The sequence below is a fragment of the Kitasatospora sp. NPDC058218 genome, assembly GCF_042882445.1.
Lineage (GTDB): Bacteria > Actinomycetota > Actinomycetes > Streptomycetales > Streptomycetaceae > Kitasatospora.
This window is the reverse complement of the sequence record NZ_JBHVWC010000055.1, coordinates 1-55164: the sequence shown is the minus strand read 5'-3', so window position 1 is coordinate 55164 and position 55164 is coordinate 1. Positions and strand designations below refer to the sequence as shown.

The following is a 55164-nucleotide window of genomic DNA, read 5'->3' as shown; positions in this document are numbered from 1 at the left end:
TGCAGACCGTCCCGCTGCTGGACGCCATCGAGGGCAACCGCTTCGACGCCGTCTTCGGCGGCGGCCGCCGCGACGAGGAGAAGGCCCGCGCCAAGGAGCGCGTCTTCTCCCTGCGCGACGAGTTCGGCGCCTGGGACCCGCGCCGCCAGCGCCCCGAGCTCTGGTCGCTGTACAACGGCCGGCACGCGGTCGGCGAGCACGTGCGCGTCTTCCCGCTCTCCAACTGGACCGAGCTGGACGTCTGGCAGTACATCGAGCGCGAGGGCATCGAGCTCCCCGAGATCTACTACGCGCACGAGCGCGACGTCTTCTCCCGCAGCGGCATGTGGCTGACCGCCGGCGAGTGGGGCGGTCCCAAGGAGCACGAGCCGGTCGAGCGGCGCCTGATCCGCTACCGCACGGTCGGCGACATGTCCTGCACCGGCGCCGTCGACTCCGACGCCACCGACATCCGGGCCGTCATCACCGAGATCGCCGCCAGCCGCCTCACCGAACGCGGCGCCACCCGGGCCGACGACAAGCTCTCCGAGGCCGCGATGGAAGACCGCAAGCGCGAGGGATACTTCTAAATGAGCACCACCACCGAGAACAGCGCCACCTCCCTGCTGCGCTTCGCCACCGCCGGCTCCGTCGACGACGGCAAGTCCACCCTGGTCGGCCGCCTGCTGCACGACTCCAAGTCGGTGCTCGCCGACCAGTTGGAGGCCGTCGAGCGCGCCTCCCTGAGCCGCGGCCAGGAGGCGCCCGACCTCGCGCTGCTCACCGACGGCCTGCGCGCCGAGCGCGAGCAGGGCATCACCATCGACGTCGCGTACCGCTACTTCGCCACGCCCCGCCGGCGGTTCATCCTCGCCGACACCCCCGGGCACGTGCAGTACACCCGCAACATGGTGACCGGCGCCTCCACCGCCGAACTCGCCGTCGTGCTGGTGGACGCCCGCAACGGCGTGGTCGAGCAGACCCGCCGGCACGCCGCCGTCGCCGCGCTGCTGCGCGTGCCGCACGTCGTGCTGGCCGTCAACAAGATGGACCTGGTCGAGTACGCGGAGCCCGTCTTCGCCGCCATCGCCGAGGAGTTCACCGCCTACGCGGCCTCGCTGGGCGTCAAGGACGTGGTCGCCGTCCCGATCTCCGCCCTCGCCGGCGACAACGTGGTCGAGCCGTCCGCCCACATGGACTGGTACGGCGGCCCGACCCTGCTGGAGCACCTGGAGACCGTCCCGGTCGGGACCGACCCGAGCCTCCGGCCGGCCCGCTTCCCGGTCCAGTACGTGATCCGCCCGCAGAGCGACGAGCACCCCGACTACCGCGGCTACGCGGGGCAGTTGGCCTCCGGCGTGCTGCGGGTCGGCGACCGGGTGACCGTGCTGCCCTCCGGCCACACCACCACCGTCGCCGGCATCGACGCGCTCGGCCGGGAGACGGACCTCGCGTGGGCCCCCCAGTCGGTCACCGTCCGCCTGGCCGACGACATCGACATCTCCCGCGGCGACCTGATCGCGGCCGGACCGGCCCCGGTGCCCACCAAGGACATCGAGGCGACCGTCAGCCACCTCAACGAGCGCCCGCTGCGCGCCGGCGACAAGGTGCTGCTCAAGCACACCACCCGCACCGTGCGCGCGCTGGTCAAGGAGATCTCCTACCGGATCGACATCGACACCCTCGAACAGCGCTCCGGCGCCGAGGGGTTGGGCGTCAACGACCTCGGCCACGTGGTGCTGCGCACCGCCGAGCCGCTGGCGCTCGACGGCTACAGCGAGAACCGCCGGACCGGCTCGTTCCTGCTGATCGACCCGGCCGACGGCACCACCCTCACCGCCGGCATGGCGGGCGAGGCCTTCGACACCGTACGCACCGACACACCCGACGTACCCGAAGAGGAGGACTGGGTCTGATGCCCAGCGAGGCGTTCTCGGGCATGGACAAGGAAGGCGGCCGCATCGGCAGCGGCGTCCTCGGCAGCGGCCAGGGCGGCCTGACCCGATGTGTGGGCCGACAGGGCTGACCAGAGCCCTGTCACCGGGCCGGCCGCTGTCCCACCCCACAGCTGGTGCAGCGCACCGACCCGGCTTGCCCGGCATCCCCCGATGCCGCGAGCACCACCCGACCGACTTCCCGCCCTGGACCGCCCTTCCGACGGTCCGTCCGTGAACAGGACTTCGCCCATGGCACCGAACCAGGCACTTCCGCATAGCTCCGCACACCCCGCCGCCGGCCGGATCAGACGCTCCGCCGTGGCCGCCGTCGCCGGCCTCACCGCCGTGGCCCTGCTCTCCGCCTGCGGCTACGGCTCGAAGAGCGAGGACGACAAGCCCAACACCGCGGCGGCCGCCGGTGATTCCGCCTCCGGCGTGAAGCTCTCCGCCGACACGGTCAAGATCGGCTACTTCGCCAACCTGACCCACGGCACCCCGCTGGTCGGTCTCCAGGAGGGGATCTTCCAGAAGGAGCTGGGCGCCACCCAGATCAAGCCCCAGGTCTTCAACGCGGGCCCGGCCGAGATCGAGGCGCTGAACGCCGGCTCCATCGACATCGGCTGGATCGGCCCCTCCCCCGCGATCAACGGCTACACCCAGTCCAACGGCGAGTCGCTGAAGATCATCAGCGGCTCGGCCTCCGGTGGCGTCAAGCTGGTGGTCAACCCCGACAAGGTCCAGAGCCTGGACGACCTCAAGGGCAAGAAGATCGCCACCCCGCAGCGCGGCAACACCCAGGACGTGGCACTGCTCAACTACCTGGCGGGCAAGGGGCTGAAGGTCAACCCCGACACCGGCGCCGGCGACGTCTCGGTCCTGCGGACCGACAACAAGGTCACCCCGGACGCGTACAGCTCCGGCGCCATCGACGGCGCCTGGGTGCCGGAGCCGACCGCGTCCAAGCTGGTCACCCTCGGCGCGAAGGTCCTGCTCAACGAGAAGGACGTCTGGCCGGACAAGAAGTTCGTGATCACCAACATCATCGTCTCGCAGAAGTTCCTCAAGGAGCACGCGGACGTGGTGGAGGCCGTGCTGCGCGGCTCGGTGAACACCAACGCCTTCATCAAGGCCAACCCGGACAAGGCCAAGGCCGACGCCAACGAGGCCGTCAAGAAGGAGGCCGGCAACGCGCTGCCGCCGGCCGTCCTCGACCCGGCCTGGGCCGACATCGACTTCCTGGACGACCCGCTGGCCAACACCCTGCAGGCCGAGGCCGACCACGCCGTCACCGCCGGGCTGCTCAAGAAGCCGAACCTGGCCGGGATCTACGACCTCACGCTGCTCAACAAGGTGCTCAAGGAGAAGGGCCAGAGCCCGGTGGCGGACGCCGGTCTCGGCGCCAAGTAGCGCCACCCGCCACCCGCGGCACCTGCGGCACGCTGCCGCCCAAGCCCCGCGGTCCGGCTCCCCGCCCGCCCGGTCGATGCCCGATCGGTGCCCCCAAGCACACGGGACGGGCGGGGCCGGACCCCGGCCCCGATCTCTCGCCACCCTCCCTCCTCGCCCGCCCGACCGGCAGGAGGGGCCCATGACCACCCCCCGGCCCCGGCTGGGAGGTTCCCCAGATGCAGGAGGTGTCCGGATGACCCCGGCACTGACCACCTCGGGCGACGCCGCCGGCGTCGACACCCGCGACGGCTCGCCCGCCGTCCGGATCTCGCACGTGCACAAGTCCTTCGGCCGCCCCGGCGCCCAGACGCACGTCCTGGACGACATCACCCTCGATGTCGCGCCCGGCGAGTTCGTCACGCTGCTCGGGGCCTCGGGCTGCGGCAAGTCCACCCTGCTCAACCTGGTCGCCGGTCTCGACAAGCCCACCGCGGGCACGATCGAGGTCCCCGGGGGTCGCCCCGCGCTGATGTTCCAGGAGCACGCGCTGTTCCCCTGGCTCACCGCCGGCAAGAACATCGAACTCGCCCTCAAGCTCGCCGGCGTGCCCCGCCCCGAGCGCCGCCCCGAGGCCGAGCGGCTGCTCGAACTCGTCCGCCTGGGCGGCTCCTACGACAAGCGCGTGCACGAGCTCTCCGGCGGCATGCGCCAGCGCGTCGCGCTGGCCCGCGCGCTCGCCCAGGGCGCCTCGGTGCTGCTGATGGACGAGCCGTTCGCCGCGCTCGACGCCATCACCCGGGACGTGCTGCACGACGAGATCACCCGGATCTGGGCCGAACGCAAGCTCTCCGTCCTGTTCGTCACGCACAACGTGCGGGAGGCCGTCCGGCTCGCCCAGCGCGTGGTGCTGCTCTCCTCCCGCCCCGGCCGGGTCGCCCGCGAGTGGCGGATCGACCTGCCGCAGCCGCGCCGCATCGAGTCCTCCGGCGTCGCCGACCTGTCCATCGAGATCACCGAAGAACTGCGTGGGGAGATCCGCCGCCATGGCCAGCACTGACAGCACCATCACCCTGGCCAAGGACCAGCCGGGGGACATCGCCGACGTCGGCGCCGGACTCGACGCGCTGGACGCCGTCCAGGTGCGGCGCGTGCCGCTCGGCGAGATCCTGCGGAAGAAGGCGCTGCCCCCGCTGCTGGGGCTGCTGCTCGTGCTGGCGCTCTGGCAGGGCGCCTACAGCCTCGAACTGACCTCCTCCTACAAGCTGCCGAGCCCCGCCGACGTCTGGGACGCGCTGGTCGGCCTCTGGGAGGCCGGGACGCTGTTCAGCATCGTCTGGACGAGCGTCTGGCGCGGCATATCGGGCTTCCTGATCGCCGTGGTGATCGGCACCCCGATCGGCCTGCTGGTCGCCCGGGTCAAGCCGGTCCGGGCCGCGCTCGGGCCGGTGCTCTCCGGCCTGCAGTCGCTGCCCTCGGTCGCCTGGGTGCCCGCCGCCGTCATCTGGCTCGGCATCAACGACTCGATGATGTACGCCGTCATCCTGCTCGGCGCCGTCCCCTCCATCGCCAACGGCCTGGTGGCCGGCATCGACCAGGTGCCGCCGCTGTTCCTCCGGGCCGGCCGCACCCTGGGCGCCACCGGCCTGTCGAACGCCCGCCACATCCTGCTGCCGGCCGCCCTCCCCGGCTACCTGGCCGGCCTCAAGCAGGGCTGGGCGTTCTCCTGGCGCTCCCTGATGGCGGCCGAGCTGGTCGCCTCCTCCCCCGACCTGGGCCTGGGCCTGGGCCGGTACCTGGAGAACCAGCGGGAGTCCGCCAGCATGTCCGGCGTCCTCCTCGGCATCATCCTGATCCTGTTCGTCGGGATCGCCATCGACCTCCTGCTCTTCGCTCCGCTGGAGCGCCGGGTGCTGCGCAACCGCGGCCTGCTGGCCTCCGTCAAGTAAGGCTCCTCCGATGCTCGAACGCCGGCTGTCCGTCGCCGCCGCCACCCCGGTGGCGGCGGACCGCCCCGCCCTGCTGCTGATCGCCCACGGCAGCCGCGACCCCCGGCACGCCGCCACGGTGGCCGCCCTGGCCGAGGAGGTCCGGGCCCTGCGCCCCGGGCTGGAGCTCGCCACCGCCTACCTGGACCACTGCGCGCCGCGGATCCCGCAGGTGGCCGGCCGGCTCGGCGCCCACGCGGTCGCCGTCCCGCTGCTGCTCAACCGGGCCTTCCACGCCAAGCACGACATCCCCGCCGCCCTCCGCGCCGCCGGCACCGAACTGCCGGTCGCGGACGTCCTGGGGCCGGTGCGGCCGCTCGTCGCAGACGCGGCACGAGCGGCCGGACCGCTCCCCGGCCCCTCGCCGCTCCTGCTCGCCGCGCTGGACCGCCGCCTCGCCGAGGCCGGGCTGGCCGCCGCCTCCCCCGGCGTGCGCGCCCGCACCGGCGTCGTGCTGGCCGCCGCGGGTTCCTCCGACCCGGCCGCCGACGCCGCCACCCGCGCGCTGGCCGCCGAGTGGCGCCGGACCCGCGGCTGGGCCGCCGTCGAGGTCGCGTACGCCTCCGCCACCGGCCCGCGCGTCCCCGACGCCGTCGCCGCCCTGCGCGCCGCCGGCGCCGACCGGGTGGCCGTCGCGCCCTACCTGCTCGCCCCCGGTCTGCTCCCCGACCGGATCGCGGACGCCGCCGCCGAGGCGGAGGCGGACGTCCTCGCCGGTGTCCTCGGTGCGGCCCCCGAGATCGCCCGCCTCCTGCTGACCCGCTTCGACGCGGCGCTGCTCGCGACGGTGGAGAGGGCCCCTGCCCTCACCGCCTGAGCCTCGGCGCGGTCAGGTCATCACGCGGGGACGTGCCAGACCTGGTTGGCGGCGCCGTTGCAGTCCCAGATGCCCAGCTGGTTGCCGTTGGCGGTGGAGAAGCCCAGGTCGTCGAGGCAGCGGCCGGACTGCGGGTTGAGGATCGAGCCGTCGGCGCGGACCTGCCACTGCTGGGCACCGGTGCCGTTGCAGCTGTAGAGCTGCGCCTTGGTGCCGTTGGCGGTGCCGGCGCCGGCGACGTCCAGGCACTTGCCGAGGGCGCGGACGGTGCCGTCGGTGGCGATCTTCCACTGCTGGGCGTTGGTGCCGTTGCAGTCCCAGATCTGGACGGGGGTGCGGTCCGCGCTGCTCGCGGCCTTCACGTCCACGCACTTGCTCGCGTACCCGGTGATCTGCCCGACCGGTCCGGCCGGCTCCGGCGGGAGCACCTGGCCGAACCTCACGGTCGGCCCCACCACGGTCTCGTTGACGCTGCAGGGCAGCGTGACGACGCCGTCGCCCTGCGCCATGCCACTGACGATCAGGCGGTTGAAGGGGACGTTGTTGGACCAGTACTGGCAGTTCGTCATGACGTACCAGGTCTGCAGCGGGTCGATGCCGGAACAGTTGCCGATCGCGTTCCAGGCCGAGGCGTAGGCGAAGCATCCCGCGGCGGCGGCCTGCGTGACACCGGCGGCGGGCGCGGCCCGATCGGCGACAGTGACCCGATCGATGGCAGCGGCCCGATCGATGGCAGCAGGCCGAGCTGTGGCGGCGACCGGCGCGGCCTGGGCAGCGGCGGGCGCGGCCAGCGCAGCGGCCCCGGCGAACAGGGCGGCGGCCAGCACGGTGATGGTACGGCGCATCAGGAAGGTCCTTCCGAAGACGACGGTCCGGGTCGATCCGCCGTCCGGCAGCGCATGATGACGCTGCATCAGATGTGCGGGTCAGGTGAAGCCTCCGGGGAGGATGTGAGAGTCGTCAACGGCGAGGGCGGTAATCCGCCAGCGCTTCGTCTACGGACGACCGCATCGAGGTGACCCCCTGCCGGCCCGGCCGACCGGCCGGGAGCAGCACCGCCGGACGGCCCCGGACCGCCCGCGCCATCGGCCCGCCCGTCCGGCGGGTCCGCCGATCCGGCCGGAACGTGAACACCCCGGGAACGCGAACGGCCCGGCTCCCCCGCCGAGGGGGAGCCGGGCCGTTCGTCCGGGAGGACTCAGTCGGCCTTGCGGCGCTGGCGACCGGTGCCGTAGTTGCCGCCGGTCTTGGAGCCGGAGCCGGGCTGCGGGCGGCCGGAGGAGCGGCCGATGAAGCCCGCCGCCTGGCGGCTGCCGCCGCCCTGGCCGCCGCCGGCACCGCCGAGGCGCTGCTTCGGACGCGGGCGGCGCGGGTTGCCGTTCATGTCGACGTCGGTGGGCAGGCCGGAGCGCTTGCCCGGGCGGCGGCGGGGTGCGCCGGCCTTGGCCTCGGCGGCCGGGGCGGCGGCCGAGGCCGGGACGACCACGGCGACGGGCACGCCGCTGGGGGTGCGGGCGCCGGTGATCCGGGTGAGCTCGGCGTCGCCCGGGCGGATCTTCGTCGTGGTCGGGCGGATGCCGGCCACCGTCATCAGCCGGTTGACCTCGCGCCGCTGGTCGGGCAGCACCAGGGTGACGACCGTGCCGGACTCGCCGGCCCGGGCGGTGCGGCCACCGCGGTGCAGGTAGTCCTTGTGGTCGATCGGCGGGTCCACGTTGACGACCAGGTCGAGGCCCTCGATGTGGATGCCTCGGGCGGCGACGTTGGTGGCGATCAGCGCGGTCACCAGGCCGTCGCGGAACTGGTCGAGCACCCGGTTGCGCTGGGGCTGGGACTTGCCGCCGTGCAGGGCCGCCGCCTTCACGCCGTTGGCCAGCAGCTGCTTGGCGAGGCGGTCGGCGCCGTGCTTGGTGTGCACGAACATGATCACGCGCCCCTCGCGGGAGGCGATGTGCGCGGTGGCGGAGGCCTTGTCGGCCGCCTCCAGCTGGAGCACGTGGTGGTCCATGGTGGTCACCGCGCCGGCCGACGGGTCGACCGAGTGGGTCACCGGGTCGGTCAGGAAGCGCTTGACCAGCCGGTCCACGTTGCGGTCCAGGGTGGCGGAGAACAGCATCCGCTGCCCACCCTCGGCGACCTGCTCCAGCAGCTTGGTGACCTGCGGCAGGAAGCCCATGTCGGCCATCTGGTCGGCCTCGTCGAGGACGGTGATGGCCACGTCGTCCAGTCGGACGTCGCCGCGGTTGATCAGGTCGTCCAGCCGGCCCGGGGTGGCGACCAGGACCTCGGCGCCACGGCGGACGGCGTTGGCCTGCCGGGTGATCGACATACCGCCGACGACGGTGGTGATCCGCAGGTTGACGGCGGTGGCGTACGGGGTGAGCGCATCGGTGACCTGCTGGGCCAGCTCACGGGTGGGCACCAGGACGAGGGCCAGCGGGTGCCGGGAGTCGGCGCGCTTGCCGGCCGTGCGGGCCAGCAGCGACAGGCCGAAGGCGAGCGTCTTGCCGGAGCCGGTGCGGCCGCGGCCGAGCACGTCGCGGCCGGCGATGGAGTCCGGCAGGGTGGCGCCCTGGATCGGGAACGGCGCGGTGACGCCCTCGCGGGTCAGCGTGTTGAGGAGGCCCTTGGGCAGCTCCAGCTCGGCGAAGGTCGCCGCCGGGGGCCGGGACGGGGTGCCCTGGACGACGGTGAAGTCGGCGGGCGCCTGGGCGGCGCGCGGGGCGCTGTTGCGCGGGGCACCGCCGCGGGAGGCTCGGGGGGCGCCGCCGTTGCGGGCGCCGCCGCCGGTGCGGGGCTTGCGCGAACGGTCGCCGCCGCGGTCGTTGGTGCGGTCGCCGTCACGGGGTGCGCGGGCAGGGGTGGTCATGGATTCTCCATCCGATGGGAGGCACAGCCCGGTCGGGGCTGGTCGGCCGTCGGGTGGGAATTCGCCGCCCCGGCCGTTCGGCGGCATGCGCGAGGGCCCGCACCGTGCGGTACGGGCCCTCGCTACGCGAGATCGCGAGTCAGCTCGGAAGCTGGACTCAGATGACGCGGATGTTCTCGGCCTGCGGGCCCTTCTGGCCCTGCGTGACGTCGAACTCGACCTTCTGGCCCTCGACGAGCTCACGGAAGCCCTGAGCGCTGATGTTCGAGTAGTGGGCGAACACGTCAGCGCCGCCACCATCCTGCTCGATGAAGCCGAAGCCCTTTTCGCTGTTGAACCACTTCACGGTGCCGGTAGCCATAACCGTCTCCTCAAAAAACTGGGGCATCAGAGCCCACACTTCGTGGACCCCAAGTAGCCGCGATCCCCATCCGGAGACTGAAACACCGGACAAAACAAATGCGCCTGTTGGGTTGAACCAGCAGGCGCACACAAACGTTCATGGGAACCAAAACTGCAACTGAGTCGACTGTAGCACGGCGACACCCCGATTGACCGGGGACTTTTTGCCCGGCACGTCACGTTTGCAGACCCCGGAACGCGGGCACGCGGCGCCCGCCGAAGCGGACGCCGCGTGCTGTGCGGTGCAACGGGGCGGTCAGCGCCGCCCGGCCGGCTCCGGCACGCCGTGCGACCCGGCCAGCGGGGCCGCGCCGGACTGGTGCTCGTCGTCGGCGCCGTGACCGGGCCACCAGGCGGCACGGCCGATCAGCGCGGTGAGCGCCGGGGTGAAGAAGAGCGCCATCACGAAGGCCGCCAGGGCGATGCCGAAGGCCATCGCGAAGCCGAACTCCAGCATGAAGACGTTGCCCGCGAGCATGAAGGTCGCGAAGGAGGCCGCCAGGATGAACCCGGCCGCCGCGACCGTCGGACCACCGTGGCGCAGCGCCTCGCGGGCCGCCTCACGCGGGTTGCGGCCCGCGCGGGCCTCCTCCCGCAGACGGGCGATGATCAGGATGTTGTAGTCCGTACCGATCGCCACCACGAAGAGGTAGATGAGGATCGGCAGCATGAACATCAGACCGGTCTCGCTGCCGATCTTCTGGAAGATCAGCGTGGCGGCACCGAGGGTGGCCGTGAAGCCGAGGCCGACCGAGACCATCAGGTACCACGGGGCGACCACGCTGCGCAGCTGCAGGCCGAGGATGAGCAGGATCAGCAGACCCGCGACCGGGAAGACCAGCTTGTAGTCGTGGGTCATCGCCAGGTTGATGTCCTTGTAGACGGCGGTCAGACCGCCGACCTTCGCCTCCGTGCCGGCCGGCGCCTGGCTGTGCGCGACGTCCCGCAGGTCGGTGAGCGAGTCGATCGCGGCGTTGCTGGACGGCTCGTTGTTGAGCAGGACGGTGAAGTCGGCGGTCACGCCGTCCTCACTGAGCTGGGGCTTCGCCGCGACCGGGGACACCCCGGACACCTTGCTGAGCTTGGCCGCGAAGCTCTCGAACGCGGCCGGGTCGAGCTTGGTGCCCGCGGTGCTGGTCAGGTAGACGTGGCTCGGGTCGGCGGCGCCGGCCGAGAAGCCGTTCATCAGCTTGTCCTGGACGACCATCGACTCCTTGTCCTTGGGCATGGAGCTGCCCGCCAGGTCGAAGGTGCCGTTGTAGCCCAGGGCGCCGGCCGACAGCGCCACCAGCACGCCGCCGGAGGCCAGGGCGACCAGGGCGGGGCGCTTCTCGACCATCCGGCCGAGCGCGGCGAAGCGCGCGTTGCTCGGCTCGTTCTTCCACTTCTTGCCCGGCCAGAACACGCCGCGGGCCGGGATGACCGCGAGCACGGCCGGGGCCAGGGTGAGCGAGGCGAACGCGGTGACGACCACCGCGATGGCCAGGGCCGGGCCGAGGGCCTTGAACATGCCGAGGCTGGAGAGGACCAGCACCGCGAAGGCGACGGTGACGGCACCGGCCGCCGAGGCGATCGCCTCGCCGACCCGGCCGACGGCGTTGGCCACGGCCTCCTTGCGGTCGTCACCGGCCCGCAGCCGCTCGCGGTAGCGGAACGCCAGGAAGAGGAAGTAGTCGGTGCCGACACCGAGCACGACGACGATCAGGATCGCCGACAGCACCGGGGTGCTCTCCAGGTTGAACGCCTTGGTCGCGTACGCGATCACGCCGTTGGCCGTCGGCATGGCGACCATCAGCGAGATCAGGACCGGCAGGATGCCGGCCAGGATGCTGCGGAAGATGATCCCGACGATGAGCGCGACCAGGACGACCGTGGACATCGCGATGAGGGCGTCGGCCGAGCCGGAGGACTCCTTCTGGTCCAGCGCCTGGGCGGCGGCGCCACCGAGCTGGAACTTCAGGTCCGTCCCCGAGGCGAGCGACTTGCCCTCCTCCCGGAGGTGCTTGGCGGCCTCGCCGAAGTCCTCGGACTGCTGCTTCGCCTTGTCGATGGCGATCGGCGCGAGCGCGTACTTGGCGTCCTTGGACGTCGTCTGCTCGCTGACCGGGATGATCTTCTCGACGTCCGCGATCTTCTTGTCCGTAAGACCCTGGACGATCTTGGCCATGGCGGCCTTGTCGGCGTCGTTCATCGCGCCGCCGTCGTTGCGCTCGAAGAGCGCCAGGGCGGAGGGCGTGAAGCTGGCCGGGAACGCCTTCTCCTGGAGCGCCGAGGCCTGGATGGACTCGTAGTGCTTGGGGAGGAAGGAAGCCTCGTCGGTCTGGGCGGTGATCGTCGGCGCACCGGCCACGATCGCGATCATCGCGACAACCCATGCCGCGATCACCCACCAGGCGCGACGGACGACGAAGTGTCCTAGTCGGTGGAACATGCTCGTGATGCCTCCTGGGCATGGTTCACCGCAGCCCTTGGGGGACGGGACGTCGGGCGACGGAGGACCGGCAGGGCATGGCGACGAGGCCCGCCCCTAGCCGGTCGGCAGGTAAGTGAGATGAGGACATCATCCTACGATGAACTTGCTTGCCGCCCGGCAAGCAACCCCCGTAAGCCAACCCCCTCGGGGACGCCGAACAGCGGCCCCGCATCATTTTCACCCGCCGACCGGCCCGTCCACCTCGTACTCCGGGTGGAGACAGCTCCCCCTCAGGGTGGAGTTCGCACCCACCCGGAGGGAGGAGAAGTCAGGGTTCCCCGGTAGGGATAACCCCACCCCCGGCCCCTGGCAGACCCCCGGAACGACTCCCCCGCCAGCCGGATACCTGCTCAACAGCCGCTTCCCTACTGTCGATTGTGACGCCGGACCCGCAGCCGGCGCCCGATTCCGGCGGCCGACTCTCCGGCCCCGCGCTCGCCGGCGACGACCGCCGCTCTCCCAGGGGGAACTCCGTGAAGACCAAACTCGGCATGGCTGCCGCGATGGGCGCCTGGAGCGCCCGACACAGACGGACGGCCATCTTCGGATGGCTGCTGTTCGTCGTCCTCTCCGCGTTCCTCGGCGGACTGCACGGCAGTACGGAGGTCGCCGACTCCGAGGCGATGCCCGGCCAGGTCTCCCGCGCCGCGCGGATCCTCGACGAGGCCGGGCTCAAGGCCCCCGCCAGCGAGACCGTCCTAATCCAGAGCGCTACCGCCACCGCCGACGCCCCGGGCTTTCGCGCCGCCGTCGAGCAGGTGGTCGCCGGGGTGACCGGCACCGGCCGGGCCACCGACGTCCGCTCCCCGTACGACACCGGGGCGGTCTCGGCGGACAGGCACTCCGTCCTCGTCCAACTCGACGTCAAGGGCGGGCGCGAGGAGGCTGTGGCGAACGTCACGGCCGTCCTGGACGCCGTCGCCGCCGTCCAGCGCCAGCACCCGGACCTCACCGTGGCCGAGCTCGGCGACGCCAGCTCCGGCAAGTGGATCAACGAGCAGTTCTCCAACGACTTCACCCGCGCCGAGTGGACGGCCGTCCCGCTCGCGCTGGGCATCCTGCTGGTCGCCTTCGGCGCGCTGGTCGCCGCCGTCCTGCCGGTCGTCCTCGCCGTCACCGCCTTCGTCGCGGCCGGCGGACTGGTCGCGCTCAGCAGCGGCGTCCTGCACACCACCGACAGCGCCAGTTCGGTGATGCTGCTGGTCGGCCTGGCCGTCGGCGTCGACTACTGCCTCTTCTACCTGCGCCGCGAGCGCGAGGAGCGGGCCGCCGGACGGGACTTGGAGACCGCGCTGAAGGTCGCCGCCGCCACCAGCGGCCGGGCCGTCCTGGTCTCCGGGGTCACCGTGGTGGTCGCCATGGCCGGCATGTTCCTCACCGGCATCGCCGAGTTCGAGGCCATGGCCTACGCCACCATCCTGGTCGTCGTCACCGCGGTGCTCGGCTCGCTCACCGTGCTGCCCGCCCTGCTCTCCCTGCTGGGCGACCGCGTCCAGAAGGGCCGCGTCCCGCTGCTCGGCCGACTGCGCCGCCCCGACGCCGCCACCACCGGCGGCCGGTTCTGGAACGCCGTCCTCACCCCGGTGCTGCGCCGCCCGCTGGCCGCCACCCTGCTCGCCGGCGCCGTGCTGCTCGGCCTGGCCGCGCCACTGCTGACCATGCACACCGCCAACCTCACCTTCCGCCAGCAACTGCCCGCGGGCAACGCGCTGGTCGCCGTCTCGCAGAAGATCGAGGCGGCGTTCCCCGGCAGTCCGGCCCCGGCCTCGGTGGTGATCAAGGCCGCCGACATCGACTCCCCGGCGATGACCGCCGCGATCGCCGACCTCCGGGCGAGGGCGCTGGCCGGCGGACGGATGCACGGGCCGGTGAACGTCACCGTGCACCCCGAACAGAACGTCGCCACCGTCGACATCCCGCTCAACGGCAGCGGCAACGACGCCACCAGCATCGCCGCGCTGAAGAGCCTGCGCGAGGAGCTGGTGCCGGCCACCGTGCTCACCGTGCCCGGCACCGAGGCGCCGGTCACCGGGCGGACGGCCGGGTCGCACGACTTCAACGAGCGGATGACCGGCTCGATGCCGCTGGTCTTCGGCTTCGTGGTCGCCTTCGCCTTCCTGCTGATGCTGACCACGTTCCGCTCGCTGGCCGTCGCCGCCACCGCGGTGGTGCTCAACCTGCTCTCGGTCGGCGCCGCGTACGGGGTGCTGACACTGGTCTTCCAGCACGGCGTGGGCGCCTCGCTGCTGGGCACCGCCGGGGTCGGCGCGGTCGAGTCCTGGGTGCCGCTCTTCCTCTTCGTGATCCTCTTCGGCCTCTCGATGGACTACCACGTCTTCGTGGTCTCCCGGATCAAGGAGGGCCACGACCTGGGCCTGCCGACCCGGGACGCCGTCGCGCACGGCATCCGCTCCACCGCCGGGGTGGTCACCAGCGCGGCAGTGATCATGGTCGCGGTGTTCGCGGTCTTCGGCACCCTCTCCATGCAGGCGATGAAGCAGATGGGCGTCGGCCTCGCGGTCGCCGTGCTGATCGACGCGACGCTGATCCGCGCGGTGCTGCTGCCCGCGGTGATGACCCTGCTCGACGAGCGCAACTGGTACCTGCCCAGCTGGCTGCGGTGGCTTCCCGACCTCTCGCACGGCGGGAGCGTCCCGCCGGCCGGCGGCCCGGTCCAGGGTGGCGGTGCCGCCACCGCCCCGGTCGGGTCCGAGCGGTCCCGGCACCGCCGGATCGGGGTCTGACACCCCGGGCACCCCGGACGTTCGCCGGTCCTCCCCCGACCGTCCACCGGCCCTTCCCGACCGGCCACCGTCCGCAGCCGGGCCCCGCATCCCGCGGGGCCCGGCTCGCGTGCGTCATGATGATCACCGTCCTGGCGTCCCCGCGGAACGGAGCAGCCCCCCATGATCCCCTTCGACGAGGGCCGCGCCCGGCTGCTGCTCACCCGGGCCTGCGCGTCCGCCGGCCTGTCCGACCCCGGCGACGCCCGGCTGCTCGCCCTCGGCGAGAACGCCGTCTTCGACCTCGGTGACCCGGCCGTGGTGGCCAAGGTGGGCCGCGGCCCCGAACTGTCCGACCGGGCCGGTCGGGAACTCGCCGTCGCCCACTGGCTGGCCGACCGGGGCATCCCGGTGGTCCGCCCGTACGACGCCGTCCCGCCCGAGCCACAGGTCGTCGACGGACACCCCGTCACCTTCTGGCACCGGCTCGCGCCGGCCGAGCGGCCCGCCCGGCCGGCGGACCTCGCACCGCTGCTGCGCGCCCTGCACCGGCTGCCGCTGCCGCCCTTCCCGCTCGCCCGGCGCGACCTGCTCGCGCCCGTCGAACGCTGGCTGGCCTCCGCCGAGGGGCACGTCGACCCCGCCGACGTCGCCTTCCTCCGGGACCGCCGCAACGGCTTCGCCGCCGCACTGTCCGATCTGCCCGCGCAGCTGCCGGCCGGCGTGATCCACGGCGACGCGCTGCCGCGCAACGTCCACGTCGGGCCGGACGGGCCCGTTCTGCTCGACCTGGAGTACGCCTCGCACGATCTGCGCGAGCACGACCTGGTGGTGCTCGCGCTCAGCCACGACCGGTACGGCGTCCCGGCCGAGGAGTACCGGGCGTTCACCGAGGCGTACGGCTGGGACGTCCGGGAGTGGTCCGGCTTCGCCGTGCTGCGCGGGGCCCGCGAGACGGCGAGCGCCTCCTGGGTGGCGCAGCAGGTGCCGGGCAACCCGGCCGCGCTGGCGGAGTTCCGCCGGCGGGTCGACTCGCTGCGCGAGGGCGCCACCGAGGTCCGCTGGTACCCGTTCTGAGCCTGCCCCGGGACTGCCCCGGGCCCGTTGCGCGTGGCTCCCGGCCGGGTCGGGCGCGCAACCGGGAGCGGCCCGACCGGCGTCCTGCAGGACAGTCGCCCTGACCGAGGATCGGTACCCGCACCAGTACCTCAGGAGCCGCCGCCATGCCGGAGCACGCCCCCTCGCAGCGTCCCTCGTCCTCCACCCGGCACCGCCACCGGCTGCTCGCGGGCTGCGTCGCGGTGGTCGCCTCGCTGGCCCTGGCCGCCTGCGGCACCGCCAACGGCGCGCTCCGGCCCGAACCGAGCACCACCGCGCCGGGCACCATCGGCCCGGTCCCGTCCGCGCCGACGTCCGCGCCGGCCCCTGTGCCGACCACCCCTGCACCGCCGTCCGGGACGTCGTCCTCGTCCACCGCGCCGTCGAACAGCGCTCCCGCCCCCGCCGGACCGAGCGGCACGGGCCCGGCGTCGAAGCCCGCCACCTCTCGGCCGGCCACGCCCAGGCCCACCACGCCCAAGCCGCCGCCGCCTTCCACCGCCCCGGCCACCCGGCCGTCCACGGCGGCACCGGCCCCGCCCGCTCCGCCCACCAGCGGCGTGTCCACCACGGTCGTCCGCTCCACCGCCTCCGGTGGGCGGACGGTGGCGCTCACCTTCGACGACGGGCCGGGCCCCGCCACCGGCGAGGTCCTGGACCTCCTGGCCCGGTACGGCGTCAAGGCGACCTTCTGCCAGATCGGCCGGCAGGCCGCCGCCGAACCCGCCGTGGTCAAGCGGATCCGGGCCGCCGGCCACCGGCTCTGCGACCACAGCGTGACCCACCCGCAGCCGTTCGCCGCGCTCCCGCACGACAAGGCCGCGTACGAGATCTCAACCGCCCGGGACATGATCGTCCAGGCCGGCGGGCCGGGCACCGAGGTGCCCTGGTTCCGTGCACCCGGTGGCGGATTCACCGCCGACAACCAGCGCATCGCCGCCGACCACGGCCTGCGCCCGCTCGGCTGGTCGGTCGACCCGCGCGACTGGTCGCGACCGGGCGTCGCCTCGATCGTCTCCACCGTGCAGAGCCAACTCAAGCCCGGCGGCGTGATCCTGCTGCACGACGGCGGCGGCGACCGCGGCCAGACCGTCGCCGCTCTGAAGCAGCTGCTCCCCTGGCTGGTCGCCCAGGGCTACCGCTTCGACTTCCCCGCACGCTGAACCCGGCCGGCCCGCCCCGGGCGGGCGGCCGCTCAGCGCAGCGGCCAGCGCGGGTCGATGACGGCCTGCGGGTCCTTGGCGCGGCGGAGCCAGGCCTCCAGGCTCTCCGCCCAGGCACGGTGCCAGTCGACCTGGCGGGCGTGCAGCACGGCGAGCGGGACGTCACCGACCTCGGCGCGGTAGCGCTCGGCGAGGGCGACGGCGACCCGGACGGCGGCGAGGGCGTCGCTGCCGGCCTCGTGGGCGTCGGTCAGCTCGACCCCGTACACCTCGCAGACCCGCTGCAGGGTCCGCGAGCCCTTGCGGTACTTGTCGACGGCCCGGTCGATGACCAGGGCGTCGAGGACGGGCGCGACCGGACCGCCGAGGCGCTCGGCCAGCGGGGCCAGGCCGTGGCGGCGCAGCTCGGCATCGAGCAGCGAGAGGTCGAAGGGGGCGTTGAAGGCGACCACCGGGCGGCCGGCGGCGAGCCGCTCGCAGAGCGCGGTGGCTATCTCCTCCACCGCCTCCTTGGCCGGGCGGCCCTTGCTGCGGGCGAGGTCGTCGCCGATGCCGTGGATCGCCGCGGCCTCGGCGGGGATCGGGACACCGGGGTCGAGCAACCAGCCGGTGGCGCTCAGCCGGCGGGCTCCGACGGTGTCCACGAGGGCGGCCGTGACGATGCGGTCCACGGCCGGGTCGGTGCCCGTGGTCTCCAGGTCGAAGCCGACCAGTGGCTGCTGCCACCAGCTCATAGGGGTGTGTCCTTCCGTCCTGCTGGTCGAAACAGCCCCTATCATCGCCCGCCCCACCGACAACGCCGCCGGTGGGGCGGGCGGGCACCGCGCTCAGGCCCCCGCGAGCAGGCTCCGGCCCAGCCGGTCGGCGCTGTCCCGCACACCGGGGAGGACGTAGAAGTAACCGCCCCCGGTGGGGCGCAGGAAGCGGGCCAGCGGCTCGTCGGCGAGGCGGGTCTGGACGGCCTCGAACTGGCGGACCACGTCCTGCCGGTAGCAGCAGAAGGCCAGGCCGAGCTCGGGTTCGCCCAGCTCGTCGAGGCCGCGGTCGTGGGTGAAGGCGCGGCGCAGGATGCGCTCGGCGCGGGTGGCGTCGGTGCGCGGGTTGGCCAGCCGGATGTGGGAGTCGAGGGCGATCACGGCGCCGTCCGGGTCGTGGCCGAAGTCGGGGCGTCGGTCTCGTCGGTGCGGCCGAGCGGGGCGCCGTCGGCCTTGCGGCGGCCGATGATCCGCTCCTGCCGCTGGAGCGCGACCTCGTCCCAGGGGCCGACCAGGGTGCGGATGGCGCGGATCGCCCGGCAGCTGCCGCCGACGGCCCAGGCCGGTTCTCCGCCGCTCTCGCCGACCCGGACCAGCTCGTCCATCTGGCGGGCCGACGCGGTGTCGGGGTTCTCGATGCCGTCCTTGAGACCGAGCGGGTTGCGGGCGGCTCCGGTGGGGCGGGCGCGGTTCTGAGAACTGTCGCATGGTGGCCCCATGCCGTGGGTTCGAATCCCACGCCCTCCGCGCGGAACGGCCCCTGACCAGCGACTCTGGCCAGGAGCCGTCGGCATTTCGGGTGGTCGTGTGGTTCGAGGTCGCGGCCGATCGGCTGGTGACGGGAGACACGCGACTCGCCGTGCTCGTGCACGCCGCGCAGGCATGGGCGGCCCCACTCGTTCGGCACAGTCACGTTCCCCCTGACTCTCGCACTCTCCTACGGCCGCACCCAGCTTCCCGGCACGCCTCCGGAAGTAGCCCTCGGCGAGACCTACAGGGGCTGACGCGTGTGGAGCCCAGCGCCGCCGGGCTTCACATCGAGCTCCTGGATCGCGCCACTCACCAGCTCGGAACTGGGCGTATCCGAGCCCCTGGCCACCCCCAGGTGAGGCCGCCGATCTGCATCGCCACGGCCTCGCCTCAAGCTGTTGACGGCCGGCAGCCCGCTTGCAGTTGAAGCCTGCTGGCGGCGATGCGGCAGTCGCCTACTACTACCGATCAGAAACGGTTCAGACTCTCGTCGGCAGGAGAGGTCTTCACCAAGGTCGCCTGATCCACCTCGATGATCCTGGCAGCCTCTGCTGCTTCCCGGAAGGTGACGACCGCCTCGCCGTTCTCCCGTGCCCATGCAGTGAGCATTCTGATGGGCTCCTCCAGGGTTCGCCCGAGATCGGTCAGGCAGTACTCCACGCGCGGCGGCGCCTCGGCGTACGCGTGCCGCTCGACGAGCCCGTTGGCCTGGAGTCGGCGCAGCGTCTGGGTCAGTACCTTGCGCGAGATGCCACCGCTCAGCTCGACCAACTCGCCGTGGCGCAACGGGCCTTCGGTCAGCGCGAAGAGCATGACCATGGACCACTTGCTGGCGATGATCTCCATGGCCAGGAGAGCGGGGCAGTCGGCGAGGAAGGAAATTCCGGGTCGCAGGCTCATGCTCGAAAGTTACCTGGAGGTACCTATCGGCTGCCTATCGTCATCGGGGTGCGCACTCCCCTCTACTCGCATCTCGCATGATTGAGGTTTCAGCCGTGTTCGTCTCCCTTGCCGTCGTCACCGCGGTCATGTCGGCGCTTCTCCTGATATCGGCCGGGGCCAAGTCTCTGCGGACGCGGCACATCACCGAGCAGATGACCACCCTCGGAGTGCCGCAGAGCATGATGGCTTTCCTGATCGGCGCCCAGGTCGCCGGCGCGGCCGGTGCGATCGTCGGCCTCTGGTGGGGACCCGTCGGAATCGCCGCCGCGATCGGCCTGACGCTCTATTTCACCGGGGCGGTCGCCTTCCACCTGCGCGTCGGCGACCGCAAGGGCGCGTCTCCGGCCGTGGTCCTCACCCTGGCCTCCGTCGCCCTGATCGTGCTGCACGCTGCCACCCCGGCCTAGGGTCCGTCGTCGTGCCCCAGGGTCTCCCGTCGTTCGCCCGGAGGCCCTACGGCACGACGAGCGCGACGGGCGCGGTGTGCGCGGTGTGCGCGGTCAGCCGGCGGGCCTCGGCCCACACCTCGGCGTCGACCTCGCCCTCCGTCCGGTGGATGTACTCCAGGACGCCGTAGTCGTCGTCGAGCTGGGCAAGCGTCTCGGCCGCCTCGGACTCGTGCCCGTACCGGCGGTGGACGGCGTCGGCCAGCTCCCTCGGCGTCAGCTCGCCGGTGAGCAGGCGGCCGGCCAGGGCCACCAGGCCGGCCGCCTCTCCGGAGCGGCTGTCGAGCGGGTGGAAGACCAGCCCGAGCTCCGCCAGCGCGGGCGGCAGGAGGTCGGCGACACAGGCCTCCGCCTCGCCGTAGGTGCAGGCGGCGAGCATCCGCAGGGCCGGCGTGTCGAGGCCTGCGACCAGCGCCTCGCAGGCCGCCTCCACCACCTCGCGGGCCCGCAGCTCGCCGATGCTCCGGAGCAGGGCCCGGTCCTGCAGCCGGACGGCGGCGGGCGAGGTGACGGGCGGGCGGAACAGGTGGACGTCGATCGGGTCCTCCGCCTCCAGGACGAAACCGTGCCGCTCGTAGAGGCGGCGGGCCGGGCTGCCCTGGAGGACGTCGAGGCGGACGGGGTCGCCCGCGGCGTCGGCCTCCGCCAGGGCTCGGCGCAGCACGGCCGAGCCGAGCCCCCGGCCCTGGTGCTGCGGGGCGAGGTAGAAGTGCTCCAGCAGTCGGCCGCCCTGCTCGGCGGGACGGACGGTGACGCTGCCGGCGAAGACGCCGTCGACCAGCACGATCGACGTCCAGCGGGTGGAGAAGGCGTCGCGCAGCCGCCGGCGGACCCGGTCCTCGTCGTAGCGGCCGAGCCGTTCGAGGTCGGGGCGCAGCACCACGGCGCGCAGCTCGGCCACGGGTTCGACATCGGCGGTCTCGGCCGCGCGCACGGTCCAGGCGGGGGTGGTGTTCACCCGGGCAGTCTTCCAGCGGCCCGGACGGTCGGACCAGGCGTTTTCGGCAGGCCGCCCGCCCCGGGCGACACCCGGGCCGGATCGCCCGCCCCGGCCCGCCGGCCGGCCGGCCGCTCAGGAGACCGGCCGGGAGTCCCCCCAGATGCCCTCGAACTCCTCGCGGTAGACCTCCAGCAGCCCGGCGTCGGTGCCGCCCGGCTGCTGGCCCGCGCCGCCGCGCAGCACCAGGGCGGGCGACTCCATGCCGCGGGCCCGGCGCAGGTAGGGCTGGACGACACCGAGGTCGCGGGTCTGCCGGCGGGGCCCGCCGGTCTGGCCGGCCGGGCGCGGGCCCTCGACCAGGTAGGCGGTGAAGCGCGGGGTCTCGTCGAAGACCCGGATCTCGAAGCCGCCCTGGTCGCGCAGCCGGGCCCGGACCCGGCGCACGTGCATGATGTTCATCTCGATCGAGCGGGCCAGTTCGCCGCGCCCGAGGCCCAGTTCGCGCTCGCGGCGGCGGACGGCGCTGCTCGCCGGGTTGAGGAAGAGCAGCCGGACCCGGCAGCCGTCGGTGGCCAGGCGGACCAGGCGCTTGCCGGTGTAGTTCTGGCACAGCATGCCGAGGCCGATGCCGAGCGCGTCCAGCCGCCGGGCGCCGTCCAGCAGGTCCTCCACCGGCAGGTCGCGCTGGAGCCGGACCCGGTCGGCGTGCACCGCGACCACGTCCGCGTACCGGCCGGCCACCAGGGATTCGACGACGTCGGCGGGGACGCCGCCGGTGCCGCCGTCCAGCAGGGCGAGCAGCCGGGCGGCGGCGCGTTCGGTCTGGGCGAGCACGGTCTGGGTGAGGACGCGGTTGCGGGAGACGACGTGCCGGGCGACCTCCAGCTCGTCCAGCGCCAGCTCGATCTCCCGGCGGTCGGCCAGGTACGGCTCGAAGCAGGGCCAGTGCTGGACCATCAGCTCGCGCAGCTGGGGCAGGGTGAGGAAGACCAGCGGGTCGTCGTCGGCCGGGTCGAGCAGGTAGCCCTTGCGGCGGCTGACCTCGCGGACGGCGCCGGCCCGGTGGGCCCATTCCTCGCCGGCCGGGCCGGCCGCGGCCGTCACCCAGTCCTCGCCGTGGGCGGGTGCGTAGATGGGGTAGAGCACCTCGTCGACGAGGGAGCGCAGCCGCTGCTCGACCAGGTTGAGCCAGACGTACGCCCGCCCGGCCAGCCGGACCCGCTGGTAGGCGTCCTCCCACTCGGCGCCGGACCACGCGAGGGCGGGTATCTCGACCGGGCCGCCCTGGGCGGGCACCACGGCCCGGCCGGTCAGGGTGGGGCGCATGACGACCGTCGGAGCCTCGCTGCGGGCGCCGCCCCGGTCGGGGCCGCCGGGCCCACCGCCACGGCCGCCGGCGGGGTACACCATGCGCCACCTCACCTGATTGCTGCCGGAGCCGGTGCGTCTGCCGGATCGCCTGTCGGATCTTCGGTCGGGTTCTGTCGGTTCTTCTGCGGCCGCTGTCGCCGCGCCCCCTGATGGATCGCCACGGCGCGGGGCGGCCGGACGATCAAGGGTACTGCCCGCCGCGAGGAGCCCGCAGCCGGTTGGCCGACGGGGGTGCGCGCGCCCCGGCCGGCCCGTGCGTCCCGGCGGCCCCGGGAGCACCCGCCGGACACCCGTTCGGGCGAACACGCGGCGAATGGCCCCGCTGTCGGGGACGGCGTCGGGGAGTATGCGGACTGTGCCGTGCGTCACGGTGCGCGACCGCCGCACATGCCCGGCCGCGAGGCCGGGAAGAGAGCGTCGGGGTCCGGGCTGATAGTCGGACTACCTGTCAGTTTCCCTTCTATACAAGGAAGTTGAGGACTCATGCAGGTCTGGCCAGGGAAGCCCTACCCCCTCGGTGCCACCTTCGACGGGGCCGGCACCAACTTCGCGGTGTTCTCCGAGAGCGCCGACCGGATCGAGCTCTGCCTGCTCGACGAGGACGGGTCGGAGACGGCCGTCGAGCTGCGCGAGACGGACGCCTTCGTCCGGCACGCCTACCTCCCCGGGGTCCAGCCCGGCCAACGGTACGGCTTCCGCGTCCACGGACCGTACAACCCGGGGCTCGGCCAGCGGCACAACAGCGCCAAACTGCTGCTGGACCCGTACGCCAAGGCGATGAGCGGGAACATCGACTGGGACGAATCGGTCTACGGCTACCACTTCGGTGCCCCCGAGCGCCGCAACGACCTGGACTCCGCCCCGCACACCATGCACTCGGTGGTCGTCAATCCGTACTTCGACTGGGGCACCGACCGGCCGCCGCGCACCGACTACCACCGCACGGTGGTCTACGAGGCCCATGTGAAGGGCCTCACCAGGCTCCACCCGGGCATCCCCGAGGAGATCCGCGGCACCTACGCGGGCCTGGCCCACCCCGCGGTGATCGAGCACCTGGCCAAGCTCGGCGTCACCGCGATCGAGCTGATGCCGGTACACCAGTTCGTCCGCGACCACCGGCTGCGCGACCTCGGCCTGTCCAACTACTGGGGCTACAACACCGTCGGCTTCTTCGCCCCGCACTCCTCCTACTCCTCCACCGGGGACAGAGGCCAGCAGGTGCAGGAGTTCAAGTCGATGGTGAAGGCGCTGCACGCGGCCGGCATCGAGGTGATCCTGGACGTCGTCTACAACCACACCGCCGAGGGCAACCACCTCGGCCCCACCCTCTCGCTGCGCGGCCTGGACAACGTCTCCTACTACCGGCTCGCCCAGGACCAGCGGTTCTACGAGGACACCACCGGCACCGGCAACAGCCTGCTGATGCGCAGCCCGCACGTCCTCCAGCTGATCATGGACTCGCTGCGCTACTGGGTCACCGAGATGCACGTCGACGGCTTCCGCTTCGACCTCGCCGCCACGCTGGCCCGCCAGTTCCACGAGGTGGACCGGCTCTCCTCGTTCTTCGACCTCGTCCAGCAGGACCCGGTGGTCTCCCAGGCCAAGCTGATCGCCGAGCCCTGGGACCTCGGCGAGGGCGGCTACCAGGTGGGCAACTTCCCGCCGCTGTGGACGGAGTGGAACGGCATGTACCGGGACACCGTGCGCGACCTGTGGCGCGGCGAGAACGCCACGCTCGCCGAGTTCGGCTCCCGGCTCACCGGCTCCTCCGACCTCTACCAGGACGACGGCCGCCGCCCGATCGCCTCGATCAACTTCGTCACCTGCCACGACGGCTTCACCCTGCGCGACCTGGTCTCCTACAACGACAAGCACAACGCGGCCAACGGCGAGGACAACCGGGACGGCGAGTCCTTCAACCGCTCCTGGAACTGCGGAGCCGAGGGCCCCACCACCGACCCGGCCGTCGAGGAGCTGCGCGCCCGCCAGCAGCGCAACCTGATCGCCACCCTGATGCTCTCCCAGGGCGTGCCGATGCTCTCGCACGGCGACGAGCTCGGCCGCACCCAGCAGGGCAACAACAACGCCTACTGCCAGGACAACGAGCTCGCCTGGGTGCACTGGCCCGAGGGGGACGGGCCCGAGGCCCGGCTGCTGGAGTTCACCCAGGGCATGATCTGGCTCCGCCGCGACCACCCCGTGTTCCGCCGGCGCCGCTTCTTCCACGGCCGCCCGGTCTCCGGCCGCCCCGCCGCCAGCAGCTACGAGGACCTCACCGACATCGCCTGGTTCACCCCCGGCGGGGAGGAGATGACCAAGCGCAACTGGGGTGCCAGCTACGCCAAGTCGCTCACCGTCTTCCTCAACGGCTACGCCATCTCGGAGCCGGACCGGCGCGGTGGGCGGATCGTCGACGACTCCTTCCTGCTGATGTTCAACGCCCACTTCGAGCCGCTGGAGTTCACCGTCCCGGCCGACCACGGGCAGGAGTGGCAGGTCGTGGTCGACACCGCCCAGCCCCGGCTGCCCGCCCCGGGCTCCGGGGCCCGGGTCAAGGCCGGGGACGCCCTCTGGCTCACCGACCGCTCGCTGATGGTGCTCCAGCGGCCGGCCTAGGGAGTGCCGTCGAGTCCCCATCCTCCGACCGGCCCCGGCGCGCCACACCCGGCGCGTTCACCTGTTCGGATCAGCAACGGGTCTTGGCCGCGGGCTCGCACGGGTACTCATGGAGACATGACCTACGCCGCCGAGCCCGCGCAGCCCCGCCCGGCCGCAGTACCGTCCGCCACCTACCGCCTCCAGCTCCAGCCCGGCTTCACCCTGGGCGACGCCACCGCCGCCGTGCCCTACCTGGCCGCCCTCGGCGTCTCGCACCTGCACCTCTCCCCGCTGCTGGAGGCCGCCCCCGGCTCCACCCACGGCTACGACACCGTCGACCACGGCCGGATCAGCGCCCAGCTCGGCGGCGAGCAGGCGCTGCGCGCGCTGGCCGCCGAGGCCCACCGGCACGGCCTGCGGCTGATCGCCGACGTGGTGCCCAACCACATGGCCGTCCCCGTCCCCGAGCGGCTGAACCGGCCGCTCTGGCACGTCCTGCGGGACGGCCCCGACTCGCCGTACGCGCCCTGGTTCGACATCGACTGGGCCGCCCAGCCGGGGCCGCCGGACGCCCCCGGACGCGGCCGGGTGCTGCTCCCGCTGCTCGGCGACCGGCTCGGGGCCGTCCTCGGCGACCTCGTCGTCGACGGCGAGGAGCTCCGCTACCACGACCACGCCCTCCCGCTGCGGCCCGGCACCGCCGGCCTCCCCCTGCCGGAGCTGCTCGTCCGGCAGTGGTACCGGCTCGCCTGGTGGCGGCTGGCCCGCACCGAGCTGAACTACCGGCGGTTCTTCACCGTCAACGAGCTGATCGCCGTCCGGGTCGAAGTCCCCGAGGTGTTCGACGCGACCCACGGTGTGCTGCTGCGGCTGCACCGCGAGGGCGTCCTGGACGGGTTCCGGATCGACCACCCGGACGGCCTGGCCGACCCGCGCGGCTACCTGCGCCGGCTCGCCGAGGCCACCGGCGGCGCGTACACGGTGGTGGAGAAGATCCTCACCGGCGAGGAGCGCCTCCCCGAGGACTGGCCGTGCGCCGGCACCACCGGGTACGACGCGCTGCTGCGCATCGACGGCGTGCTCACCGACCACGCCGGCGCCGGCCGGCTGGCGGGCGCCTACGAGCACGCGGTCGACGGGGCAGGGCCCGGCGGCCCCGCCGGCGAGCCGTGCGCCGACCCGCACCCGGCCGTCGCCGCCGCCCGGCGCGGGCGGGCCGAGATGACCGGTCCGCACGGCGAGCTGGCCGCCGAGGTCGAGCGGCTGGTCCGGCTCGCCGTACGGATCGGCGCCGCCGAGCCCGCGCACGCCGACCACGCGCCCTGGCAGCTGCGGGACGCCCTGCAACGGCTGCTCAGCGGCTACCCGGCGTACCGCCCGTACGTGCGGCCCGGCGAGCCCGCCCCGGCGGTCTCCGAGGAGCAGGTCCGCGCCGCGCTCGACGGCTCCGAGGACGCCACCGGGCGGCTGGTCGCCGACCTCGCCCTCGGCCGGCTCGGCAGCGGCCCCGAGAAGGACGAGTTCTGCGTCCGCTTCGCGCAGACCGCCGCCGCCGTGGCCGCCAAGGGCGTCGAGGACACCGCCTTCTACCGGTGGAACGCGCTGCTCGCCCTGAACGAGGTCGGCGGCGAGCCGGCCCGGCCGGGGCTCGCGCCCGCCGCGTTCCACGACTGGTGCCGGTACGTGGAGGCGCACTGGCCGGCCACCATGACCGTGCTCTCCACCCACGACACCAAGCGCAGCGCCGACGCCCGCGCCCGCCTCGCCGTGCTGGCCGAACAGCCGGACGGCTGGGCCGCCGAGGCCGCCGCCTGGTCCACCGCCGCCGGCCCCGGGGGCGACCCGAACAGTGACTGGCTGCTCTGGCAGACGCTGGTCGCGGCCTGGCCGATCACCCCGGAGCGGCTCGTCCCCGCCCTGCTCAAGGCCGCGCGCGAGGCCAAGCGGCAGACCTCCTGGACGGCCCCCGACGCCCGCTTCGAGCAGGCCCTCGCCGACCGCGCCCGGGCCGTCCACGGCAACCCGGGGCTGCTCCCCCGGATCGAGGGCTACGTGCACGCCCTGGCGCCGTACGCCCGGGCCAACACCCTCTCCGCCGCGCTGCTGCACCTGACGGTGCCCGGCGTACCGGACCTCTACCAGGGCAGCGAGGAGCCGCTGTACACCCTGGTCGACCCGGACAACCGGGGCGTGGTGGACCTCGGCGCGCTCGCCGTCCGGCTGACCGACTCGGCCGCCCCCCGGCCGGGCGACCTCGCCCGGGAGAAGCTGCACCTGACCAGGACGGCGCTGCACCTGCGCCGCCGCCGGCCCCCGGGCGCCTACCGGCCGCTGGACGCCCGGGGCCGCGGCGCCGACCACCTGCTCGCCTTCGCGCGCGGCGGCGACATGATCACGGCGGTCACCCGGCTGCCGTACGGGCTCGCCCGGGCGGGCGGCTGGCAGGACACCGACCTGGACCTGCCGGCCGGCGGCGGGGCCTGGACGGACGAACTGACCGGGCGCCGGTTCGCCGCCGGCCCGGTGGCGGTGGCGGAGCTGCTGGCGACGCACCCGGTGGCGCTGCTGACCAGGGAGGGCGGGGCGTGACGACGCACGAGGTCCGAACCTACGAGGTGTGGGCCCCGGCCGCCGCGACGCGGGTCGAGGTGGAGGTCGACGGCGCGCGGCACCCGCTGGCCCGGGACGGCCGGCGGGACGGCTGGTGGCACGGCGAGGCGCCGGCCGGGGACTACGCGTTCCGGCTGGACGGCGGCCGCCCGCTGCCGGATCCGCGCTCGCCCCGGCAGCCGCACGGGCCGGACGGGCCCAGCCGGCCCGTCGACCACGGCGCGTTCCGCTGGTCGCAGACCGGCTGGCGCGGCCGCCCGCTGCCCGGCGCCGTCCTGTACGAGCTGCACATCGGCACCTTCACCGCCGCCGGAACCTTCGAGGCAGCCGCCGAACACCTGGACCACCTGGTCGAGTTGGGCGTCGACTTCGTCGAGCTGCTGCCGGTCTGCCCGTTCCCCGGCCGGCACGGCTGGGGCTACGACGGAGTCTCGCTCTGGGCCGTGCACGAGCCCTACGGCGGCCCGGACGGCCTGAAGCGCTTCGTGGACGCCGCGCACCGCAAGGGCCTCGGCGTCGTCCTCGACGTGGTGCACAACCACCTCGGCCCGGCCGGCAACTACCTGCCCGCGTTCGGCCCGTACTTCACCGACCGGCACCACACGCCGTGGGGCTCGGCGGTCAACCTGGACGCCCCCGGCTCGGACGAGGTGCGCCGCTACCTGATCGGCAGCGCGCTGGCCTGGCTGCGCGACTACCGGATCGACGGCTTGCGACTGGACGCCGTGCACGCCCTCGCGGACGACCGCGCCGTCCACTTCCTGGAGGAACTCTCCCGCGCGGTCGACGAGTTGGCGATCGCCACCAACCGGCCGCTGTTCCTGGTCGCCGAGTCCGACCTCAACTCCCCCCGCACCACCACCCCGCGCGAGGCCGGCGGCCAGGGCCTCACCGCCCAGTGGAGCGACGACTTCCACCACGCGCTGCACACCGCGCTCACCGGCGAATCCCAGGGCTACTACGGCGACTTCGCCCGAACGCCGCTGGCCGCCGTGGCCAAGGCGCTCACCCGGGGCTTCTTCCACGACGGCAGCTGGTCGTCGTTCCGGGGCCGCGGCCACGGCCGCCCCTTCCCGCCCGCCCACGGCCACCGGCTGCTCGGCTACCTGCAGACCCACGACCAGATCGGCAACCGGGCACTGGGCGACCGGCTCTCCCCCGGCCTCGCCCCCGGCAGGCTCGCCTGCGGGGCCGCGCTGGTGCTGGCCTCGCCGTTCACCCCGATGCTGTTCATGGGCGAGGAGTGGGGCGCGGCAACCCCCTGGCAGTACTTCACCGACCACACCGACCCGAACCTCGCCGAGGCCGTCCGCCAGGGCCGGCGGCGGGAGTTCGCCGAGCACGGCTGGCGGGCGGACGCGGTACCGGACCCCCAGGAGCCGGCCACCGTGCTGCGCTCCGTCCTCGACTGGACCGAGCCGCGGCGCGCCCCGCACGCCGAACTGCTCGCCTGGTACCGGACGTTGATCCGACTGCGACGCACCCGGCCGGAGCTCACCGACCCGGACCTCGCGGCCGTCCGGGTCGAGTACGACGAGGCGGCCCGGTGGCTGGTGCTGCACCGGGGCGCCCACCGGGTGGCCGTCAACCTGGGCGACCGGGCCGCCGAACTGCCGCTCGGGGCTGCGGGACGGGAGGTGGTGGCGTCCTTCGGGGAGTGCTCGCTCGACGGTGCGGTGGTGCGGCTGGGACCGGACTCCGTCGCGATCGTCCAGCTGTGACCTGCGGCAGGACCCGCCGGGCGGGCCGGCGGAGGGCCGGCCGGCGGAGCACTCGGGCGGGTCACCAGAGGAAGGTGCCGATCCGCTCCCGCAGCGTGGCCGCGTCGAGGCCGTAGGCGGCCAGGTGCTCCGCGATCGAGCCGTAGTGCCGGTGCTCCTCGCGCGGCACGCCGAGGGCGAGCACCCGGTGCGGCCGGTCCGCCAACGCCGCGTGCGCCTCGCCGGCGGACGTCCCGGCCAGGTAGGGCTCGACCAGCACCACGTCCGCGCGCCCGCGGACGGCCTCCCGGAGCCCGGCCACGTCGAACGGCCGCACGGTGGCCGCGTACAGCACGGACACGTCCAGGCCCTCGGTGGCCGCCAGCACGGCGTCCAGCATCGGGCCGACCGCGAGCACCACGCCCTTCGCTCCCCGGCGCACGACGGTGAAGCGGCCCGCCTCGACGGGCACCGCCGCGGCGTTCCGGTGCTCCGACAGGCGCACGTACACGTTGCGGTCGCCGTCGGCCACCGCGTGCCGCAGCAGCTGCTCCGCCTCGTCCGGGTGGCCCGGCACGTGAACCGTCCAGCCCGGCAGGGTGTCCAGCAGCGCGACGTCGCCCGGCGACATGTGGGTACGGCCGCCGGCGGGCCAGTCGTAGGAGCCGGCGGCGCTCACCAGGACCGCGCCGACACCCTGGTGGACGAGGTCCAACTTGACCTGCTCGAAGGGCCGTTCGATCAGGAAGCTGGCGAAGGTGTGGGCGATCGGCCGCATCCCGGCGAGGGCGAGGCCGCCGGCCGCGCCGATCAGCAGCTGCTCGCGGATGCCCACGTTGACGACCCGGTCGGGGTGGCGCTCGGCCGCGGGGGCGAAGCCGGCGGCGCTGATGTCGGCCAGCACGACGGCCAGCCGGGGGTCGTCGTCGAGCAGCCGGGTGGTCACGTCGAGGAAGCGCTCGCGCATGGTGTCCATGGGTGGTGAAGTCCCTTACTGGTAGGAGGTCATGACGGTGGTCGGGGCGGGCACGGCGCTCAGTGCCCCTTGGGCTCCACCCGGGCGACCACCACCCGCGGGCGCCCCGGGTGCTCGGCGGTGAACGCCGCGTACAGCGCCTCGTGATCGCGCCCGTCCACGGTCGCGACCGACCAGCCCTCGGCGGCGAAGCGCGCCGCGATGCCGCCCCGCCACCCGTGCGTGGCCGAGGAGTTGTCGATGACGACGGCGTGCAGCCGGTCCAGCCCGTACGCGCCGGCGAAGGCCACCGCCTCGTGGTTCGACCCCTCGTCGAACTCCGCGTCCCCGATCAGGACCCAGACCGCCGGGTCGGTGAGCCCCCGGGCCCGCAGCCCGAGCGCGGAGCCGACCGCCAGCGGCAGGCCGTGCCCGAGCGAGCCGGAGCTGATCTCCACTCCGGGGACGAGCGTGCGGTCCGGGTGGTGGCCGAGCGGCGAGTCGTAGGCGCCGAAGCTCGGCAGGAGCTCCGGGTCGATGAATCCCTTGGCCGCCAGCACCGCGTAGTACGCCATCGGGCCGTGGCCCTTGGAGAGCAGGAAGCGGTCGCGCTCCAGGTCGTCCGCGGTGCCCGGGGTGACGCGCAGGACGCGGTCGTACAGCACCCAGAGGACGTCCAGCGTGGAGGTGGCGGCGGGGCCGTGCTTCTCGGCGCCGGTCATCAGGCCCATCAGGCCCGTGAGCTCCTCGAAGGCGGTGGCGGTGCGGGTGTTCGTCGTCATGCCCACGATGCTGCAACTTGAAGTCGACTTGAAGTCAAGCCGCTACAGTGTGCGCCATGACCGCTCCCGCATCCGCCCGCGGCGAGGCCCCCGGCGCCTCCTCCGGACCGAGCCGGCACGACCTGCTCACCATCGGCCAGCTCTCCGAGCGCAGCGGCCTCGCCACCTCCGCACTGCGCTACTACGAGAAGCTCGACCTGATCCACGCCACCCGCACCGCCGGCGGCCAGCGCCGCTACACCCGCGCCACGCTGCGCAGGGTCGCCTTCATCCGCGCCGCCCAGCGCGTCGGCCTCTCCCTCGACGAGGCCAAGGTCGCCCTGGACCGCCTCCCCGAGCACCGCGCCCCCACCGGCGCCGAGTGGGACGGCGTCGCCCTGTCCTGGCAGAGCCGGATCGACCAGCAGATCGCCGAACTGGAGCGGCTCAAGGCCAAGCTCACCGGCTGCATCGGCTGCGGCTGCCTCTCGCTCTCCCGCTGCGCCCTCTACAACGCCGCCGACCGCGCCGCCGCCGCCGGCCCCGGCGCCCGCTACCTGCTCACCCGCGACCCGGCCACCGGCCCCGAGCCGGCCCCCGGCGAACCGCGGGCCGCCGGCCACTGACCGCTCCGGAGGCGCCGCCGGGGCGGGCCCTCAGCGTGCGAGCAGGCGGTCGAGGTCGGCGCGGCGCGGCACCGCGCCGCGGGCACCGGGCCCGGTGACGGCGAAGGCCCCGGCGGCGACGGCGGTGGCGGCCGCCCGGACGAAGGGGGCGCCGAGGGCGAGTTCGGCGGCGAGCGCGCCGCAGAAGACGTCGCCGGCGCCGGTGGTGTCGACGACGGTCACCGACGGGGCCACCAGGTGCTCGGTGCGCCCGCCCCCGGCCACCAGCGCGCCGTCACCACCGAGGGTGACCACCGCGGCCTCCCCGAGCGCGGCCAGTGCCAGGGCCGCCCCGACCGGATCGCCGACGCCGGTGAGCTGCCGGGCCTCGACGGCGTTGGCGACGAGCAGCGCGCGGTGTTCGGCGGCCCCGGCCGGGAGCGTCCCGGCCGGGGCGGCGTTGTGGACCCACCGGACGCCGGCCACCGCCCCGGCGGCCCGGGCCGCCGCGTCGAGGCACGGGGGCGGGACTTCGCCGCTGGTCAGCACCACGTCACCGGCGCGCAGCCGCAGGGCCGCCAGGGCGTCGGCGACCTCGTCGGCCGAGAGCAGGGCGTTCGCGCCCGGCAGGACGAGGATGCTGTTCTCCCCGCCGGGATCGACCATGACGATCGCCTGTCCGGTCCCGGCCGATCCGTCGGTGCGCACCGTGTCGGTACCGACCGCGCGGGTGCGCAGCTCGGCCAGCGCCCGGCGGCCGGCGTCGTCCGCGCCGACCCTGGCGACCAGGTGGGTGGCCGCCCCCAGGCCGGCGGCGGCGACGGCCTGGTTGGCCCCCTTGCCCCCGAACCCCTCGGCGGCGGAGGTCACCAGCACCGTCTCGCCGGGCGCGGGCAGGACGGGACAGCGCAGGATCCGGTCGGCGTTCACCGATCCGACGGCCACGACACGGCCGGGAGAGGGAGTGCTCATCCCTCCTGTCTAGACGGTCGGGCACCGGATCGCCATGCCCCGGCGCCACCGGAGGGCTCGGCCGACGCCCTTGCGCCGGCTCCTACCATGATCACCATGACCTCGACCGACGCCCGGCCCGGCCGGCTCGCCCCGGCCGCGCGCGCCGCGATCGCGCTCGCCGCCCTCTGGGCGACGAGCGCGCTCTGCTGGGGCGCCTTCGCCCTGACGTACGGCCCCACCACAGAGGAGGCCGCCGGCAGCGACAGCGACGATCTCATCGGATACACCTTCGCGAGAGTGCTCGCCGGCGCCCTCGTGGTCGCCGGAGGCGTCCTGGCGACGCTCTGGCTGGCCGCCTTCCTGCGGATCCGCAGCGGCCTGAACGGCGACGGCCACGCCTGGGCCGCCGCCGTGCTGTCCGTCCTGAGCGTCGTGCTCTGGCTTCCGATGATCCTCGGCGCATCGCTGCCCTGGGACTCGGTGTTCGTGCTCTTCCTCGGCGCGGCGGTCGCCGGAGGCCTCCGCGCCGCCGGAAAGGCCGACGACCACCGCTGAGGCGGCCCCCGGAATGCCCGGCGTCCGGTCGCCCTGACCGTTCGGAGAACCGTCGCAATCGCGCCCGCTCGCAATGCCTCCGTCCCGACATCGTGCACGTACGCACTCATGGAATTGCCTGAGCTGGTAAGACTCTTGTGATCACGAGAGGAGGTGGCAGACTGTGACTCGACGTCAACTGACAAGGAGCGGCCAGAGTGGACAGCCCGACCGTGCTCCGGCGTAGGCTCGGCTCCGAGTTTCGCCGCCTGCGCGAGCAGACCGGGCTCCAGGCGAAGGCCGTCGCCGACACCCTCGGATTCAGCGCGGCAAAGGTCTCCCGAATAGAGTCGGGCCAGACCACCCTGAAGGAGTCGGACGTCCGCGCACTGCTCGAACTGTACGGAGTCAGCGACGAGTTCGAGCGGCGGCAGTTCATCTCACTGACCCGCCGCAGCACCCAACGGGGTTGGTGGCACGACTACGGGGACGCCCTCCCCGACTGGTTCCAGACCTATGTCGGGCTGGAGGCCGACGCCGCGCTCATCCGCGCCTACGAGGCCGAGTTGGTCCCCGGGATCTTCCAGACCGCCGACTACGCGCGGGCCACGTTCCGCAGCTCGCTTTCGGGGCACCGGGCGGACACCGAACCCCTCGTCGCCCGACGGGCCGGGCTGCGCATGCAGCGGCAGGAGATCTTCACCCGCCCGACCCCGCCCTCGGTACGGGCGGTCCTCAACGAGGCCGTGCTGCGCCGAGCGGTCGGCGGGCCCGAGGTGATGCGCGGGCAGCTGGCCCATCTCGTCGAACTCGCCCAGAGACCGACGGTCGTGATCCAGGTCCTGCCGTTCGCCGCCGGGGCCCATCCGGCGATGAGCATGGCCTTCCACATTCTCTCCTTCTCTGATGTTCCGGGCCAGATCGTCTACGCCGAAGCTCTGACGAGCAGCCTGTACATCGAGAAGGAGTCGGATATCGCCCGTCATGAGTTTGTCTTCGACCAGCTTGCGGAATCTGCGCTGAGTCCCGAGGATTCGCTGTCCTGGATGAGCGAACTAGCAGCAGAGGGGTACCGAGATGACAGCTGACCTGACGTGGCGCAAGAGCAGCTTCAGCGGCGGCGAGGGCGGGAACTGCGTCGAGGTCGCCGACGGTGTTCCCGGCGCCGTGCCGGTCCGGGACAGCAAGGACCCGCACGGCCCCGCCCTCGCCTTCACCACCGACGCCTGGCGGTCCTTCCTCACCGCGCTCCACACCGGTGAACTCCCCCACCACCGCTGACACTCGGCGCGGGCAGGGGCCCGGCCGGCCAGGCGGGTGCGGACACCCGCTGTGATCTACTGCCGCTCATGCCGCTGCTGATGCTGGATCTCGACAACACCCTGATCGACCGCGACACCGCCTTCCTGGCCTCCGTCCGGACGTTCCTCGCCGAGCACCGTCTGCCCGCCGCGGACCTCGGCTGGATCGCGGAACTCGACGCGAGCGGGTACACGCCGAACGACCGGATGGCCGCCGCCATCGCCGACCGGTACGGGAGTTCGGCGCCCGCGGGCGCCGTCGACGCCCTGCTCGACAACGGCGGCGCCGATCTCGTGGCGCTGGCCGAGTCCACCCGCCTGGCCCTGACCCGGGCGCGGGCCGACGGCTGGACGTGCGTCATCGTCACCAACGGCGCCACCGTGCAACAGGAGACGAAGATCCGGCGCACCGGGCTCGACCGGATCGTCGAGGGCTGGGTGGTCTCCGAGGCCGTCGGCCACAAGAAGCCCGGGCCGGAGATCTTCCGCGCCGCGGCCGAGGCGGTCGGGCACCCCCTCGCCGGCGCCTGGATGGTCGGCGACTCGGCGCACGCCGACATCGCGGGCGCGCACGCGCTCGGTCTGCGCAGCGTCTGGGTGTCGGCCGGCCGGCCGTGGGCTCAGGACGCGTACCGGCCCACCCTGGTCGCCGAGGACGTCGCCACCGCGATCGGCCACGCCGTCGGCGGCGCGGCCGCCGCTCCGTGACGGCCCGGAAAGCTTTACCTCCTGCTGGGGAACGCCGCCTCCCGCCGACCCCCCGAACGCCCGCCCGACGGCCCCCGGAGGCCCCGCCGCCGGGCGGACGCACCGGGGCCGAAGGGGTGGGGCCGGGGGCAGTCCGACAGGGCGCGGACGCCACCCCCGCGGGCTTCCGGCCCACCCCCGGCCGACTCGTCAAATAGCCTCTGACCAGCGACTTTCCCCCCTGTGACGACTAGAATTCAGGGGAGCGCGGACGGCTTGGCGTCCGCCCGCGGAGAGGACTCGATTGCACCGCGACATCCGCACCACCGAAGACGTCCTGCGCATGCTGGACCGGCTCTTCCTCCCCGACGCCGACCGGTGGACGGAGGACGCCGCCGACTGGTGGGACCAGTTCTACGCGGACCGTTCCGCGCAGCGCCCCTTCTTCGTCCCCAAGCCCGACGAGAACCTGGTCTCCTACCTGGACCGCGGCCTGCTCACCCCCGGCCGCGCCCTCGACCTCGGCGCCGGCCCCGGACGCAACGCCATCCACCTCGCCTCGCGCGGCTTCGAGGTGGACGCCGTCGACCTCTCCCCCACCGCCGTCGCCTGGGCCGAGGAGCGGGCCCGCGAGGCCGCCGTCGACGTCCGCTTCCACCGCGGCACCATCTTCGACGTCGAACTCCCGCCCGGGCAGTACGACGTGGTGTACGACTCCGGCTGCCTGCACCACCTCCCGCCGCATCGGCGGATCAGCTACCTCGCCCTCCTGGACCGCGTGTTGAAGCCCGGCGGCCACCTCGTCGTGAACGCCTTCGCGGCCGGTGCCATGGGCTCCGAGCTCCCCGACGAGGAGCTCTACCGCAACGGCCGGCTCGACGGCGGCCTCGCCTACACGCCCGACGAACTTCGGTACCTGTTCTCGGAGTTCACCGAGATCGAGATCCGCCCGATGGAGCCCCAGGGCCCGGACTCACCGCTCTTCGGCATCCCGGTGCTGCTGAGCGCACTGTTCCGACGCCCGGCCCGGTAGGCGGGCCGATACCCCGCCCTACACCCAAGTGGCCTGTCGCCGACCCCCGTTGGCGACAGGCCACGTCGGCCTACCGCCTCGACGCCGGGGCCGGGGCAGCACGCTCCGCCGAGGCGGTCAGGAGCCCCAGGGGGCCCCCGAGCCACTGCGGACCCAGGGGCGTTCGTCGGTGGACGGCGGTCACAGGGGCCCTCCCGTCTCCGTGGCGGACCACGGCACGTCCCACATCGAGAGGTCCCCGACCTGCTCCCCGAGGGGATCGCCGAGGGCGTCGGCACCGGTGGACAGCCTGGCGTAGAGCGCGTCCCAGTCATCGAGCACGTCGGTCCCCTCCTCCCCCCGCCGGTCCAGCGGCCGCTTCCCCCGCAGCGGCGCGAAGTCCTGCATGTGTGCTTCCCTTCCCAGATATCGCTACCGGCTACCGGCACCTGCGTGCTCGCGCATTCCCGCACGCGAGCACGCAGGTGCCGGTCTTCGAGGCTCTGGCCCCGACTTGGGTCCGCGGGCCGGCCGGCGGGCCGGGCCGCGGACCCTGGACGCGGGTCAGCGGGCGAGCGAGCCGGCAGGTCAACTCTCCCTGCGGGGCAGCGGGATCGGTGCGCCGCGGGCCTTCTCGTCCGCCCGCCTCAACTCGCGCGAGACGGTGGACGCGGAGATCCGGAGCGCCTCGGCGATCTCCGCCCCCGTCCACAGCCAGATGTGGCGCAGTTCCCAGATCCTGGCCCGCCGGTCGTCGCCGATCTCCTTCCGGACGATCAGCAACAGCTCCTCGAACTCCAGGCGCGCACCGGGGTTGGCGGCGTCCGGGTCGGGCTCCCGGGCCGCCGCGTGCCGGCTCCCCTCGGGGACCACCGCGACCGGTTCCTCGCGGCGAACGGCGGCCGACCGCCAGTGGTCGATGGCCATCCGCCGTGCCACGGTGGTGGCGTAGGCGATCACCGGCTTGTGGAACACCGTCCCCTTGCGCACCTCGTTGATGACGACCATGCAGGTCCTTGCCGCGATGTTCTCGGCGACCTGTTCGTCGGGTGTGATCTCGCGGAGACTGGTCACCAGACGCGGCTGGAGCTCGCGGACCAGTTCCTTGAGCCGCGCCTCGCTCATCGGCGCCGACGAGGACGAGCCGGTCGCGCCCGTCCCTTCCGACTTCGCCATGGGCGTCCTTCCGTTGGACTTCGCGAGGGTGATCCAACGCCACCCCTCACCCCCATGACGGGGCCGGGCCGCGATTTCTTGCACCTGCAAGGCGAGCCGACCCGACCACGTCGAAGGAGCATGGACGACTCCACACTCCTGCCCCTGTCCCTGTCCCTGTCCCCGCACCGGCCGCACGCCGTCCTCCTCGGCGAGGACCTGGTCGGCTGGCGCACCGCGCTGGTGGCCGCACTGGTGGCCGCCGTACTCCTCGAACTCGCCACCGCGGCGGTCCGCAACGCCCTGCGGCGGCTGCCCGGCGCCCTCCTGACCGTGCTGGTCCGCCCGCAGCTGCCCGGCGCGGCCTGGCTCCGCCTGCGGCCCGACTGGGAGGGCGAGTTGGCGAGGAGGATGGCTCCCGGGCCGGACCGTCGGCGGCGCCTCCCGGGCGCCCTCCGGTTCGTGCTCGCGCTCGCGTTCGGCGGCGCCGGCCGGCAGGCCCTCGCGCTCGGCCTGGCGCCGCGCCGGGACCGCCGCCCCCGCCGGTAGCCCGGGGCGGCCACGGCGGTCCGGTCGGTCCCGCGCACCCGGCAACGGGACCGACCGGCACGGGACCGACCGGACCTACCGCCCGTCCGCCGTGACCGCGGCCTCGTACGCGAGGAGGGTGTCCACGAACATCCGTCGCTGCTCCGGGGTCAGGGGGGTCAGCGCCGTGCGCCAGGCGGCCGCCCCCGGGGCGAGCCAGCCGGCGATGGCGGGCTGCTGGTCCGGGGCGATGGCGATGATCCGGCGGCGGCGGTCGGCCTCGTCCTCACGCCGTTCCAGGATCCCCTGGCGGTTCAGCTCGCCGACCATCAGGCTCACCGTGGTGGGCGCGACCTCCAGGCGGCCGGCCAGCTCGTTGACGGTCATCGGGCCGTCGAAGAGCAGGTAGGAGAGCAGCGACAGGTGCCGGGGCGCGAGGTCGAAGGACCGCAGTGCCTCGGGCAGCGGAATCCTCTTCACCCGGCCGACCATCCGCGGCATGAGCAGCAGCAGTGCCCGGACCGCGTCGTCGACCCCCCGCTCGTCGCCGTCCGCGCCCGCCTTCGGCGTTGACATCGCGCACCCCTCTCCCTATATCTTTGCTATCAAAGATGCTTTACGTGCAAAGCGAATGCACGTCCATGGTACGAACCGATCCGAACGGAGCTCCACCATGCCGCACTACAGCCTGCACATCCGCGAGGAAGCCCTCGACGGGACCATCGAACCCCGGCTGATCGGCGCCCTCACCGACGCCGTCGCCGCCGTCTTCGGCGAGGGCATCCGGCCGCTCGTCGGCGTGGAGCTGATCGGCGTCCCGCAGAACCGCCGGGGCAGCGGCGGCGTGGTGACCGACCAGGACGCCCCGGAGGTCACCTTCAGCATGCGCGAGGCCGCCTTCCACCTGGAGGCCGTCCCGGACGCGCCCGCCCGCCTCATCGCCGCCACCTACGACGCCCTCGCCGGCGTCCTCGGCGAGGAGAGCCGCCGGCAGACCGTCGTCACCGTCGTGGGCGTACCCCGGGGTCGCTCCGGCGTGGCCGGCGAGGTGGCCTGACCGAGGGACCCGGGCGGGCCCGAGCGAGGCGGCCCGAACAGCGGGGCGCGGCGGCCGGGACCTCCGACCGCCGCGCCCCTGCGCCGCCCGCGCCGCTACGCCACGAAGGCGAGCGGCATCACGCGCCCGCCGTCGGTCAGCAGCGTCGCCACCGCGCTCACCGCGCCGGTGGCGAGGTCGACCTTCAGGACCAGCACCCGGCTCCCCTGGTTCTCCGTGCCGTGCTGGATCGTGGTGTACGCCGCGTTGCCGGCACGGTCCACCACGAACGCCTCCTCCTGGACGGCGGCCCCCCACAGCTGCTCGGGGATGGTGGCGAGCGGCTTGAGCGCGATGCGCGGGTGGGCCGGGTCGGCGGTGTCCACCGTGGCGAGCGCGAGTTCCCGCCCGTCGGCGCTGAGGACCTGACGGTCACCCACCAGCGCCTTGGGGCTGAGCGATCCGCCGCTCACCTCCGCGACCGGGTTGGCGGCGAGCGTGGCCACCGGGCCGACGCGGACGCTCCGCTGCTCGTCCGCGGCGACGGTCAGCGAGCCGTCGGCGCTGGCCACCGCCCGCTTCGCCACCTGCGCGGAGACCACCCGGCCGCCGAGGAAGGCGAGCGCCTCGGGGGCCCGTACGCCGATCCCCTCCACCGGGTGCTCACCGGTGCCGTCCGGCCGGACGGCCCGCAGGCGCCCGTCGGCCACCGGACCGCTCGACTCGGACCAGTGCACGACCTCGCCGCTGACCGGGTCGACGACCGGGGCGCTCTGGCGGACGCCCGCGCCGGCGGCCGGCAGACCGGAGATGTCCTTGAGGTCGGTGGGGCCGCCCTGGCCGAGCACGGAGACGTGCGGCTCGCCGGGGTGGGCCCCGTCCTGCGCGGTGCCGACCATGCCGGCGAAGCCGGCGGTGAAGCCGGCCGGGGCCGCACAGCCGAGGAAGTCGGTCGGCGGCTTGGCGAGCCCGTTGTCGACGGCGAAGCTGCGCAGCTTCGCCGCCGCGCCGTCCGCGCCGACGGCGACCAGGACGCAGCGCTCGTCCGGCGTCCCCGTGTGCGTGCTCACCGAGAGCACCAGCCCCTTGGCCTCGGCGGCGGAGGGCAGCGCGTCGAGGAGCACCTTCTCCGGGAACCGCACTGCGGTCGTCGGCGACCCGGTGGCCGCCGTGGCACTGGCCGTGGGCTCCCCGGTACCCCCGCCACCGCTCTGGCACGCCGTCAACGCCAGTAGCGGCGCGGCGGCCGCCGCCAGGACAGCCCTGCGCAAGGGCGTCATGCCCCCCACCTCCACCCGTTCGGTTCCGGGCCCAGGGTAGCCGGACCCGAAACCGGGGCACGCGGCGGCAGCCGCGCTCGGCCCAGCGGGTGGTCGGGGGCCGGGGCCGCCGCGATGCGCTTGCTGACGGCGTCGGAGTCGCTGCCCTCGGGGGCGTCGCACTCCCTGCTCGTGGTGACGGCGATGGCGATCCGGTCGGCCGGCAGGTGGGCCTGGACGGCGGCGCAGCCGGCGAAGGACGGGTTCTGTGCCACCCAGCCGTTCACGCCACTGCGCGGGGTACCCCGTCCGGGCGCCGGACGGGCCGTGGCCCACCCGCCGGCCGGCCCCGGTCGCCGATGGCCTACGGTGGGCGCCGAAGGGGTGAGGCATGACTGATGATCAGATGATGAACTCGGCTTCGGCGCAGGCTCATTCACTGCTGCGCACCGCCGGAACACCGTTCGCCGACCGGGTCGGCGAACTGGTCCGGGCCTGGGAGGCCGACGGCCGCGACCCGGGCCTGCTGGTGACCGGCAGACCGTTCTTCGCCCTGTACTGCTGGCACCTGCAGACCTCCCGCGGCAGCCGGGAGCACGATGCGGCCACCACGGCGTACGTGGCGAGCGCCCACCGGGCGATCGGCGGCGCGGCCGGCTGGAACGCCGTGCTGAGCGAGCGGGCGCACTGCTCCTGCCACGGCGAGCGCTGGCGGCTGGAGAACCTCTCGATCTGCCTAGGCTGCTTGGACTACGTCTGCTACCAGCTCGACGGGCCCTGCTGCGCCGGCGCGCCGATCGTCGGCTGAACCAGGGAGCCGGCTGAACCAGGGAGCCGGCCGGTCCCGGGGCGTCCCGGGGCCGGCGGCCGAGGGCCCGACGGGCGCCCGACCGGCCGTCAGCCGCCCAGCAACCCGGCCAGCAGCGCCGCCGGGCCCTCCGGCAGGCTGCCGTGCACCAGTTCCGTCCGGTGGACCAGCCGCGGCTCCCGGACCGGAACGGCGACCACGCCCGGCGCACCCGCCGCCACCGCCGCGGGCAGCACCGCCGGCCCGTGCCCGGCCGCGACCAGCGCGAGCAGCCCCCGCACATCGGTGCCCAGGTAGCGGACGGCGGGCCGGAAGCCGTCGACGCCGGTGGCGGCACGCAGCCGGTCGGCGGTGGGCGCGAGGTCGGGGGCCTCCAGCCAGCGGGCGGCGGAGAGGTCGGCCAGCGCCAGGCCCCGGTGGCCGGCCAGCGGGTGGCCGGCGGGGAGTGCGACGGCCACCGGCTGCTCGTCCACCGCCACCGTGCTCAGCGGGCCGACGTCCGGCAGCGGCAGCGGGTCGCTGGGGGCGGCGAGACCGTCGATCAGGGCGAGGTCCACCTCGCCCGTGGCGATCAGTGCGGGCAGTGCCTGCTGCGCCACCACCCGGACCACGAGGTCGACCCGGGGGTGGGCCCGGCGCACGTCTCCCAGCGCGCGCCCGAGCGCCGCGCCGACTGCCAGCGGGGTGGCGCCGACCGCCAGACGGGCGCTGGGGGCGCCGGCCAGGCGGGCGACGTCGGCGCGCGCCGCGTCCAGCCGGACGAGCAGCGGCCCGGCGTGCTCCAGCAGCCGCGCGCCGGCCTCGGTCGGGCCGACCGGGCGGCGCAGCAGCAGGCCGGTGCCGAGGTCCGCCTCCAGGGCCGCGATCTGCTGCGAGACCGCGGACTGGGTGTAGCCGAGGTCGCGGGCCGCTTCGGAGAAGGATCCGAGGCGGACCACGGTGACGAAGGTGCGCAGCTGCTGCGGATCCACGAGTATCAGATCCTCTGATCGAAGGGTCAGAAATCATCGTTGGCGCTGATGCCCAACGCGGGGTCAGGATAGCCGCATGACCTACCCGACCCCGCGCGTCGCCCTCGTCGGCGACCGTTCCCCCGCCGTCCGCTCGCACGCCCGCATCCCCGGTCTGCTCGACGCCCTCGCCACCCGCGACCAGCTCGTGCTGGACGCCTACTGGATCCCCACCGAGGACGCCGGGGCACCCGGCGCCCTCGACGGCTTCGACGCGATCTGGCTGCTCCCGGGCAGCCCGTACCGCAGCGAGGCGGGCGCCGTGGCCGCCGTCCGCACCGCCCGCGAGCGCGGCATCCCGTTCCTCGGCACCTGCGCCGGTTTCCAGCACGCGGTGCTGGAGTACGCCCGCGACGTCTGCGGGATCGGCGGCGCCGCGCACGGCGAGAGCCACCCGGCGGAGGACGACCTGGTGATCGTGCCGCTCAGCTGCTCGCTGGTCGGGCACGAGGGCGCGGTGGAGATCGCCCCCGGGTCGCTCGCCGAGCGCGTCCTCGGGACGACCCGCACGCTGGAGCGGTACCACTGCGCGTACGGGCTGAACGCCGCCTACCTGGACCGACTGCGCGAGCACGGGCTGCGGTTCAGCGGCGTGGACGACGAGGGAGATCTCCGGGTGCTCGAACTCCCCGGCCACCCGTTCTTCCTCGCCACGCTGTTCCAGCCGGAGCTGGCCGGCGACGGCACCCTCGCCCACCCCGTCCTCCGCGCCCTCGCCACGGCCGCGGTCGAGCACGCGAACGCCCGGGACACCACCACCGAAGGAGCACGCGCATGACCACCGATATCGCCGGGGTGAGGATCCCCGACAGCAGCCTCGCCGCCGAGGCCACCGAGCTGGTCCGGGACACCTCCACCGAGCTGCTCTACCACCACTCGCGCAGGGTCTACCTCTTCGGCGCCCTCCAGGGGCAGCGCCGCGGCCTCGCCTTCGACGCCGAACTGCTCTACCTGGCCGCGATGTTCCACGACCTCGGCCTCGCCCCCGAACACCGGACCTCCGGGCGGCGGTTCGAGATCGACGGCGCCGAGGCCGCCGCCGCGTTCCTCCGCGCCCACCGGGTACCGGAGCAGCGGATCCGCCTGGTCTGGCAGGCCGTCGCCCTGCACACGACGCCCGGCATCCCGGAGTACCTGGAGCCGGAGATCGCCCTCACCACGGCCGGCGTGGAGCTGGACGTGCTCGGCATCGGCTACCACGACGTCACCGACGCGGCCCGGGACGCGGTGGCCGCCGCCCACCCCCGGCCGGGCTTCAAGCGCGCCATCCTGCGCGCCTTCCACGAGGGCATCGCGCCCAAGCCGGAGAGCGCCTTCGGCAACGTCAAGGCGGACGTCCTGGCCAGGTTCGAGCCGGGGTTCGAGCGGACCGACTTCGTCGACGTGATCGAGAACTCCGCCTGGCCGGAGTGACCGCCGCCCGACTCACATCGGGAGCGAGCGCAGCCGCACCGGCCCTTCGGGCCAGGCGGCGCCCTCGTGCAGCGGCGCCCACATCGTCCGCAGCGGCATGACCACCACCCGCCCCTCGGGCTGCTCCACGTGCACGTCCCCGGCCACCTCCCGGAAGCCGAGCCGCCGGTAGAGCGCGACCAGCGGCGGGCGGCAGAACAGCAGCGCGTACCGCGGGCCGAGCGTGCGCGCGTGGTCCAGGGCCGCGCCGACCACCGTACGCGCCAGGCCGCGGCCCCGGGTCTCGGCGGAGACGGCCACCCCGCCGACGCCCATCACGTCCAGGTCGACGCCGCCCACGGTGAGCGGCAACCGCAGGAGGCCGGTGTGGGCGACCAGTCGACCGCTCGCCCCACGGACACCGAAGTGGACGTCCTTGGGCAACCAGCTCAGACCGGCGTACGCGACGCCGAAGGGGTCGTCGCCGACACCGAGGATCTCCTCGACGTCGGCCCTGGTGTAGTCGGCGAGGCGCACCACGGCCGACGGTTCGGATGCTGTCTGATCAGTCATCCGCCCATGATCGCCGCTGCACCGGGGCTCTGGCCAGGTCAGCCCTGACGGGACTTCAGCTCGTCCCAGACCTCGTCGACCCGGGGGGCCAGCGCCTCCAGCGGGCCGCTGTTGTCGATCACGAGGCCCGCGACGGCCAGCCGGTCGGCCCGGGTGGCCTGCGCGGCCATCCGGGCCCGGGCCTCCTGCTCGGTCATCCCGCGCAGCCGGACCAGCCGGTCGATCCGCACCTCGTCCTCGGCGTCGACCACCAGCACCAGGTCGTACAGCGGGGCGAGACCGTTCTCGGCCAGCAGCGGGACGTCGTGCACCACCACCGCGTCCGGGGCCGCGGCCGCCTCCAGCTCGGCGGAGCGGGCCCGGACCAGCGGGTGGACGATCCCGTTCAGCGCCCGCAGCCGCTCGGGGTCGGCGAAGACCACGGCACCGAGCGCGGGCCGGTCCAGCGAACCGTCCGGCCGCAGCACGCCCTCGCCGAACTCGGCCACCACGGCCCTGAGGCCGTCCGTACCGGGCGCGACCACCTCGCGGGCGATCACGTCCGAGTCCACGATCACGGCGCCGTGGGCGGCGAGCAGCCGCGACACCTCGCTCTTGCCCGCGCCGATGCCGCCCGTCAGTCCGATCTTCAGCATGGCGTCAGGCTACCGGCGCGGCCAGGTCGCGGTCAGCCCCGCCCGGCCCCGACCGGGCTCAGTCCAGGTCGAGGCTCTCGCCCTCCCCCAGGGTCCGCAGCTCGGCGCCCGTCCCGGGGCCACCGGGGCCGACCAGGCGGGTGTGGACCGCCAGGCCCGCCGGGCTGAGCACCGCGTCGTGGATCGGCAGCGCCCGGCGCGGGCCCGCCTCCCGGACGTAGTCGATCAGCTCGGACACCTTGGCCCACGGCCCGGCGATCGGCAGCAGCAGCGTCTCCACCACGTGCGGCGGCACGGTGAGCGCGTCGCCGGGGTGGAAGAGCCGGCCGTCGAAGAGGAAGCCGATGTTCTTCACCCGCGGGATGTCCGGGTGGATCACCGCGTGCCACTCGCCGTGCACGGAGACATCGATCCCGCCGATCTCGAAGGCGTCGCCCTCCCCGACCACCGCGACCCGCTGCGCGACGCCGTCCAGTTGTGCGGCGACCGCGCTGTTGGCCCAGACCCGCAGCGCCGGGTCGGCCGCCAGCGCGGCGCGCAGCCGGGCCTCCTCGAAGTGGTCGACGTGCTCGTGGGTGATCAGCACCGCGTCCGCGCCGGTGAAGGCGGCGGGGTCGGTGAACATCCCGGGGTCGACGACGACGGTGGTGTCGCCGTGCTCCAGACGAACGCAGGCATGTCCGAACTTGGTGATTCGCATGGGGAAACAATACAGCAAGCCTGTGCAGTTCAGCTGTACATCATGGCGATAGGCTTCTCCCATGAGCAGCGACACCCACAGCACCGGCGACACCGACCCCGTCCCGCACCCGGAGACCCTCGAACTCGCCGCCGACCTCCGCGCCGCCGTCGGCGACCTGGTCCGCGCGATCCGTCCCGGCGACACCCTCCCGCAGAACCAGGCCGGCGTCCTCGGCCTGCTGATCCGTGACGGGCGCGCCCTCACCGTCAGCGAACTGGCCACCCGCCAGCGCGTCCGCCACCAGTCGATGGCCCGCACCGTCGCCCTGCTCACCGCGGCCGGCCTGGTCACCCAGGAACCGCACGCCACGGACGGCCGCAAACTCCTGATCGCCCCCACCGAGACCGGCCGCGCCGCCCTGACCGAGCAACGAGCCCGCCGCGAGGCCCGGATCGCCGCCGCCATCGAGGCCCGCCTCACCCCCGAGGAGCAGGAGACCCTCCGCCGCGGCGTAGCCCTGCTGCGCCGCCTGCCCTGACGGCACGAACCGGCCGGGGCGCCGGCCGCGCGCGACAACTCCCCAGGTCCGGGCCGATTCTGACGCCCTGCTAGGGTCCCAACCCGTGACGGACAGGGCGCAGAAACAGTACGAGGCCATGCGCGGCCACTTCCACCGGACCGCCGAGCAGCGCGGATTCACACTCGACCCCGCGCAGCAGCCGCCCGTCGAGCGGCTCAGCCGGCTCGCGGGCGAGCTGGCCCACCCGGCCTGGCGACTGCGGCGGCCGCCGCGCCACCTCTACCTCTGGGGTCCGGTCGGCCGCGGCAAGAGCTGGCTGGTGGACACCTTCCTCGACGGCCTGCCCACCCCCCGCAAACGGCGGCTGCACTTCCACGACTTCTTCCGCCGGCTGCACGAGGGCGTCGCGCAGGAGTCGCCCGCCCACCGGGAGGGCTCGGCGGTCGACCGGGCCGTCGACGAGCTGCTCGGCGACTGCCGGCTCCTCGTCTTCGACGAGTTCCACGCCCACGACGCGGGTGACGCCATGCTGGTCGCCCGGCTCTTCACCACCCTGCTGAACCGCCGGATCACCCTGGTCACCACCTCCAACTACGCGCCCGCCGGGCTGATGCCCAACCCGCTCTACCACCACCTCTTCGAGCCGACGATCAGGCTGATCGAGGAGCGGATGGACGTCCTGGACGTCTCCGGGGCGGTGGACTTCCGGCGGCAGCCGCGATCGGAGGACGCGCGACAGCGCTTCACCCTGGGGGCCCGGCTGGCCGCCGGAACGGAGGAGGCCGCCGGCCTCACCCCGCCCCGGCCCGAGGAGGCCGGCCCGGTGGCGGCGCACCACCGCGAGCTGCCGGCCCGGGCGGTCCGCGACGCCCTGGTCTGGTTCGGCTTCGACGAGCTGTGCGAGGGCCGCACCGCCGTACCGGACTACCTGGTGCTGGCCGAGCGCTTCCCCACCCTCGTCCTGGACGGGGTGCCGCCGCTGGCCGACGCCTCCCCCGACGCCCGGCAGCGCTTCGCCAACCTGGTCGACGTCTGCTGCGACCGCGACACCCGCCTGGTGCTGATCGGTGCCGACCCGCTGGCCGGGCTGCCCGCCGACTCCGGTCTGCTGCGCGACCTCGACCGCACCGCCAGCCGGCTCGCCCTGCTCCGGCAGCCCGGCTGAGCCGGACCGGCGGGCACCGACCCGGCCGGTCACCGCGGTCGTGGCCGCCGGGCCGGCCGGGGCCTCAGCCGCTCGCGCCCGCCCGGGCGCCCGCCAGGTCGTGCACCGGTGCCCGCGGCACCGGCAGCACGGCCGGCTCGATGGTCGGCAGTTCGACGTGCTCGCTCAGGCCGAACCTCCGGTGCAGCCGGCGCAGCGGGGCCGGGGCCCACCAGTTGAACTCGCCGAAGAGGCTCATCGCGGCGGGGACGAGCAGACAGCGGACCAGGGTGGCGTCCACCGCCACGGCGACGGCCAGCGCGATGCCCATCTGCTTGACCATCAACATGTCCCCGAGCGCGAACCCGGCGAAGACGATCACCATCAGCAGGGCCGCCGAGGTGATGATCTTCCCGCTTCGCTGGACGCCCAGTTCGACGGCCCGGGTACAGCTGTGCCCCTTGTCCCGCAGCTCCTTGATCCGGGCGAGCAGGAACACCTCGTAGTCCATCGACAGGCCGAACGCGAAGGCGAAGACCAGGACCGGTATGAACGTCTCCAGCCCGCCGGTGGGGCTGAAGCCGAGCAGTCCGCTGAACCAGCCGTCCTGGAAGACCAGGGTGAGCGCGCCCAGCGAGGCGCCCAGGGAGAGCAGGTTCATCAGCAGGGCCTTGACCGGCATCACCACCGAGCCGGTCATCAGGAAGAGCAGCACCAGCGTGCCGAGCGCCACCAGGCCGAGCGCGATCGGCCCCCGGGTGAGCAGTTCGTGCTGGAAGTCGACCACCGAGGCGGCCCCGCCGGTCACGTAGGTGGTGAGCCCGCCCCGGTCGGCGCGCAGCTCCTTGACCACCTGCTTGGCCTCGCCGCCCTGGGGGTCGCCGTGCACCAGCACGTCGATGGTGGAGAGCTTGTCGCCGACCGGCGTCACCGCCCGGACGCCGTCGACACCCGGCAGCTTGGCGACCACGTCGTCCGCGTACGCCTGGGCCATTGGCGCGCCGCCCTCGACGACCACGGTGATCGGCGCCTGCGAGGCCTGCGGGAAGCGCTGGTCGACGGTCTCGGCCACCTGCCGGCCGGCCGAGGAGGCGGGCAGCACGGCGGCGCCGGAGGTGCGCATGTCGGCGTGCAGGAACGGCGCCCCGGCGGCCATCAGCAGCGCGGTGCAGGCGAGCGCGACGGGGACGGCCCGCTTGCGCACCCGGCGGACGGTGCGGCTGAAGAAGCCCTCGTCGGGAACGGGCGCGGCGGGCGCCTTGATCCGGCTCCCGGCGAAGCCGAGCAGCGCGGGGATCAGGGTCAGCGCGGCGGCGACGGCGATCACCACCACGCTCACCCCGGCGGCGGCGACCGCGCCGAGCACCGGGCTGGTGAAGACGAAGAGGCCGGAGAGCGCCACCGCGACGGTCAGCCCGGAGAAGGCGACGGTCCGGCCGGCGGTGGCGGCGGTCCGTTCGACGGCGGCGGCGATGCCCGCTCCGTGGCCGCGTTCCTCGCGGAAACGATTCACCATGAGCAGCGCGTAGTCGATCGAGAGGCCGAGCCCCAGCACGGTGGCGATCGGCAGCACGCTGGTGTCGATGTCCATGATCTTGCTGAACCCGAACATGGCCAGCAGCGCCCCGCCCACCGAGGCGACCGCGCCGATCACCGGCAGGCTGGCGGCGGCCAGACCGCCGAAGACCAGCACCATGACGACCAGGGTGAGCGGCAGGGTGACGATCTCGCCGAACCGGGTGTCCTTCTCGGTCTGCTTCTTGACCTCCTGCTCCAGCACGAGGTCGCCGCCGACGGTGACGTGCGCCCCGTCGGCCTGGATCCCGGCGAGGCGCTGGGTGACGGCGTCGGTCTGCGCACCGGTGCTGTCGTCGGCCATCCGGACCGAGACCAGGCCGGCGTTGCCGTCGGCCGAACGCAGCGCGGCCCCCGCCGGGCCGGGACCGTAGGCGTCGGTGACCGAGGAGACCCCGGGCAGTGCGGCGATCTCGGCGGTCGCGCGGGTGACGGCGTCCCGGACGCCCCGGTCGTCGACGGGCCTGCCGTCGACCACCGCGGTGACGGTGCCCCGGGCCGGATCGGCCGCGGTGACCACCGCGCCGCCGCGGTCGGCCTCGGAACTGGCCGAGGAGGCACCGGCCACGGATCCCTCGAAGACCCGGCCTCCGATCAGGACCCCGACCACCAGGACGACCGCCCAGAGACCGAGAACCCAGCGCCGGTGCCGGAAGCAGAACCGGCCGAGGGCGGCGAGGCGCCCGTCGACCCTTCGGCCGGCGGAGGTGGGGGCGGGGGGTGTCACTGCGGTGCTACGGCGCATGTGCGGGGGGTGCCTAGCGTGTGGGGCCGGGGTGAGCGACCCGTCGGGCAACTCATCCCAAGGTAGGGCCTTGGTCCTGAATCACCCATAGCCACCCGATGAGCCCCTTATCACAAAAATCCGTCAGATAAGGAACATATAAGTGAATGCCCAAAACAATGAGCCCCACCCGGAATTCCGGGTGGGGCTCATCGATCAAGCGGCTATGCGCAGGGCACTAGCAAGGGGCGAGAGCTCAGCTCTGGCCGCCCGCCAGCTTCTCGCGCAGGGCAGCCAGGGCCTCGTCCGAAGCGAGAGCGCCGGAGCCCTCGTCGCTGCTGGAGGAGTACGAGCCACCGGCGGCGGCGGCAACCGCGTCGCCACCCTCGGCAGCGGCCTCGGCGTCGGCCTCACGGCTCTTGATGACCTGGGCCTGGTGCGACTCGAAGCGCGACTGCGCCTCGGCGTACTGGGCCTCCCACGCCTCGCGCTGCTTCTCGAAGCCCTCGAGCCAGTCGTTGGCCTCGGGGTCGAAGCCCTCGGGGTAGATGTAGTTGCCCGCGTCGTCGTACGAAGCGGCCATGCCGTACAGGGTCGGGTCGAACTCGACCTCGGCCGGGTTGGCACCGAGGGCCTCGTTGGCCTGCTTCAGCGAGAGGCTGATGCGACGACGCTCGAGGTCGATGTCGATGACCTTGACGAAGATCTCGTCGCCGACCTGGACGACCTGCTCCGGGATCTCCACGTGGCGCTCGGCCAGCTCGGAGATGTGGACCAGACCCTCGATCCCCTCGTCCACGCGGACGAACGCACCGAACGGAACCAGCTTGGTGACCTTACCCGGAACGACCTGGCCGATCTGGTGGGTACGGGCGAACTGCTGCCACGGGTCCTCCTGGGTCGCCTTCAGCGACAGGGAGACGCGCTCGCGGTCCATGTCAACGTCGAGAACCTCGACGGTGACCTCCTGGCCGACCTCGACAACCTCGGACGGGTGGTCGATGTGCTTCCAGGACAGCTCGGAGACGTGAACCAGACCGTCGACGCCGCCGAGGTCCACGAACGCACCGAAGTTGACGATCGAGGAAACGACGCCGGAGCGCACCTGACCCTTCTGCAGGGTGGTGAGGAAGGTCTGGCGGACCTCGCTCTGGGTCTGCTCCAGCCAGGCACGGCGGGACAGGACCACGTTGTTGCGGTTCTTGTCCAGCTCGATGATCTTGGCCTCGAGCTCCTTGCCCACGTAGGGCTGGAGGTCGCGAACACGACGCATCTCGACCAGCGAGGCCGGGAGGAAGCCGCGGAGGCCGATGTCGAGGATGAGACCACCCTTGACGACCTCGATGACGGTACCGGTGACGATCCCGTCCTCTTCCTTGATCTTCTCGATCGTGCCCCAGGCACGCTCGTACTGAGCGCGCTTCTTGGACAGGATCAGACGACCCTCCTTGTCCTCCTTCTGGAGAACCAGGGCCTCGATCTCGTCGCCGACCTTGACGACCTCGTGCGGGTCGACGTCGTGCTTGATCGAGAGCTCACGGGACGGGATGACACCCTCGGTCTTGTAACCGATGTCGAGGAGCACCTCGTCACGGTCGACCTTCACGATGATGCCCTCGACGATGTCGCCATCGTTGAAGTACTTGATGGTCTCGTCGATAGCCGCGAGGAACGCCTCAGCGTCGCCGATGTCGTTGACCGCGACCTGCGGGGTGGTGCTGGTGGAGGAGTCGGTGGGGCTCGTCATTAGGAAAAGGGCTCCGGTACGGACAGGAAGTCGTAGGTAATGCCACGCGGAGGGCCCGTATCGCTCCCACCGAAAGCCGGACAGCCAAGAACACGGCGCACCGGAAATTCCCGCACAGCGAGAAAACCGGTGTCCGTCTTGCGACCGTGGGGTCTTCGACAGATGCGAGCGCGACCTGCTCCGTCCGAGGCGCGCAGGCCCGCAGCGCAACTTGTAGCATACGGGGACGGCCAGGCACGGTCAACGCCAAGGGCGTCAAGACGGTGGAGGCCGGTATGGATCAGGCCATATCCTCCGATTGCGCACCTCATGGTGGCGGCCGCAGGAAGCCTTTCCCCGGATGCCACCGCCTGGATCCGGGCCCTGACGGGCCGGGTCGCGGCAGCGGCGCTTCCGCAGACCACACCCTACGCGATGGGCTCTATCACCGTGGCCACCACCCCCCTGCCCGACCCGCATGATCTTGACGACGACGGCGACGACGCGCTAAGGCGCGAGGCCGAGGCCGACGAGAGCAGCCGGGCCAGCCGGCACTGGTGGGACCGCAACGCCGACGAGTACCAGGACGAGCACGGCGCGTTCCTCGGCGACGACCGCTTCACCTGGTGCCCGGAGGGCCTGGACGAGGCGGACGCCCGGCTGCTCGGTGAGGTCGCCGGCCGCAGCGTCCTGGAGATCGGCGCCGGTGCCGCCCAGTGCTCGCGCTGGCTGGCCGCGCGGGGCGCCCGGCCGGTCGCCCTGGACATCTCCCACCGCCAGCTCCAGCACTCCCGCCGGATCGACCTGTCCCGCGGCGGCGCGCCCGTCGCGGTGGTCCAGGCCGACGCGGCGGTGCTGCCGTTCGCCGACGGCTCCTTCGACCTGGCCTGCTCGGCGTACGGGGCGGTGCCGTTCAGCGCCGACACCGCCGCACTGATGCGCGAGGTGCACCGGGTGCTGCGGCCCGGCGGGCGCTGGGTGTTCTCGGTGACCCACCCGATCCGCTGGGCGTTCCCCGACGAGCCCGGCGTCGAGGGGCTGACCGCCACCTCCTCGTACTTCGACCGCACCCCCTACGTCGAGCAGGACGAGCAGGGCCGGGCCACCTACGTCGAGCACCACCGCACCGTCGGGGACCGGGTGCGCGAGCTGGTCGGCGCCGGGTTCCGGCTGCTGGACCTGGTCGAGCCGCAGTGGCCGGCCGGGCTCGACCAGGAGTGGGGCGGCTGGTCGCCGCTGCGCGGGCGGCTGATCCCGGGCACGGCGATCTTCGTCTCCGAACGGGGCTGAGCCGGGAGAGCGGGGCTGAGCCGGGGGCGGGCCGCTGCGCCGTCGCACCCGGCCCCCGGACGGCGCCACCGTGATCGGGGAGACTGTGCGGGTGAACCCCGCCTGGCGCGAACTGCCCGTCCGTACCGCCCTGCCGGCCCTGCACCACGCGCTCGACGAGCGCGGGGTCGCCGTGCTGGCCGCCCCGCCCGGCACCGGCAAGACCACGCTGGTGCCGCTGGCCCTGGCCGGGCTGCTCACCGAGGACGGCGCCCGCCCGGTCCGCCGGGTGCTGGTCGCCGAACCGCGCCGGCTGGCCGTGCGGGCGGCGGCCCGGCGGATGGCCTGGCTGCTCGGCTCGACGGTGGGGGTCGAGGTCGGCCACACCGTGCGCGGCGAGCGCCGGGTCGGGCCGAGGACGGTGGTCGAGGTGGTGACCACCGGCGTGCTGCTCCAGCGCCTCCAGCGCGACCAGGAACTGTCCGGCGTCGACGTGGTGGTGCTGGACGAGTGCCACGAACGGCACCTGGACGCCGACACCGCGCTCGCCTTCCTGCTGGACGTCCGGGCGGCGCTGCGGCCCGAACTGCGGATCGTCTGCGCCTCGGCGACCTCCGACACGGCGGCCTGGGCGGAGCTGCTCGGCGACGGCGGGGGCCCGGCGCCCGTCGTCGAGGCGCACGGCGTCTCGCACCCGGTCGAGGTGGTCTGGGCGCCGCCGCCCCGGGCCGTCCGCCCGGCGCACGGCACCCGGGTCGACCCGGCACTGCTGGAGCACGTCGCCGCCACCGTCCGGCGGGCGCTGACCGAGCGCCAGGGCGACGTGCTCTGCTTCCTGCCCGGCGTCGGCGAGATCGCCCGGGTCGCCGGGCTGCTCGCGGACGCCCCGGCGCAGGTGCTGCAACTGCACGGCCGGGCCCCGCAGCCGGTGCAGGACGCGGCGCTCTCGGCGGGCGACGGCCGCCGGGTGGTGCTGGCCACCGCCGTCGCCGAGTCCTCGCTGACCGTGCCGGGGGTGCGCGTCGTGGTCGACACCGGCCTGGCCCGCGAGCCGCGCACCGACCACGCGCGCGGCCTGGCCGGCCTGGTGACCGTCCGGGCCTCGCTGGCCGCCGCCCGGCAGCGGGCCGGGCGGGCCGGGCGCGAGGCACCGGGCGCCGTCTACCGCTGCTGGGCGGAGGCCGAGGACGCCCTCGCCGCCCGCTTCCCGACCCCCGAGATCGCACTCGCCGACCTGACGCCGTTCGCCCTGCAGGCCTCCTGCTGGGGCGACCCGGACGCCACCGGCCTGGCGCTGCCCGACCGGCCGCCGGCCGGGGCGATGGCCGCCGCCCGGCAGACCCTGCGGGCGCTCGGCGCGGTGGACGCCGACGGCCGGGCCACCGCGCGCGGCGTCCGGCTGGCCCGGACGGGGCTCCACCCGCGGCTCGCCCGGGCCCTGGTGGACGGCGCCCCGGCGGTCGGCTCGCGGCGCGCCGCCGAGGTGGTGGCCCTGCTGTCGGAGGAGCCGCCGCGCGCGCTCGGGGACGACCTGGGCGCCGTGCTGCGGACCGTCCGGGACGGCCGCGACCCCTACCCGGGCCGCTGGCGCGAGGAGGTCCGGCGGCTGCTGCGCGGGGTGGACGAGGCCCCGGCCACGCCGCTGCCGGACACGACGGCGGTCGGCCTGGTGGTGGCGCTGGCCTTCCCCGAGCGGATCGCCCGGGCCCGGGTGGAGAAGCCCGAACCGGGGGCCCGCAGCCCGTATCTGATGGCCTCGGGGACGGCGGCCGAACTGGCCCCCGGCACCGCACTGGGCGCGGTGCCCTGGCTGGCCGTCGCGGTGGCGGACCGCCCGGCCGGGTCACCGTCCGCGCGGGTGCTGCACGCGGCCGCGCTGAACGAGGAGACCGCCCGGCTGGCGGGCGCCCCACTCCTCACCAAGCGCGCCGAAGTCCACTGGGACACCCGGCGAGGCGAGGTCGTCGCCCGGCAGGTGGAATCCCTCGGCGCCATCGAACTCGCCGAGAAGCCGCTCGACCGCCCCGACCCGTCCCTCGTCCGCGCCGCCATCCTCGAAGGCCTCACCCGCGAGGGCGTCAGCACCCTCCTGGCCTTCCCGTCCGACCTTCGCGAACGCCTCGCCTTCCTCCGCACGGCGATCGGCGACCCCTGGCCCGATGTCAGCGACGAGGCCCTCCTCGAACGCGCCGAGGAGTGGCTGGAACCCGAACTCTCCCGCGCCCGCCGCCGCGCCGACCTCGCCCGGATCGACACCACGTCCGCCCTGCAACGCCTGCTCCCCTGGGCGAGCGGGCAGGCCGGCCGCCTCGACGAGCTGGCCCCCGAACGCATCACCGTGCCGTCCGGCTCGCGGATCCGGGTCGACTACAGCACCGAACGCCCGGTACTGGCCGTCAAGTTGCAGGAACTCTTCGGCTGGAAAGCCGCTCCGGCGCTGGCCGGCGGACGAGTACCGCTCACCGTCCAGTTGCTCTCCCCCGCCGGCCGCCCCGCCGCCATCACCGGCGACCTGGAGGGTTTCTGGCACAACGGCTACCACGCCGTCCGCGCGGATCTGAGGGGTCGCTACCCCCGCCACCCCTGGCCCGAGGACCCGACCACGGCAGAGCCCACCAAGCGCACCAACGCCAGGAAGTGACCCTCGGGTGTCGGCGGAAGCATCGGCGACAATGTCCAGGTGTTCTACGAAGATCTCAGCGAGTACGACTACCAGGTCAACGACTCGTTCACGGACGAGGAATCGGGCGTCCTCGCGCTCCGGTACCGGCCGGTGTACACCCGCTTGAACGTGGGATGGCTGGAAGCCGGCAGGACGTACTCGACCGGGCCGGTTCCCACGCACTTCGTGGAGAAGCTGAAAGCCGTCCAGGGGGTCCAGTGGATGAACGTCTGCCTCGGCTTGCACGACTGCGGCCTGTGCCCTGAGGAAGTGGCTCCCGAAGGGAACGGGGAAGTGCGGATCCCGGGGGAACCCGGCATCGCCTACGCCGCTCCGTTCCTGATCACGCACTACATCACCGTTCACGGCTATCGGCCGCCTCAGGTCTTCATCGACGCCGTCCTCGCCGTCGATCTCGACACACGGGCTGCCGCACGGTGGCCCGACGTCCCCTTCCCATGGGTTCCCGACGAAGTGGAACGCCTGCTGGAGTGAGGCGGGCGAACCTCGTTGATCGGAGCCTGGCAGGCAACCAGGACGCCCACCGGAAGAAGGCCACGACACGTGACCACCCCGGTGCTCAGGCCGTGGGGGGGGGGGGGGCCCCCCCCCCCCCCCGCCCCCCCCCCCCCCCCCCCGGGGGGGGGCCCCCCCCCCGGGGGGGGGGCGGCCCGGGTGCCCCCCGGGCGGAGAAACAACAGAAACAGCGG

Annotated in this window: 53 protein-coding genes (1 of these 53 only partly in view); 29 read left to right on the top strand and 24 right to left on the bottom strand. The window is 73.8% G+C overall.

The annotated features are described in order from the left end of the window. From cysD to ACFVYI_RS30300, 6 genes are all read left to right on the top strand, one after another. A protein-coding gene (gene cysD, locus ACFVYI_RS30325) for a sulfate adenylyltransferase subunit CysD (protein WP_387891553.1) crosses the window boundary here: on the top strand, positions 1-569 show its 3' portion. 364 nt of this gene lie to the left of the window's left edge; only the last 569 of its 933 coding nucleotides appear in the window; its start codon lies off the left edge, out of view; it ends in the stop codon at positions 567-569. Next, positions 570-1895 carry a sulfate adenylyltransferase subunit 1 gene (locus ACFVYI_RS30320; protein WP_387891524.1) on the top strand — a complete coding sequence of 442 codons (1326 nt, stop codon included), beginning with the start codon at positions 570-572 and terminating at the stop codon, positions 1893-1895. Between the two features lie 270 nt (positions 1896-2165). Then, a complete protein-coding gene (locus ACFVYI_RS30315; RefSeq protein WP_387891522.1) occupies positions 2166-3323 on the top strand; it encodes an aliphatic sulfonate ABC transporter substrate-binding protein in 1158 nt (385 codons plus the stop codon). Positions 3324-3558: 235 nt separating this feature from the next. Beyond that, positions 3559-4362: an ABC transporter ATP-binding protein gene (locus ACFVYI_RS30310; protein WP_387891520.1), complete on the top strand. Its 804-nt coding sequence runs from the start codon at positions 3559-3561 to the stop codon at positions 4360-4362. Further along, on the top strand, positions 4349-5251 hold the full coding sequence (locus ACFVYI_RS30305; protein WP_387891519.1) for an ABC transporter permease: 903 nt from the start codon (positions 4349-4351) through the stop codon (positions 5249-5251). The genes ACFVYI_RS30310 and ACFVYI_RS30305 overlap by 14 nt, the downstream gene beginning before the upstream one ends. Positions 5252-5261: 10 nt before the next feature. After that, positions 5262-6107: a sirohydrochlorin chelatase gene (locus tag ACFVYI_RS30300; protein WP_387891517.1), complete on the top strand. Its 846-nt coding sequence runs from the start codon at positions 5262-5264 to the stop codon at positions 6105-6107. A 20-nt stretch (positions 6108-6127) separates the two neighbouring features. Here ACFVYI_RS30300 and ACFVYI_RS30295 read toward each other — a convergent pair whose 3' ends face one another. The 4 genes from ACFVYI_RS30295 to ACFVYI_RS30280 all read right to left on the bottom strand — a co-directional run bounded on the left by ACFVYI_RS30295 (position 6128) and on the right by ACFVYI_RS30280 (position 11809). Further along, positions 6128-6952, bottom strand: coding sequence for a ricin-type beta-trefoil lectin domain protein (locus ACFVYI_RS30295; RefSeq protein WP_387891515.1), 825 nt, complete (start codon positions 6950-6952; stop codon positions 6128-6130). A 353-nt stretch (positions 6953-7305) separates the two neighbouring features. Continuing rightward, a complete protein-coding gene (locus tag ACFVYI_RS30290; protein WP_387891514.1) occupies positions 7306-8976 on the bottom strand; it encodes a DEAD/DEAH box helicase in 1671 nt (556 codons plus the stop codon). A 157-nt stretch (positions 8977-9133) separates the two neighbouring features. Next, entirely contained in the window at positions 9134-9337 is a 204-nt protein-coding gene (locus ACFVYI_RS30285) for a cold-shock protein (protein ID WP_329487154.1), read from the bottom strand. 297 nt (positions 9338-9634) lie between these two features. Beyond that, a complete protein-coding gene (locus ACFVYI_RS30280; protein WP_387891512.1) occupies positions 9635-11809 on the bottom strand; it encodes an MMPL family transporter in 2175 nt (724 codons plus the stop codon). A gap of 545 nt (positions 11810-12354) precedes the next feature. On the opposite strand from ACFVYI_RS30280, the gene ACFVYI_RS30275 reads away from it, so the two are divergent. From ACFVYI_RS30275 to ACFVYI_RS30265, 3 genes are all read left to right on the top strand, one after another. Then, a complete protein-coding gene (locus ACFVYI_RS30275; protein WP_387891552.1) occupies positions 12355-14595 on the top strand; it encodes an MMPL family transporter in 2241 nt (746 codons plus the stop codon). A 162-nt stretch (positions 14596-14757) separates the two neighbouring features. Further along, positions 14758-15651, top strand: a complete 894-nt coding sequence (locus ACFVYI_RS30270; RefSeq protein WP_387891510.1) for a phosphotransferase enzyme family protein — start codon at positions 14758-14760, stop codon at positions 15649-15651. Between the two features lie 146 nt (positions 15652-15797). Beyond that, positions 15798-16835: a polysaccharide deacetylase family protein gene (locus tag ACFVYI_RS30265; protein WP_387891508.1), complete on the top strand. Its 1038-nt coding sequence runs from the start codon at positions 15798-15800 to the stop codon at positions 16833-16835. A gap of 32 nt (positions 16836-16867) precedes the next feature. Here ACFVYI_RS30265 and ACFVYI_RS30260 read toward each other — a convergent pair whose 3' ends face one another. The 4 genes from ACFVYI_RS30260 to ACFVYI_RS30245 all read right to left on the bottom strand — a co-directional run bounded on the left by ACFVYI_RS30260 (position 16868) and on the right by ACFVYI_RS30245 (position 19240). Continuing rightward, complete coding sequence (locus ACFVYI_RS30260; RefSeq protein WP_387891506.1) at positions 16868-17569, bottom strand: exonuclease domain-containing protein; 702 nt, start codon at positions 17567-17569, stop codon at positions 16868-16870. A gap of 93 nt (positions 17570-17662) precedes the next feature. Next, complete coding sequence (locus tag ACFVYI_RS30255; protein ID WP_387891504.1) at positions 17663-17971, bottom strand: hypothetical protein; 309 nt, start codon at positions 17969-17971, stop codon at positions 17663-17665. Then, on the bottom strand, positions 17968-18309 hold the full coding sequence (locus tag ACFVYI_RS30250; protein WP_387891502.1) for a hypothetical protein: 342 nt from the start codon (positions 18307-18309) through the stop codon (positions 17968-17970). The genes ACFVYI_RS30255 and ACFVYI_RS30250 overlap by 4 nt, the downstream gene beginning before the upstream one ends. A 499-nt stretch (positions 18310-18808) precedes the next feature. Continuing rightward, on the bottom strand, positions 18809-19240 hold the full coding sequence (locus ACFVYI_RS30245) for a winged helix-turn-helix transcriptional regulator (RefSeq protein ID WP_387891501.1): 432 nt from the start codon (positions 19238-19240) through the stop codon (positions 18809-18811). A gap of 95 nt (positions 19241-19335) precedes the next feature. On the opposite strand from ACFVYI_RS30245, the gene ACFVYI_RS30240 reads away from it, so the two are divergent. Next, the gene (locus ACFVYI_RS30240) at positions 19336-19689 is read left to right on the top strand and encodes a DoxX family protein (RefSeq protein ID WP_387891499.1); all 354 of its coding nucleotides are present in this window, start codon (positions 19336-19338) and stop codon (positions 19687-19689) included. A 46-nt stretch (positions 19690-19735) separates the two neighbouring features. On the opposite strand, the gene ACFVYI_RS30235 is transcribed toward ACFVYI_RS30240, so the two are convergent. Continuing rightward, positions 19736-20686, bottom strand: coding sequence for a GNAT family N-acetyltransferase (locus tag ACFVYI_RS30235; RefSeq protein ID WP_387891497.1), 951 nt, complete (start codon positions 20684-20686; stop codon positions 19736-19738). A gap of 114 nt (positions 20687-20800) precedes the next feature. Beyond that, positions 20801-22078, bottom strand: a complete 1278-nt coding sequence (locus ACFVYI_RS30230; protein WP_387891495.1) for an SAV2148 family HEPN domain-containing protein — start codon at positions 22076-22078, stop codon at positions 20801-20803. A 444-nt stretch (positions 22079-22522) separates the two neighbouring features. Between ACFVYI_RS30230 and glgX the strand changes: the two genes are divergently transcribed. The 3 genes from glgX (at position 22523) to treZ (ending at position 28968) form a co-directional block, all read left to right on the top strand. Further along, on the top strand, positions 22523-24655 hold the full coding sequence (gene glgX / locus ACFVYI_RS30225; RefSeq protein ID WP_387891493.1) for a glycogen debranching protein GlgX: 2133 nt from the start codon (positions 22523-22525) through the stop codon (positions 24653-24655). A gap of 117 nt (positions 24656-24772) precedes the next feature. Then, a complete protein-coding gene (gene treY, locus ACFVYI_RS30220) occupies positions 24773-27226 on the top strand; it encodes a malto-oligosyltrehalose synthase (RefSeq protein WP_387891492.1) in 2454 nt (817 codons plus the stop codon). Beyond that, positions 27223-28968 carry a malto-oligosyltrehalose trehalohydrolase gene (gene treZ, locus ACFVYI_RS30215; protein WP_387891491.1) on the top strand — a complete coding sequence of 582 codons (1746 nt, stop codon included), beginning with the start codon at positions 27223-27225 and terminating at the stop codon, positions 28966-28968. Before treY ends, treZ begins: the two co-directional genes overlap by 4 nt. A gap of 61 nt (positions 28969-29029) precedes the next feature. Here treZ and ACFVYI_RS30210 read toward each other — a convergent pair whose 3' ends face one another. Both ACFVYI_RS30210 and ACFVYI_RS30205 read right to left on the bottom strand, forming a co-directional pair. After that, a complete protein-coding gene (locus ACFVYI_RS30210; protein ID WP_387891490.1) occupies positions 29030-29923 on the bottom strand; it encodes a transketolase family protein in 894 nt (297 codons plus the stop codon). A gap of 59 nt (positions 29924-29982) precedes the next feature. Next, on the bottom strand, positions 29983-30684 hold the full coding sequence (locus ACFVYI_RS30205) for a transketolase (protein ID WP_387891489.1): 702 nt from the start codon (positions 30682-30684) through the stop codon (positions 29983-29985). A 56-nt stretch (positions 30685-30740) separates the two neighbouring features. On the opposite strand from ACFVYI_RS30205, the gene soxR reads away from it, so the two are divergent. Further along, a complete protein-coding gene (gene soxR, locus ACFVYI_RS30200; RefSeq protein WP_387891488.1) occupies positions 30741-31289 on the top strand; it encodes a redox-sensitive transcriptional activator SoxR in 549 nt (182 codons plus the stop codon). Between the two features lie 30 nt (positions 31290-31319). Here soxR and ACFVYI_RS30195 read toward each other — a convergent pair whose 3' ends face one another. Further along, a complete protein-coding gene (locus ACFVYI_RS30195) occupies positions 31320-32240 on the bottom strand; it encodes a PfkB family carbohydrate kinase (protein WP_387891486.1) in 921 nt (306 codons plus the stop codon). A gap of 96 nt (positions 32241-32336) precedes the next feature. Here ACFVYI_RS30195 and ACFVYI_RS30190 point away from each other — a divergent pair, with 96 nt between their 5' ends. From ACFVYI_RS30190 to ACFVYI_RS30170, 5 genes are all read left to right on the top strand, one after another. After that, entirely contained in the window at positions 32337-32777 is a 441-nt protein-coding gene (locus tag ACFVYI_RS30190; protein WP_387891484.1) for a hypothetical protein, read from the top strand. Positions 32778-32974: 197 nt separating this feature from the next. Further along, positions 32975-33844, top strand: coding sequence for a helix-turn-helix domain-containing protein (locus tag ACFVYI_RS30185; protein ID WP_387891482.1), 870 nt, complete (start codon positions 32975-32977; stop codon positions 33842-33844). Then, complete coding sequence (locus ACFVYI_RS30180; protein ID WP_387891481.1) at positions 33834-34037, top strand: DUF397 domain-containing protein; 204 nt, start codon at positions 33834-33836, stop codon at positions 34035-34037. The genes ACFVYI_RS30185 and ACFVYI_RS30180 overlap by 11 nt, the downstream gene beginning before the upstream one ends. 68 nt (positions 34038-34105) lie before the next feature. Next, on the top strand, positions 34106-34765 hold the full coding sequence (locus ACFVYI_RS30175) for an HAD family hydrolase (RefSeq protein ID WP_387891479.1): 660 nt from the start codon (positions 34106-34108) through the stop codon (positions 34763-34765). 283 nt (positions 34766-35048) lie between these two features. After that, positions 35049-35777 carry a class I SAM-dependent methyltransferase gene (locus ACFVYI_RS30170; protein WP_387891477.1) on the top strand — a complete coding sequence of 243 codons (729 nt, stop codon included), beginning with the start codon at positions 35049-35051 and terminating at the stop codon, positions 35775-35777. A 180-nt stretch (positions 35778-35957) separates the two neighbouring features. Here ACFVYI_RS30170 and ACFVYI_RS30165 read toward each other — a convergent pair whose 3' ends face one another. Together ACFVYI_RS30165 and ACFVYI_RS30160 are read right to left on the bottom strand one after the other, a co-directional pair. Beyond that, positions 35958-36164 (bottom strand): hypothetical protein, encoded by a 207-nt coding sequence (locus ACFVYI_RS30165; RefSeq protein WP_387891475.1) that lies wholly within the window; start codon positions 36162-36164, stop codon positions 35958-35960. A gap of 180 nt (positions 36165-36344) precedes the next feature. After that, positions 36345-36932 carry an RNA polymerase sigma factor gene (locus ACFVYI_RS30160; RefSeq protein WP_387891473.1) on the bottom strand — a complete coding sequence of 196 codons (588 nt, stop codon included), beginning with the start codon at positions 36930-36932 and terminating at the stop codon, positions 36345-36347. 120 nt (positions 36933-37052) lie between these two features. Between ACFVYI_RS30160 and ACFVYI_RS30155 the strand changes: the two genes are divergently transcribed. Then, a complete protein-coding gene (locus ACFVYI_RS30155; protein ID WP_387891471.1) occupies positions 37053-37460 on the top strand; it encodes a hypothetical protein in 408 nt (135 codons plus the stop codon). Positions 37461-37535: 75 nt separating this feature from the next. Here the strand turns inward: ACFVYI_RS30155 and ACFVYI_RS30150 are convergent, their stop codons facing one another. Further along, positions 37536-38015 (bottom strand): MarR family transcriptional regulator, encoded by a 480-nt coding sequence (locus tag ACFVYI_RS30150; RefSeq protein ID WP_387891469.1) that lies wholly within the window; start codon positions 38013-38015, stop codon positions 37536-37538. A 97-nt stretch (positions 38016-38112) separates the two neighbouring features. On the opposite strand from ACFVYI_RS30150, the gene ACFVYI_RS30145 reads away from it, so the two are divergent. After that, the gene (locus tag ACFVYI_RS30145) at positions 38113-38496 is read left to right on the top strand and encodes a hypothetical protein (RefSeq protein ID WP_387891468.1); all 384 of its coding nucleotides are present in this window, start codon (positions 38113-38115) and stop codon (positions 38494-38496) included. 95 nt (positions 38497-38591) lie between these two features. Here ACFVYI_RS30145 and ACFVYI_RS30140 read toward each other — a convergent pair whose 3' ends face one another. Together ACFVYI_RS30140 and ACFVYI_RS30135 are read right to left on the bottom strand one after the other, a co-directional pair. Further along, a complete protein-coding gene (locus tag ACFVYI_RS30140) occupies positions 38592-39755 on the bottom strand; it encodes a hypothetical protein (protein ID WP_387891466.1) in 1164 nt (387 codons plus the stop codon). Continuing rightward, complete coding sequence (locus ACFVYI_RS30135) at positions 39752-40009, bottom strand: hypothetical protein (RefSeq protein WP_387891464.1); 258 nt, start codon at positions 40007-40009, stop codon at positions 39752-39754. The genes ACFVYI_RS30140 and ACFVYI_RS30135 overlap by 4 nt, the downstream gene beginning before the upstream one ends. Positions 40010-40125: 116 nt before the next feature. Between ACFVYI_RS30135 and ACFVYI_RS30130 the strand changes: the two genes are divergently transcribed. After that, complete coding sequence (locus tag ACFVYI_RS30130; protein WP_387891463.1) at positions 40126-40542, top strand: hypothetical protein; 417 nt, start codon at positions 40126-40128, stop codon at positions 40540-40542. 89 nt (positions 40543-40631) lie between these two features. Here the strand turns inward: ACFVYI_RS30130 and ACFVYI_RS30125 are convergent, their stop codons facing one another. Then, positions 40632-41513, bottom strand: coding sequence for a LysR family transcriptional regulator (locus tag ACFVYI_RS30125; RefSeq protein WP_387891461.1), 882 nt, complete (start codon positions 41511-41513; stop codon positions 40632-40634). A 76-nt stretch (positions 41514-41589) separates the two neighbouring features. Between ACFVYI_RS30125 and ACFVYI_RS30120 the strand changes: the two genes are divergently transcribed. Beyond that, on the top strand, positions 41590-42330 hold the full coding sequence (locus ACFVYI_RS30120; protein WP_387891460.1) for a hypothetical protein: 741 nt from the start codon (positions 41590-41592) through the stop codon (positions 42328-42330). After that, positions 42327-42965 (top strand): HD domain-containing protein, encoded by a 639-nt coding sequence (locus tag ACFVYI_RS30115; protein ID WP_387891458.1) that lies wholly within the window; start codon positions 42327-42329, stop codon positions 42963-42965. Before ACFVYI_RS30120 ends, ACFVYI_RS30115 begins: the two co-directional genes overlap by 4 nt. Before the next feature lie 12 nt (positions 42966-42977). Here ACFVYI_RS30115 and ACFVYI_RS30110 read toward each other — a convergent pair whose 3' ends face one another. From ACFVYI_RS30110 to ACFVYI_RS30100, 3 genes are read right to left on the bottom strand one after another with little or no spacing between them, the layout of a single operon-like run. Then, positions 42978-43517, bottom strand: a complete 540-nt coding sequence (locus ACFVYI_RS30110; protein WP_387891456.1) for a GNAT family N-acetyltransferase — start codon at positions 43515-43517, stop codon at positions 42978-42980. A gap of 38 nt (positions 43518-43555) precedes the next feature. Beyond that, on the bottom strand, positions 43556-44152 hold the full coding sequence (gene coaE / locus ACFVYI_RS30105) for a dephospho-CoA kinase (RefSeq protein WP_387891454.1): 597 nt from the start codon (positions 44150-44152) through the stop codon (positions 43556-43558). A gap of 58 nt (positions 44153-44210) precedes the next feature. Next, the gene (locus ACFVYI_RS30100) at positions 44211-44852 is read right to left on the bottom strand and encodes an MBL fold metallo-hydrolase (RefSeq protein WP_387891452.1); all 642 of its coding nucleotides are present in this window, start codon (positions 44850-44852) and stop codon (positions 44211-44213) included. Between the two features lie 61 nt (positions 44853-44913). On the opposite strand from ACFVYI_RS30100, the gene ACFVYI_RS30095 reads away from it, so the two are divergent. After that, the gene (locus tag ACFVYI_RS30095; protein ID WP_387891451.1) at positions 44914-45372 is read left to right on the top strand and encodes a MarR family winged helix-turn-helix transcriptional regulator; all 459 of its coding nucleotides are present in this window, start codon (positions 44914-44916) and stop codon (positions 45370-45372) included. Between the two features lie 85 nt (positions 45373-45457). Next, positions 45458-46519 carry a cell division protein ZapE gene (zapE, locus tag ACFVYI_RS30090; protein ID WP_387891449.1) on the top strand — a complete coding sequence of 354 codons (1062 nt, stop codon included), beginning with the start codon at positions 45458-45460 and terminating at the stop codon, positions 46517-46519. A 64-nt stretch (positions 46520-46583) separates the two neighbouring features. Here the strand turns inward: zapE and ACFVYI_RS30085 are convergent, their stop codons facing one another. Both ACFVYI_RS30085 and rpsA read right to left on the bottom strand, forming a co-directional pair. Continuing rightward, entirely contained in the window at positions 46584-48818 is a 2235-nt protein-coding gene (locus ACFVYI_RS30085) for an MMPL family transporter (RefSeq protein ID WP_387891447.1), read from the bottom strand. Between the two features lie 235 nt (positions 48819-49053). Continuing rightward, positions 49054-50544 carry a 30S ribosomal protein S1 gene (gene rpsA, locus ACFVYI_RS30080; RefSeq protein ID WP_387891445.1) on the bottom strand — a complete coding sequence of 497 codons (1491 nt, stop codon included), beginning with the start codon at positions 50542-50544 and terminating at the stop codon, positions 49054-49056. Positions 50545-50958: 414 nt separating this feature from the next. Between rpsA and ACFVYI_RS30075 the strand changes: the two genes are divergently transcribed. From ACFVYI_RS30075 to ACFVYI_RS30065, 3 genes are all read left to right on the top strand, one after another. After that, positions 50959-51813, top strand: coding sequence for a class I SAM-dependent methyltransferase (locus ACFVYI_RS30075; RefSeq protein ID WP_387891443.1), 855 nt, complete (start codon positions 50959-50961; stop codon positions 51811-51813). A gap of 91 nt (positions 51814-51904) precedes the next feature. Continuing rightward, a complete protein-coding gene (gene hrpB / locus ACFVYI_RS30070) occupies positions 51905-54433 on the top strand; it encodes an ATP-dependent helicase HrpB (protein ID WP_387891442.1) in 2529 nt (842 codons plus the stop codon). A 39-nt stretch (positions 54434-54472) separates the two neighbouring features. Continuing rightward, positions 54473-54949, top strand: a complete 477-nt coding sequence (locus ACFVYI_RS30065; protein ID WP_387891441.1) for a hypothetical protein — start codon at positions 54473-54475, stop codon at positions 54947-54949. Positions 54950-55164: the final 215 nt, after the last annotated feature.

Excerpts from the sequence above, each read along its gene's own strand:
- ACFVYI_RS30320 (WP_387891524.1), top strand. The coding sequence starts at position 570 with ATGAGCACCACCACCGAGAACAGCGCCACCTCCCTGCTGCGCTTCGCC.
- ACFVYI_RS30315 (WP_387891522.1), top strand. The coding sequence starts at position 2,166 with ATGGCACCGAACCAGGCACTTCCGCATAGCTCCGCACACCCCGCCGCC.
- ACFVYI_RS30310 (WP_387891520.1), top strand. The coding sequence starts at position 3,559 with ATGACCCCGGCACTGACCACCTCGGGCGACGCCGCCGGCGTCGACACC.
- ACFVYI_RS30305 (WP_387891519.1), top strand. The coding sequence starts at position 4,349 with ATGGCCAGCACTGACAGCACCATCACCCTGGCCAAGGACCAGCCGGGG.
- ACFVYI_RS30300 (WP_387891517.1), top strand. The coding sequence starts at position 5,262 with ATGCTCGAACGCCGGCTGTCCGTCGCCGCCGCCACCCCGGTGGCGGCG.
- ACFVYI_RS30295 (WP_387891515.1), bottom strand. The coding sequence starts at position 6,952 with ATGCGCCGTACCATCACCGTGCTGGCCGCCGCCCTGTTCGCCGGGGCC.
- ACFVYI_RS30290 (WP_387891514.1), bottom strand. The coding sequence starts at position 8,976 with ATGACCACCCCTGCCCGCGCACCCCGTGACGGCGACCGCACCAACGAC.
- ACFVYI_RS30285 (WP_329487154.1), bottom strand. The coding sequence starts at position 9,337 with ATGGCTACCGGCACCGTGAAGTGGTTCAACAGCGAAAAGGGCTTCGGC.
- ACFVYI_RS30280 (WP_387891512.1), bottom strand. The coding sequence starts at position 11,809 with ATGTTCCACCGACTAGGACACTTCGTCGTCCGTCGCGCCTGGTGGGTG.
- ACFVYI_RS30275 (WP_387891552.1), top strand. The coding sequence starts at position 12,355 with ATGGGCGCCTGGAGCGCCCGACACAGACGGACGGCCATCTTCGGATGG.
- ACFVYI_RS30270 (WP_387891510.1), top strand. The coding sequence starts at position 14,758 with ATGATCCCCTTCGACGAGGGCCGCGCCCGGCTGCTGCTCACCCGGGCC.
- ACFVYI_RS30265 (WP_387891508.1), top strand. The coding sequence starts at position 15,798 with ATGCCGGAGCACGCCCCCTCGCAGCGTCCCTCGTCCTCCACCCGGCAC.
- ACFVYI_RS30260 (WP_387891506.1), bottom strand. The coding sequence starts at position 17,569 with ATGAGCTGGTGGCAGCAGCCACTGGTCGGCTTCGACCTGGAGACCACG.
- ACFVYI_RS30250 (WP_387891502.1), bottom strand. The coding sequence starts at position 18,309 with ATGGGGCCACCATGCGACAGTTCTCAGAACCGCGCCCGCCCCACCGGA.
- ACFVYI_RS30245 (WP_387891501.1), bottom strand. The coding sequence starts at position 19,240 with ATGAGCCTGCGACCCGGAATTTCCTTCCTCGCCGACTGCCCCGCTCTC.
- ACFVYI_RS30230 (WP_387891495.1), bottom strand. The coding sequence starts at position 22,078 with ATGGTGTACCCCGCCGGCGGCCGTGGCGGTGGGCCCGGCGGCCCCGAC.
- glgX (WP_387891493.1), top strand. The coding sequence starts at position 22,523 with ATGCAGGTCTGGCCAGGGAAGCCCTACCCCCTCGGTGCCACCTTCGAC.
- treY (WP_387891492.1), top strand. The coding sequence starts at position 24,773 with ATGACCTACGCCGCCGAGCCCGCGCAGCCCCGCCCGGCCGCAGTACCG.
- ACFVYI_RS30210 (WP_387891490.1), bottom strand. The coding sequence starts at position 29,923 with ATGGACACCATGCGCGAGCGCTTCCTCGACGTGACCACCCGGCTGCTC.
- ACFVYI_RS30205 (WP_387891489.1), bottom strand. The coding sequence starts at position 30,684 with ATGACGACGAACACCCGCACCGCCACCGCCTTCGAGGAGCTCACGGGC.
- soxR (WP_387891488.1), top strand. The coding sequence starts at position 30,741 with ATGACCGCTCCCGCATCCGCCCGCGGCGAGGCCCCCGGCGCCTCCTCC.
- ACFVYI_RS30195 (WP_387891486.1), bottom strand. The coding sequence starts at position 32,240 with ATGAGCACTCCCTCTCCCGGCCGTGTCGTGGCCGTCGGATCGGTGAAC.
- ACFVYI_RS30190 (WP_387891484.1), top strand. The coding sequence starts at position 32,337 with ATGACCTCGACCGACGCCCGGCCCGGCCGGCTCGCCCCGGCCGCGCGC.
- ACFVYI_RS30180 (WP_387891481.1), top strand. The coding sequence starts at position 33,834 with ATGACAGCTGACCTGACGTGGCGCAAGAGCAGCTTCAGCGGCGGCGAG.
- ACFVYI_RS30175 (WP_387891479.1), top strand. The coding sequence starts at position 34,106 with ATGCCGCTGCTGATGCTGGATCTCGACAACACCCTGATCGACCGCGAC.
- ACFVYI_RS30165 (WP_387891475.1), bottom strand. The coding sequence starts at position 36,164 with ATGCAGGACTTCGCGCCGCTGCGGGGGAAGCGGCCGCTGGACCGGCGG.
- ACFVYI_RS30160 (WP_387891473.1), bottom strand. The coding sequence starts at position 36,932 with ATGGCGAAGTCGGAAGGGACGGGCGCGACCGGCTCGTCCTCGTCGGCG.
- ACFVYI_RS30155 (WP_387891471.1), top strand. The coding sequence starts at position 37,053 with ATGGACGACTCCACACTCCTGCCCCTGTCCCTGTCCCTGTCCCCGCAC.
- ACFVYI_RS30150 (WP_387891469.1), bottom strand. The coding sequence starts at position 38,015 with ATGTCAACGCCGAAGGCGGGCGCGGACGGCGACGAGCGGGGGGTCGAC.
- ACFVYI_RS30145 (WP_387891468.1), top strand. The coding sequence starts at position 38,113 with ATGCCGCACTACAGCCTGCACATCCGCGAGGAAGCCCTCGACGGGACC.
- ACFVYI_RS30140 (WP_387891466.1), bottom strand. The coding sequence starts at position 39,755 with ATGACGCCCTTGCGCAGGGCTGTCCTGGCGGCGGCCGCCGCGCCGCTA.
- ACFVYI_RS30130 (WP_387891463.1), top strand. The coding sequence starts at position 40,126 with ATGACTGATGATCAGATGATGAACTCGGCTTCGGCGCAGGCTCATTCA.
- ACFVYI_RS30120 (WP_387891460.1), top strand. The coding sequence starts at position 41,590 with ATGACCTACCCGACCCCGCGCGTCGCCCTCGTCGGCGACCGTTCCCCC.
- ACFVYI_RS30115 (WP_387891458.1), top strand. The coding sequence starts at position 42,327 with ATGACCACCGATATCGCCGGGGTGAGGATCCCCGACAGCAGCCTCGCC.
- ACFVYI_RS30110 (WP_387891456.1), bottom strand. The coding sequence starts at position 43,517 with ATGACTGATCAGACAGCATCCGAACCGTCGGCCGTGGTGCGCCTCGCC.
- coaE (WP_387891454.1), bottom strand. The coding sequence starts at position 44,152 with ATGCTGAAGATCGGACTGACGGGCGGCATCGGCGCGGGCAAGAGCGAG.
- ACFVYI_RS30100 (WP_387891452.1), bottom strand. The coding sequence starts at position 44,852 with ATGCGAATCACCAAGTTCGGACATGCCTGCGTTCGTCTGGAGCACGGC.
- ACFVYI_RS30095 (WP_387891451.1), top strand. The coding sequence starts at position 44,914 with ATGAGCAGCGACACCCACAGCACCGGCGACACCGACCCCGTCCCGCAC.
- ACFVYI_RS30085 (WP_387891447.1), bottom strand. The coding sequence starts at position 48,818 with ATGCGCCGTAGCACCGCAGTGACACCCCCCGCCCCCACCTCCGCCGGC.
- rpsA (WP_387891445.1), bottom strand. The coding sequence starts at position 50,544 with ATGACGAGCCCCACCGACTCCTCCACCAGCACCACCCCGCAGGTCGCG.
- ACFVYI_RS30075 (WP_387891443.1), top strand. The coding sequence starts at position 50,959 with ATGGGCTCTATCACCGTGGCCACCACCCCCCTGCCCGACCCGCATGAT.